Origin of the sequence: Pontibacter saemangeumensis (genome assembly GCF_039541895.1) — a bacterium.
In the GTDB taxonomy this organism is placed as follows: domain Bacteria; phylum Bacteroidota; class Bacteroidia; order Cytophagales; family Hymenobacteraceae; genus Pontibacter; species Pontibacter saemangeumensis.
The window spans coordinates 807,400-849,907 of sequence record NZ_BAABHC010000016.1 but is presented as its reverse complement, the minus strand read 5'-3'; the positions used below and the strand labels follow the sequence as shown (position 1 = coordinate 849,907).

At 53.3% G+C, this 42,508-nt stretch carries 27 protein-coding genes (1 of these 27 cut by a window edge); 18 read left to right on the top strand and 9 right to left on the bottom strand.

Annotated features, from left to right (window positions below):
• Nucleotides 1–692 (top strand): T9SS type A sorting domain-containing protein (locus ABD920_RS17490; RefSeq protein ID WP_345160794.1); only part of this gene is annotated, 692 nt, incomplete at its 5' end.
• A gap of 727 nt (nt 693–1,419) precedes the next feature.
• Here the strand turns inward: ABD920_RS17490 and ABD920_RS17485 are convergent.
• Nucleotides 1,420–2,304: a class I SAM-dependent methyltransferase gene (locus tag ABD920_RS17485; RefSeq protein WP_345160793.1), complete on the bottom strand. Its 885-nt coding sequence runs from the start codon at nt 2,302–2,304 to the stop codon at nt 1,420–1,422.
• A gap of 1,186 nt (nt 2,305–3,490) precedes the next feature.
• Nucleotides 3,491–3,700 (bottom strand): dodecin family protein, encoded by a 210-nt coding sequence (locus tag ABD920_RS17480; RefSeq protein WP_345160792.1) that lies wholly within the window; start codon nt 3,698–3,700, stop codon nt 3,491–3,493.
• Between the two features lie 271 nt (nt 3,701–3,971).
• On the opposite strand from ABD920_RS17480, the gene ABD920_RS17475 reads away from it, so the two are divergent.
• From ABD920_RS17475 to ABD920_RS17405, 15 genes are all read left to right on the top strand, one after another.
• Entirely contained in the window at nt 3,972–4,241 is a 270-nt protein-coding gene (locus ABD920_RS17475) for a hypothetical protein (protein ID WP_345160791.1), read from the top strand.
• A gap of 374 nt (nt 4,242–4,615) precedes the next feature.
• The gene (locus ABD920_RS17470; RefSeq protein ID WP_345160790.1) at nt 4,616–5,857 is read left to right on the top strand and encodes an ArnT family glycosyltransferase; all 1,242 of its coding nucleotides are present in this window, start codon (nt 4,616–4,618) and stop codon (nt 5,855–5,857) included.
• Nucleotides 5,857–6,279 (top strand): hypothetical protein, encoded by a 423-nt coding sequence (locus ABD920_RS17465; protein WP_345160789.1) that lies wholly within the window; start codon nt 5,857–5,859, stop codon nt 6,277–6,279. Before ABD920_RS17470 ends, ABD920_RS17465 begins: the two co-directional genes overlap by 1 nt.
• A gap of 252 nt (nt 6,280–6,531) precedes the next feature.
• Nucleotides 6,532–10,692, top strand: a complete 4,161-nt coding sequence (locus ABD920_RS17460) for a hybrid sensor histidine kinase/response regulator transcription factor (RefSeq protein ID WP_345160788.1) — start codon at nt 6,532–6,534, stop codon at nt 10,690–10,692.
• A 399-nt stretch (nt 10,693–11,091) separates the two neighbouring features.
• On the top strand, nt 11,092–11,850 hold the full coding sequence (locus ABD920_RS17455) for a 3-keto-disaccharide hydrolase (RefSeq protein WP_345160787.1): 759 nt from the start codon (nt 11,092–11,094) through the stop codon (nt 11,848–11,850).
• A gap of 270 nt (nt 11,851–12,120) precedes the next feature.
• On the top strand, nt 12,121–12,783 hold the full coding sequence (locus ABD920_RS17450; protein ID WP_345160786.1) for a GDSL-type esterase/lipase family protein: 663 nt from the start codon (nt 12,121–12,123) through the stop codon (nt 12,781–12,783).
• Nucleotides 12,784–13,650: 867 nt separating this feature from the next.
• On the top strand, nt 13,651–16,854 hold the full coding sequence (locus ABD920_RS17445; protein WP_345160785.1) for a SusC/RagA family TonB-linked outer membrane protein: 3,204 nt from the start codon (nt 13,651–13,653) through the stop codon (nt 16,852–16,854).
• An 18-nt stretch (nt 16,855–16,872) separates the two neighbouring features.
• Nucleotides 16,873–18,534, top strand: a complete 1,662-nt coding sequence (locus tag ABD920_RS17440) for a RagB/SusD family nutrient uptake outer membrane protein (protein WP_345160784.1) — start codon at nt 16,873–16,875, stop codon at nt 18,532–18,534.
• A 33-nt stretch (nt 18,535–18,567) separates the two neighbouring features.
• On the top strand, nt 18,568–19,737 hold the full coding sequence (locus tag ABD920_RS17435) for a glycan-binding surface protein (RefSeq protein WP_345160783.1): 1,170 nt from the start codon (nt 18,568–18,570) through the stop codon (nt 19,735–19,737).
• A gap of 28 nt (nt 19,738–19,765) precedes the next feature.
• Entirely contained in the window at nt 19,766–21,820 is a 2,055-nt protein-coding gene (locus ABD920_RS17430; RefSeq protein ID WP_345160782.1) for an IPT/TIG domain-containing protein, read from the top strand.
• A 121-nt stretch (nt 21,821–21,941) separates the two neighbouring features.
• Nucleotides 21,942–23,618, top strand: coding sequence for a glycosyl hydrolase (locus tag ABD920_RS17425; RefSeq protein ID WP_345160781.1), 1,677 nt, complete (start codon nt 21,942–21,944; stop codon nt 23,616–23,618).
• Nucleotides 23,619–23,966: 348 nt separating this feature from the next.
• Nucleotides 23,967–27,332 carry a VCBS repeat-containing protein gene (locus tag ABD920_RS17420; protein WP_345160780.1) on the top strand — a complete coding sequence of 1,122 codons (3,366 nt, stop codon included), beginning with the start codon at nt 23,967–23,969 and terminating at the stop codon, nt 27,330–27,332.
• A complete protein-coding gene (locus tag ABD920_RS17415) occupies nt 27,329–28,678 on the top strand; it encodes a vanadium-dependent haloperoxidase (RefSeq protein WP_345160779.1) in 1,350 nt (449 codons plus the stop codon). The genes ABD920_RS17420 and ABD920_RS17415 overlap by 4 nt, the downstream gene beginning before the upstream one ends.
• A 287-nt stretch (nt 28,679–28,965) precedes the next feature.
• Nucleotides 28,966–30,774 carry a glycoside hydrolase family 9 protein gene (locus ABD920_RS17410; protein ID WP_345160778.1) on the top strand — a complete coding sequence of 603 codons (1,809 nt, stop codon included), beginning with the start codon at nt 28,966–28,968 and terminating at the stop codon, nt 30,772–30,774.
• A gap of 407 nt (nt 30,775–31,181) precedes the next feature.
• Nucleotides 31,182–32,579 (top strand): sialate O-acetylesterase, encoded by a 1,398-nt coding sequence (locus tag ABD920_RS17405; RefSeq protein ID WP_345160777.1) that lies wholly within the window; start codon nt 31,182–31,184, stop codon nt 32,577–32,579.
• 139 nt (nt 32,580–32,718) lie between these two features.
• Here ABD920_RS17405 and ABD920_RS17400 read toward each other — a convergent pair whose 3' ends face one another.
• Nucleotides 32,719–33,747 carry an SDR family oxidoreductase gene (locus tag ABD920_RS17400; protein ID WP_345160776.1) on the bottom strand — a complete coding sequence of 343 codons (1,029 nt, stop codon included), beginning with the start codon at nt 33,745–33,747 and terminating at the stop codon, nt 32,719–32,721.
• Nucleotides 33,748–33,914: 167 nt separating this feature from the next.
• On the opposite strand from ABD920_RS17400, the gene ABD920_RS17395 reads away from it, so the two are divergent.
• Nucleotides 33,915–34,394 (top strand): vitamin K epoxide reductase family protein, encoded by a 480-nt coding sequence (locus ABD920_RS17395; RefSeq protein ID WP_345160775.1) that lies wholly within the window; start codon nt 33,915–33,917, stop codon nt 34,392–34,394.
• Between the two features lie 145 nt (nt 34,395–34,539).
• On the opposite strand, the gene ABD920_RS17390 is transcribed toward ABD920_RS17395, so the two are convergent.
• Nucleotides 34,540–35,178 carry a hypothetical protein gene (locus ABD920_RS17390; RefSeq protein WP_345160774.1) on the bottom strand — a complete coding sequence of 213 codons (639 nt, stop codon included), beginning with the start codon at nt 35,176–35,178 and terminating at the stop codon, nt 34,540–34,542.
• A gap of 442 nt (nt 35,179–35,620) precedes the next feature.
• On the opposite strand from ABD920_RS17390, the gene ABD920_RS17385 reads away from it, so the two are divergent.
• The gene (locus ABD920_RS17385; RefSeq protein ID WP_345160773.1) at nt 35,621–35,848 is read left to right on the top strand and encodes a hypothetical protein; all 228 of its coding nucleotides are present in this window, start codon (nt 35,621–35,623) and stop codon (nt 35,846–35,848) included.
• Between the two features lie 209 nt (nt 35,849–36,057).
• Here ABD920_RS17385 and ABD920_RS17380 read toward each other — a convergent pair whose 3' ends face one another.
• From ABD920_RS17380 to ABD920_RS17360, 5 genes are all read right to left on the bottom strand, one after another.
• Complete coding sequence (locus ABD920_RS17380; protein WP_345160772.1) at nt 36,058–36,678, bottom strand: DUF3347 domain-containing protein; 621 nt, start codon at nt 36,676–36,678, stop codon at nt 36,058–36,060.
• A gap of 34 nt (nt 36,679–36,712) precedes the next feature.
• Nucleotides 36,713–36,895, bottom strand: coding sequence for a hypothetical protein (locus ABD920_RS17375; RefSeq protein ID WP_345160771.1), 183 nt, complete (start codon nt 36,893–36,895; stop codon nt 36,713–36,715).
• A gap of 173 nt (nt 36,896–37,068) precedes the next feature.
• Nucleotides 37,069–38,844: an efflux RND transporter periplasmic adaptor subunit gene (locus tag ABD920_RS17370; protein ID WP_345160770.1), complete on the bottom strand. Its 1,776-nt coding sequence runs from the start codon at nt 38,842–38,844 to the stop codon at nt 37,069–37,071.
• A 57-nt stretch (nt 38,845–38,901) separates the two neighbouring features.
• A complete protein-coding gene (locus ABD920_RS17365) occupies nt 38,902–40,344 on the bottom strand; it encodes a TolC family protein (protein WP_345160768.1) in 1,443 nt (480 codons plus the stop codon).
• Nucleotides 40,341–42,508, bottom strand: partial view of an efflux RND transporter permease subunit gene (locus ABD920_RS17360; RefSeq protein ID WP_345160766.1) — the 3' portion only. Its footprint extends 1,603 nt past the window's final position; 2,168 of the gene's 3,771 nt are visible here — the last part of the coding sequence; the start codon falls outside the window, past its right edge; it ends in the stop codon at nt 40,341–40,343. Before ABD920_RS17360 ends, ABD920_RS17365 begins: the two co-directional genes overlap by 4 nt.

Here is a 42,508-nt window from a genome sequence, read left to right as displayed (position 1 = left end):
ACTCCTTTAGCTGGAGCGGGGTGGAAGCCGGCGCCTACTCCCTGACGGCCCGGGCCACCGACAATGCGGGGGCAGTCACAACTTCGGCTGCGGTGAGTGTAACCGTTACAAATCCGCCGGCCACGTCTTCACCGGTCATTTCTGGTTTCAGCCCTGCTTCCGGCCCGGCAGGAACTGAGGTGACGATTAGTGGCACGGATCTGACAGGGGTCACCAAAGTAAGTTTTGGACCTTCTACTGCAGATATAAAGCCTAACTCGAATTCGGGCACAGCGTTAGTGGCCATAGTGCCTTCGGTTAACGGCAAGCTGCCAAAAAAAGTAAACATCACGGTCACTACGCCTGGTGGCAGCGCCACAGCCGGGGAGAAGTTTACGATCACCTCCGCCCTCTCTTCGGCCACGGTACACAGGCTGCAGGAAACCGGGCCTGAGCAGGAGCTAGTTGTTTATCCAAACCCCTTCTCAGGTAAGGCCATAATTAGCTTTGTGCTTGGTACGGCAGGTGATTACACACTAGACCTATATGATGCGAAAGGGGTACGGGTGATGCTTCTGAAGCAGGGGCAGGCAGAAGGCGGAGAGTCTATCGTCACAGAAGTGAATGGTGCAAGACTAAGCAAGGGCTTATACCTGGTCAGGCTGCAGTCGGCTTCAGGTACTAAAATGTCTAAACTCGTACTTGATAAATAAACTTCTTACAAAGAGAATTAGCTAGGCGTTGCGAGTGTCATTGCTACTACAAAGTAGCAATGACACTCGCAACGCCTGTTTTATATATGATATATGATTTATGAAATAACATACATCATCAGAATTAAAGTACATGGAGATGGGCTTCAGCTGCGGGCCGATAAAGTAATTTATCTGCTAGCAGGGTCAATCCTTCAGACAGCTTACTTATATAGGAGCGAATATGCAAGCGGGTGTTGGGAGAGTGACCGAAGAGTTATGTTCTAAAGTGCGATTGGTCGGGCTGCGTGTCTGTGCTTCATAAAAAACCGGAGTTATTACCTTGAATTCCTAATATTTGCCGCATTTTGTTTTCCGCCATTAACGAAAAGCACTGGAAGGTAAAAAACTTCGACTTATTTTCACAGCGACTTTTTTACCTCCTGCAAACGTATTGAACAGCGGCTGCTGGAGGAGCATCTTTGTTTAGTTAACTCCCGTTTGGCATAACACAACCACAAACTACTCTTTCCGGTGGAGTGACTTACCTTGGCAGAGCATAAAATGAGTGGCGGCTTTCCAGTACTTTAGCTGAAATGAGTAGACAGCCAAGGTTAGAGCATATGCAACTAATTCAACCTGACAGTTGCTTGTCTTTACACTTGATAGCTCGTTTGATACTCTCTAAACTTCTATGGCATATAATAGCGCCGGGTATGGGAAATTCATTAAAACAATTGCGACATATCTATGTGAGCACATGTTCCATTTTCCTGGCCACGCACATCAATGTCAGGGCACTGGATTCAGCCTTAGGGTTCCTTCCTGAAAGTATGTTTCCAATCCTGTATTTTAATTCAGCCCTCCCTTTTTCTCCCTGCAGTACTTCAGCGCCAAGCTCATGGTTGTGAGGGAAAACGTGAACGTCAAAGCCTAAAGGTTTTAGGTTGTTTATGAAAAACTCTTTGGAGACGCCGTGCCCAGGCTTGTGATGAATCTCGCAGGCTAATCCCCAAAATTGTTGGCTGTTTGTTTTGTGGAAGCCATGGCCTGTAATCTTGTAAATTAAAAGCCTGCCATTCCAAAGCAGTTTCGCGAGTCCTTTATAATCCCATGCGCTTCGTTGCGGATCATGGTCGGTAACAATTATGCCCCCTGGCTTCACTAACCGAGCTGCTTCCTTTAAGATTGCCTCCATATCCTCACAATGATGGAGGGCAGCGTTGAGGGTAACAATATCTGCAAAACCAGAGATGAAAGGCAACTTTGTGGCATCAGCAAGTAATGGAAGATATCCCTGTTTTTTGGCGAGCATCAAAGAACCCGGAGCTACATCAATGCCGATCAGAAGCTTTGGCTTCCCTTGAAGTGTGGCGAAAATATTGCCTGGACCGCAGCCAATATCGACCACTACCTTGTCTGTCCAGTCGCCAACAGCTGCTTGCCAACGGCTTTTGAATGACTCACTGCGGTGGCAGTAAGTAAGGTATTCTTCAGCCCATTCAGGATGGTTGAAATAATACGCATTTGCTTTTAATCCTTCAGAAGGGTTTTGAATGGGACATTCTAAATAACTTCCCGAATCATATATTTCTGCTTCCGGATTTAAAAAAGGTTTCAAGACAGACATCATGCTATTACAATTATGGTTAGTTGAAATGTCTATAAAAGAAGTGCAAACAGTTTTGAAGGCTTAGAAAGGGTGCGTAAGTAGGGGATACGAAGTTCGGGTTAAACTTTTAGGGTTAATAAATTTATAAAAAAAATTTAATAAATTAAACTATTTTATAAATTTTTATAACAATTATATAATATTACAGGATATATATGGTAGAACAGTGAAAACACTGGCTTTATATGACTATATCACGAGGATACTATTCCTGTTTATATCATGAAATAAGGGTAACTTATGATACCATACATATTATAAAAAGTCATATTTTTCAACCATCCTGCTGACGAAATCTTTTACTGTAAGGACGCATATGAATTGGAGTGTAAGCAAAAATGAATGTGCTGGTAGAAGTATAAGCAGACCTTACTATTGATAAACACTTTAATCGCATAATGCAGGTAGTATTTACTTTGTACCCCCCTACTGATGGATACCAGTTATTTATATAACAATTTCATGCATTATTATAAGTTTGCTTGCAAACAGGTATAAAGCCGACGAGGGTTTGCCATCATAAGGGACAGCGCAGTTAATACGCAGGAAAGACCAGCATGCCTACGATGGCACGCAAACCTTCTTCAGTAACCCGTGCGCACTGAAGCATAAACTGTCGGGGGTGGGTGCGTCGAGATTTATATATAGGGAGGCGGTTACTTTTATCTCCACTTTCAGTTACTAGACCTGCATTGCCTGCCGCTCATAGAATCAGATTTGCTACAAAAGCATCAGGTATGCAGGATGTACATGGGTGGTGGCGTGGCGGAATCTATTGCTGTTCCTTCCGATGCGCTGTTGGGTAGGCACGGCCTTAGCTATGTTGCGTTGTCTTTGGTGGAGCAGTTCGCCATGAGCGCTTGGCTTAAAAAAGCATTGTAAAAGCAATGGTAGAGGTTGACAGGTAATTTATAGTGTTTATAAGCAAAAATTGGAGACGTCATAAGTTCATCTGCTTTGATCTGCCCAGGCATATAGCCCGTCTGTGGTTAGTGTTGCATTCATTGTACCCCTGCTGGTTTGGGTTGAAGCAGAATTTCGGGAAGGATCAGGTGCAGGAGCAGGCACCATCAATGACGGCGGCAGGCAGGAGCACGCAAAGATGGGTTACCTCCTGCGCCCCTCTTTGCGTGCTCCTGCTTGGGGCTTATTTCAACGTGTCGACCTCAAATGATATTTTCGCGTTCACACCAAAGGATACGATTTTATTGTTTTCCACTTTCGCGGTCATTTCCTTGATGTAAATGGACTTGATGTTTTTTACGGACTTCGCTGCTTCCTCGAGTGCATTCTTTGTGGCATCGTCAAAACTCTTTTCTGAACCGGCGATTACTTCTATTACTTTTACAATAGCCATAGCTTTTATCTTTAATGGTTGATAAACAGGATATCTCATGGTGTACGGGGCTCAAAACAAAGAAGTTAAGCAAGGGAGGCATATCAGGTAAAGTGATCGCGTAAACACCTGCAGTGCCCTGTGCATAGGTTGTAGGCAGGGTAGGGGGGATATGACAGCGCCTTGCCTGCACATACGTTTTCTTGTAAAAGAAGGTGCTCTGCCAAGTGGCGGCGATTCCGTAAGATGGAGCTATATATACTGATGGGAACACACAGAAGATAAAATAGAAATGGAACAAGCATATAAGCAAGTTGACCGTGACTTCGTAGCGGTGCTGGCGGACTTGGTAGCGAAGCAGCCTTTTATCCGCATACAGTATTACAGCGAGATACGGGAATTTATAAATGTCACGGCGGTGCCAAAAGAACTGATTGAGAAGAACGGTGAGGAATACCTGCGCCTGGCAACAGGGGAGGAGATACGCCTGGATCGGCTGGTACGGATAGGCGATCATCGGGCTCCGGGCTATAGCGAAGATTATTTTAAATGCGACCTATGATGGTTGCTTAGCAGTCGTACAGGTCCGTGCATCCTGCCTCTGTTAAACCGTCATGTGCTGCTTAAACCGTCATGTGCTGGGGTGTAGCTAAAGCGGTGTAGCTAAAGTAGAGCGTGGGCTGTTACGAACGCACCATATGGAAGACTGATATACCAGAAGTAGCCAGGGGGCGCACGGGTGACGCATGATAACATGGTGTAATGGTCGGGGGCTGCCGCACACGGCTTTGTCTTTTGCTACAGACCATTCACAGAATTATATAGTAAGTTAGTTGTAGCAGTGTTTATCGCTGGCGTATAAACTGGTAGGGCCCTCGGTTTTTGAAAACTACTGCAGCACTAATGTTTCTACGGGTAAAACCCCACAATCTATATATGGTTGAGCGCGAAAAATACACACCGGCTTATGCTGTCATATCAAATGTTTATGTGCAGCTGGCGATTTTGCTGCTGCTGACCGGCTTCACTTTTTTTGGATATCTCGGTGCCCTGGAGCCAACCCTGATGGAGGCCAGGAACTTTATCACGGCGCGCGAAATAACACAGCACCACAACTGGCTCATCCCCACCATGAACGGGGCGCTGCGATTGGCGAAACCACCCCTGCCCACCTGGATAACAGCACTGGCGGGCATCAGTGCTGGCGATATCAACGACATATCGTGGCTACGCGTGCCCGCTGCGGCCATGGCTGCTTTCACCGCGCTGTTCCTGTTTCTGCTGTCACGGCAGCTTACCCGCGACCGTCTGATACCTTTTCTGGCGGCGGCTGTGCTGGTGACCTCCTACCTGTTTGTGCACCTCGGGCGGCAGGCTACCTGGGATGTTTACTGCCACAGCTTCATGCTGGGGGCTATCTGGTTGTTTGTGAAAGGCTGCAGAAAGGAAGGGAAGCAGTTCGGTCTGTTCGCACTGTGCGGTGTGTTATGTGGGCTATCCTTTATGAGCAAAGGGCCTGTGTCGTTTTACGCCTTGCTGCTGCCCTTCCTGCTGAGCTACAGCTACGGGTATGGCACCCGGTCTTTTAAGGCGAAATGGAAGGAGATGCTGCTGGCGCTCTGCACCTGTCTGTTCATAGCGGGCTTGTGGCCTCTCTACGTGTACCTGGTAGAGCCGGAAAGCCTGGCTATGAGTGTATCGCAGGAGAGCAGCGCATGGACTTCGCGGCATCTGAAACCTCTGTGGTTCTATTGGGCCTTTCCGGGCGAGGCGGGTGTCTGGACGCTTTTCACTTTTGCAGCTTTGCTTGTACCCTATGCGAAGCCCCGCATTCAGCGGTATGGCAATTACCGTTTCCTGGCAGCCTGGGTGCTGTTTTCCGTGGTGCTGCTGTCTCTGATCCCGGAGAAAAAGGAGCGTTACCTGCTCCCCCTGCTGCTCCCGATGGCCCTGCTGACGGCACATTATCTTAAGTACCTGCTGGATAGTTTCAAAGAAAGCAGGAACAGTAAATGGGATGATCGGGTGCTGCTGGCGAACGGTATAGTCATCGCGCTCGCCGTGTTTGCGGTTCCCGTTTTGCTTTACCAGTATGCATTTAAAGCGCATGCTGTTTCCATGGTGGAGCAGGGGGGGCTACGGTGTTATTTTCGGTGGCCGGGGTGGGGCTGCTCCTGATGATCCGAAAAAAAAGGGTGGGTGGCTTTCTGCTCACAACCATGGGGTTACATGTGGTGGTACTGCTCCTGATGGTTTCGCTTTATTCAAAAACAACTGCACCAAAGCAAAGCTACAGCAGCCTGAAAGCGGTCAGGGAATCGGAGGAACTGCTTTCGCTGCCATTTTATTCCGTGGATGGCATGCCGCCCGAATGCATTTGGGAGGTAGGAAAAGAGGTGGGTTCGATTCAGGTGATCCACAACCGGCTGCAGTTGCCTGAGAGGCTCCCGGCCGTAGTCTTCTCTGCCGACCCGCTGTCAGTTGCCGCCTTTCACGCCAATCATATAGCCTTCCGGCACCTGAGGATATATAACTGCAACGGGAACTCATCACACAGGACATACCATGTGTATCTGGTGGCAAAGACAAACGCTGAATAATCCGGGGTGGCGCAGTAGTCGATTTGCACGGAGCATACAGGATAACCTGTGCAATCATAGCGGGGTAAGGTAAGCCTGGTTACGTTTGTGTGAGGCCCGGTAGCTGCGACATGTTCCAGCCGCTTTCGGAGAAAAATATACCCTCAGCCCCGCTCACTGCGGTGTGCGTTTTATATCCTTCCGAAAGTGAATGGTTTGTTAGGATTTTTGTTTAGCTTAGAAACTGCAATAATCCCAAGCTTTACTGCAACTATGCCTTTTAACAGCTTTCTAATATCCCTCCTTTTTTTGGTGGGGAGTATCGGCCAGGTGCTGGCTGGTGTGCCAGACCAGAACAGGTTTTCCCTGATCGACATCAACACCGGCCTTTCGAGCAACCAGATCAAGGCTTTTTTGAAAGACAGCAGGGGCTACCTCTGGATCGGCACCTCGTCAGGCCTGAACCGTTACGATGGCTACAAATTCAAGATTTTCAAATACAACTCCAACGATACCACCTCGCTGATAAACAACGATGTGCTCAAGCTTGCCGAGGGGCCTGACGGGAAGATATGGGTACAAACCAGCATCGGCGCCTGCGTTTATGACCCCTTGACAGAGCGGTTTCTGCGGCAGGATAAGGGCCTCCTGAAGAAGTTCAACTTGCCTGATGCGGCTGTCGAGGACATTGTAAAGGATGCGGAGGGCAACTACTGGTTTATCAGCAAGAGCAGCGGCATCACGAAATACTCGCCCTCCAGGGGTACCTCTGTAAGGCTCACGCATGCCTTCAACAACAAAAACACCCTCAGCACCAACGAAGTCGCGGCCATCCACCCGAACTCCAAAGGCGATATATGGATCATCCACCGCAACGGCTTGCTGGAGAAAATCGACCGCAAAACCCTGCGGGTGGTGGCGCGGAACGACGACATCTACCAGAAGTATAAGCAGCGGCAGCTCAACTACTCCCTCACCGTCGACAGCGACGACGACGTGTGGGTGCACCTGCAGAAAGTGGAGGGCGGCGTGTTTCTCTATGACCACACCAGCAAAACTCTTTCCCATATGCAGAAGGGGAAAGGGCGCGCGCAGCTGAACAACAACATGGTGCGGGGCATCGTGGAGGCTGGCAAGGGCAGCATCTGGGTCGGCACAGACCACGGGGGCATCAATGTGATAAATAAGAGCGACTTTTCGGTTTCCTATATCCGCCACAACAGCGAAGTGGATAAAAGCCTGGCCCATAACAGCATCAACACCCTCTATAAAGACAGCGAGGGTATTATATGGATAGGCACCTTCAAAAAAGGGGTTAACTACTACCACCCGAACAACATCCGGTTCCCGCACCTGAAGCAACAGCTATCCCTGGGCCAGAGCCTCCCTTACGACGACGTGAACGTGTTTGAGGAAGACCAGAAAGGCAATATATGGATCGGCACGAACGGCGGCGGCCTCGTTTACTGGGACCGGGCGGCAAACACGTATACCACTTACCGGCACGAAGCAAGCAACCCCAACAGCCTTGCCTCGGATGTGATCGTGAGCCTGCTGCTCGATAGCAACGATTTCCTGTGGGTCGGGACTTACTTGGGCGGCCTGGATAAATTTGACGGCACCACCTTTACCCACTACAGGCACCAGCCAGGTAACCCGCGCAGCCTCTCCGATAACAGCATCTGGGAACTGTACGAAGACCCGGGAGGAAACCTGTGGATAGGCACATTGAGCGGTGGCCTGGAGCTGTTTGACCGGCAGGCCAATACCTTCCGCCACTCGCGCCTGGGAGAAGGTGAGTTTCCGGTGCACTGCGATTATATCACCTCGCTGGCCGGCGACAGCAAGGGCAATGTTTGGGTGGGCGGCGGCTACGGCATTGATGTGATCAACAAGGAAACGGGGAAAAGCGCTTATTTCTCCCACGATCCGAAAGACCCGGGGAGCCTTGTCAGCAACAACATCACCTACATCCACCGCGACAGTGAAAACCATATATGGATCGGGACGACGGAAGGGCTTGACTTATATGAGGAGCGGACGAATACGTTCCGGCACTTTACCATGGCCGATGGTCTTCCCAGCGATGCCATTATAGCCATTGTGGAGGATGCGGACAAAAACCTCTGGCTCTCCACCCCGAACGGCATTTCCAACATGCGCCTTGACCGGAAAAACGGCCTGGTGGCCTCTTTCCGGAATTATGACGAACAGGACGGCCTGCAGAGCAAGGTGTTTAATGACAACGCGGCGCTGCTGACCCGCAACGGCGAGGTGGCGTTTGGCGGGCCGAACGGCATCAACCTTTTTTACCCCGGCAGGATTGGGGAGAACCACACTTCGCCCCGCATCGTGTTCACCGATTTCCAGCTGTTCAATAAAAGCCTGGAGGTGGGCAAACCGGTGAACGGCCGCGTGGTGCTGCCCCAGTCCATCGACGCGACCGAGCAAATTGTCCTGAAACACGACGAGAACGTTTTTTCGATTGAGTTTGCTGCCCTCAGCTTCTTCCATCCCGAGAAAACAAAGTACCGCTACAAGCTGGAAGGGTTCGACAAAGCGTGGCACACCATCACCAACGCCAACAGGCGGGTGACCTATACGAACCTGGACCCGGGGCAGTACGTGTTTAAAGTGTCGGCCTCGAACAACGACGGCGTCTGGAATGAGGAAGGGATCAGCATGCAGCTGGCGGTGCTCGCCCCGTTCTGGCTCACCACAGAGGCCTTTGTCATATATGCGATGGTGGCTGTGCTGCTGCTGTTGCTTGTGCACAAAACGGAGTTGCAGCGGGCAAGGGCGAAGCTGATCCTGGAGCAGGAGCGGAGGGAGGCCCGGCAGATGCACGAGTTTGACCTGATGAAGATACGGTTCTTCACCAACGTGAGCCACGAGTTCCGGACGCCGCTCTCGCTCATACTGGCCCCTGTGGAGCGGCTGCTGAAAACGACAGAGAACAAGGAGCAGCTGCAGCAGTTCGAGATGATAAACCGGAATGCCCGGCGCCTGCTGAACCTGGTCAACCAGCTGCTCGACTTCCGGAAGATTGAGGTGCAGGAGCTGAGCCTCTACCCGTCGGAGGGCAACGTGGTGAAGTTTGTGGAGGCCACGGTGAACTCCTTCTCCGAGCTTTCGGAGAAAAAGAACATTGCCCTCACGTTCAAGCCAAATGTGGAGGAACTGCAGGTGTCCTTTGATATGGACAAGCTGGAAAAGATCCTGTTCAACCTGCTTTCCAACGCCTTCAAGTTTACCCCGGATTACGGCAACATCCATGTGTCGCTCAACTGCTACGACAACGATTCCTCCTCTGCGGGCATCAGGATACTGGAGATAAAGGTGAAGGACACCGGCATCGGTATTGCCAAAGAGAACCATCAGAAAGTGTTTGAGCGCTTCTTCCGGGATGTGGTGCCGGGGAACCTGGTGAACCAGGGGAGCGGTATCGGCTTGTCGATCACGAAGGAATTCGTGAAGATACACGGCGGCATGATCACTTTGGACAGTGCCCCGAACCAGGGCAGTTGCTTTACCGTCACCATTCCGGTGAAAGAGATCATGCCAGCACCAGCCCGGGAGGCGCAGGATACAGAAAATACGGCAGGGCAGGATTCGGAGGCTGCAGCGGGCGGGCCGGTAAAGTTTCCCGTCTCCAGCTGCCTCGACAATGCCCCGGTGGTGCTGGTGGTGGAAGACAGCGACGATTTCCGCTATTACCTGCGGGAGAACCTGCAGGCGCACTTCACCATCATCGAAGCCAGGGATGGCAGGGAGGGGTGGCAGAAGGCGCTATCGCATATGCCGGACCTGATCGTGAGCGACCTGATGATGCCGGAGGTGAACGGGATCGACTTCTGTAAAAAAATAAAAGCGGACCCGCGCACGTCGCATATACCCTTTGTGCTGCTAACGGCACACGCCTCGGAAGATAAAAAGCTGGACGGTCTGAACATCGGCGCCAATGACTATATCACCAAACCCTTTAGCTTCGAGCTGCTGCTGTCGCGCATCCGCAACCTGATTACGCAGCGCGAGTTGCTGCAAAAGGTGTTCGAGAAAAAGATCAGCGTGCAGTCGAGCGATGAGAACATCGTGTCGCTGGACGACAAGCTGATTCAGAACGCGATCAAGGTGGTGGAGGCGAACCTTGCCAACGCTGACTTCTCTGTCGAAATGCTGAGCCGGGAACTGGGCGTGAGCCGGGTGCACCTCTATAAGAAAATGGTGGCTCTCACGAAGCAGTCGCCGGTGGAGTTTATCCGCAGGATCAGGCTGCAGCATGCGGCGCAGTTCCTGGAGAAGAGCCAACTGACGGTAGCGGAGGTGGCATATAAAGTAGGCTTCAATAACCGGAAGTATTTTACCAAATACTTTAAGGAGGAGTATAAGATCCTGCCCTCGCAGTATTCGGAAAGCCGGCAGAACAAAGCATAAGGCCAGTGAGATACATATAAATAGTGAGATACATATAAATAAAGCCAGTGTTCTCGGGCTGTTATCATTCCGTATACTGGGCGCGCCTCCCGGTTTTCGCCCGGTGTTGGGCTTTGCAACTGAGGTTTAGCGCGCTGCAAGTATATAAACTGATTGCGTTTTACATCGCAAAACAGTACTTTAACCTCCTGAAAAATGCAGCCTGCTAAGCCTGGCAAAAGGTAAAGTCCTGATCCTGAAGAAACAGATGCACCAGCCTGCCGCATGCGTTTGAGGGAGAAGCAGGGTTTGCTGCCAGATACAGGATCCAGATGTCAGAGTTTAAAGAAGACTATATATAACCGCCCCTCTGAAGAAGGAGCAGATACAACAGAAACATTAAACCTATATATGAGATTTATGACCCCGAAGAAAAACGCTTTAGCTGCCGTAGCCTTAGGACTGCTGGCGTATACCAACACACAAGCCCAGGATACGCCCAAGCCACCCAAGATGGTACCCGAAATGACTGAGTTCTGGGAGCCGGCAGTGCGTGTGATTACTCCTGGCGCAACCTCCACGGAGGCCCCTTCTGATGCAATTATCCTTTTTGACGGGAAGGACCTTTCGCAGTGGAAAGCCAAGGCAGACGGCGGTGCGGCGAAGTGGCAGGTGAAGGATAAGGTGTTCACGGTGGGCAAGGGAGATATCTCGACCAAGAAAGAGTTCGGCGATTTCCAGCTGCACGTGGAGTGGAGCGCACCGGACGAGGTGAAGGGCGAAAGCCAGGGAAGAGGCAACAGCGGCATTTTCCTGCAGGACCGTTACGAGGTGCAGGTGCTTGACAACTACAACAACCGCACGTATTCTAACGGGCAGGCCGGCAGCGTCTATAAGCAACACCGCCCGCTGGTGAATGCCATGCGCAAGCCTACGGAGTGGAACACCTATGACATCGTCTATACCGCGCCACGCTTTAAGGAAGATGGCTCCCTGTTTACGCCTGCCCGGGTAACGGTGCTTCATAACGGGGTGCTGGTGCAGAACAACGTAGAACTGAAGGGACCGACGGAGTATATCGGCCTGCCGGAGTACAAAGCCCATGGCAAGGCGCCGATCTCGCTGCAGGACCACGGAAACCCGGTGCAATACCGCAACATCTGGATCAGGGAATTGTAGTAGCGCCTCACCTGCTGTTCCGGTGGCTGCAAACCCGGGACCGCAGGTGGGGTGATTTGAAACCTGATGCTGTTCGGTGGAAGTGATGCCGGGTATATAAGAAGCTGGCAAAGGCCTCAGTTTATATATAGCCGTTAGAGTAGTCCCGGCATCATAGGGTCCTTTTCCTGCTTCGTAGCGGCTTAACAGCTACGCCCGCTTTTGAGGCAGAAAAGCCAGCCGCGGAACCATATATGACCCGTTTTTTTTAACGTCATAAATAAATTGAGAATGAAAAAACAACTATCTATCCCCGTACTTGTTTGCCTGTTTCTGCTGCTGAACGCTTTACCGGCCTTCGCACAATCAAAAGTAAAGGTGGCCTGCGTGGGCAACAGCATCACAGAAGGGTCCGGGCTGCAGAAGACATATCCGCAGGTGCTGCAGGAGTTGCTCGGCGAGCAGTACGAGGTGCGCAACTACGGCATGGGCGGCCGCACTTTGCTGAAGAAAGGCGATTACCCTTTCTGGAACGAGACGAAGTACGAGGAGGTGCTGGCCTGGAACCCGGATATCGTCATCATCAAACTGGGCACAAACGATACCAAGCCTCAGAACTGGCAGTACAAGGATGAGTTTGTGAAGGATTATGTGAAATTCGTCAAGTCCTTTAAAAAGCTGCCCTCCGACCCCCAGGTATATATAGCCTATCCTGTTCCGGTTTTCGAGGACAAATTCGGGATCAGCAAAGCGGTAATGGACAATGAGGTGCTGCCTGCCATAAAGAAGATCGCCCGCAAAACAAAAGTCAACACCATTGATCTGTATAAGCCCTTTTTAGGAAAGGCCGATCTAACCTACGACGGCATCCATCCAAACGATGAAGGCGCGGCCCTGCTGGCTCAAGAGGTGTACAAGGCACTTCAGGCAACGAAGGCCATCTCCACCAAATAAAACCGACTCTTAAACTAACGGTCTATATAGCCGGCCATTTCCTGCAGCGACAGAGCAGGAGGTGCCCGGCTATGTCTGTTCTCTCTCGCTCAGGTCACAGACCTCCGAACCTGCCCATTCGCGGGTTCGGCAGACAGGTCAGGGGGACCTGGCATCAGGCACGTTCTCTGAGGAGTCAACCCTGAAAAACACCTTAAAATGCATAGAATAAAGGCAGAAGCGGGTTAGGGAACACGATGTTAACATTAGCGTCATACATTGGAAACATTCGGTACCCCTGCATTACCTCTCCATTGCATACTTTTAGTGCTGTAAAAAGGCATGGACCTGAGGATAGCAGATTCTCTGTGCAATTAAGAATGCACTTGCATCACACAATGGGTTTGCGGGATACAGCTAAAAGCTACGCGCCATAACATGAAGTGCATGAGCGCGCGCTGACCGTGTTAAGTTTATGTCCCTGTTGATGAAGCGGGGTATAACTGACGTGGAACACCCTTCAGTTAATTGGACAGCTTTTAATCAGGAAAATGGGTTGATAGCTTTTCTAAAGCAGGAGTCGGAGCGCAAACGAACCGATTGTAAAGTGATTTTGCGGGAGTTGCGCTGCATTTCGGGAGTTGCGCTGCATTTACAGAAGGAATCTGAAGAATGGCTCTATAAAAGATTAACCATAAGCCTGAGAAATACAAGATAAACCAATAGATAATAAGTCGAGCGCACACAAGCAAGTGATTGAGTAGTCACACTTCTAAAAACCAGCGGTATATAATTTTGGCTTTTGACCCAAGGCATATATAAGGATAGATGGCAACTGCCCGATACAATTTAAAAAAGTTTAAACCTTCAACAATACAACACTGAGTTATGATGAAACACATGTACTATTACAGGGATTATATTCTGAATCCCTTCTGTAAATCGCTTACTGCCTGGAGGATGGCCCTGTTTCTACTGGCATTCCTTTTCCTGCAGAGCGTTTGCGGTTTTGCCCAGACTACGCAGGCTATCAGCGGCACAGTCGTTTCTTCGGAAGATAACCAGGGGCTGCCCGGCGTTAGCATTGGCGTAAAGGGAACGTCTGCCGGAGCCATCACGGATGCACAGGGCCGGTTTCAACTGCAGGCCGCCAGCGATGCGGTGCTGGTGGTGTCTTATATCGGTTTTACGACACAGGAAGTTCCGGTAGACGGCAGATCGACTGTTGCCATCACCTTAAGACCGGATGAGAAACTGCTGGAAGAGGTAGTGGTGACTGGATACGGTGAGGTAAGGAAGAGTGAGGTGACTGGAGCGCAGACCACGATCAGTTCGGCATCCATCGAAAAGACCGTGAACACCACAATTGAGCAGGCCATACAGGGGCGTGCTGCGGGTGTGTATGTGACGCAGAATACCGGTGCCCCGGGTGGCGGCATCTCTGTAAACATCCGAGGGGTTAACTCGATCGGCGGAACAAACGAACCGCTTTATGTCATTGACGGTGTGCAGATTGAGGGGGCTATTTCGCCTTCCGGCTCTAACCCGCTCTCTACCCTGAACCCGGCGGATATCGAAAGCATGGAGATCCTGCAGGGCCCTTCCGCCACCGCTCTATATGGCTCAAGAGCGACAAACGGTGTGGTGCTGATCACGACCAAGCGCGGCAAGGCGGGTGACATCCGCATCAACTATGCCTATCTGTACAGCTTGCAAACGGCGCCTGAGAAACTGGAGGTGATGAACCTGCGCCAGTATGCCCAAATGGACAACGAATACAAGTCGATCGCAGGCGGTAATGTGCGCGAGGACTTTTTAGACCCATCGCTGTTGGGCGGGGGAACCGACTGGCAGGAAGAGCTATTCAAAAGCGCCCCGATGCAAAAGCACCAGTTGAGTTTGAGTGGCGGTAGTGAGAAAACAACCTATTACCTGTCCGGCGAATACCTGGATCAGGAAGGGGTTGCCTTAGGTTCTGGTTTTAACAGGGCCTCCATCCGTTTGAACCTGGATAACCAGGCGAAAGAATGGCTTTCTATCAAAGCCAACATCAACTACGCGCAAACAGATGAAAGTATCTCATCAACACAGTCTGATGTGATCACGAGAGCTATTCAGCTGGCTCCTCACATCCCGGTGAGAAACCTGGATGGAACGTATGGTGGAGGAAACGTGACGAACAACTCGGCGGAGCAGTTTACGCCGCCAAACCCCATCGGTCTTGCTGAACTCACGCAAAATGATCTGACGAAGAGACAGTTACTAGGAGGCTTGACATTAGGGTTTAAGATCACGGATGATCTGGACTTCAGCACAGCCTTTAACGGAAACGTTGGTGTTTCAAACTCTACGTATTTCCTGCCAACTTACCAGTTCGGGTATCAGCAGAACACAGTAGCTGTTCTGAATAACAACAACAGTGTGAACACCTCCTATAACTGGAACCAGATGCTGACTTACAGAAAGCAGTTCGGGAAGCACAGCATCAACCTGATGGCAACGCACGAGGTGAATGAATCAACCTGGAAGAACCTGTATGGCGAAAGGCGCGGTTTCCAGACAAACGACGTGATCGACCTGAACGCCGGGGATGAGGCAACAAGTGTTGCCAGAGGCGGGCAGGGAGAGTGGGGGATGGAGTCCTACCTGGGCAGAGCCATCTATAACTACAACGAGCGGTACATCATCACAGGTGCTTTCCGTGCGGATGGTTCTGTAAACTTCGGACCCGAAAACAGGTGGGGTTATTTCCCATCGGTGTCTGCTGCCTGGCGGGTGTCGGAAGAGGAGTTCTTCACTGTCCCTTTTGTAAGCGACCTGAGGTTGCGTTATGAAATCGGTCTGACAGGTAACCAGGGAGGCGGTGGAGCCATCTACGGTACGCTTGCTGCCGGTCCAACTCCCTGGGGCACAGGTTTCATAGCAAACAGGTACCCCAACCCGAACTTCCAGTGGGAGGAGACGAAGACAAACAATTTCGGTATAAACCTGGGCTTGTTTGAGAACAGGGTGCAGATAGAGGCAGACTACTACATCAAAGACACCGATAACCTGATTCTGCAAAGCTCCTTGCCCTGGTATATGGGCACAAACGGTAACGGCTCGATTGCGCCTCCTACCGTGAACATCGGCTCGCTGCAGAATAAAGGCTGGAGCTTTACCCTGAATACCATTAACATCGACAACACCGCCTTCAGATGGTCATCGAACTTTAATCTGTCCCACTTCAAAACAGAGGTGATGAGCTTAACCACTGAAACCAGCCAGATCGACCGCATTAACTGGTGGATGAACAACTGGACACAGCGTACGGTGGTAGGGCAGTCGCCGTGGTTGTTCTACGGCTATATAGAGGAAGGCATCTTCGGATCTCTTGAGGAAATTGAGAACAGCGCCCTGCCAGCCGACAACAACGGCGTAGAGTTCCCGGTTGCGGAAAACAGCATCTGGGTGGGTGATGTGAAGTACCGTGACATCAACGAGGATGGCATCATCTCGGGAGAGGACCAGACATTCATCGGTAATCCCTGGCCGAAGTACTATGCCGGCTTCACCAACGACTTCTCCTATAAAGGTTTTGATCTGAGCATCCTGATCACCAGCACCATTGGAAACGACATCTACAACTACCTGCGCAGCGAGAACACCAACCCGAACAACATCAACCTCGGCCGCAACCTGTTCGTGGGTGCATTCGACTATGCCAATGTGCAGTTAGACGAGGAGGGTAACCCCTATCTTACAAACCCAGGTACGGTTGTAGCCAGAATGTCAGGAGGCAATAAGAACAACAACTTCAGCCGTCACACAGACAAGTATGTGGAGGATGGTTCTTTTGTAAGACTCAAAAACGTTACGCTGAACTACAACCTGCCTTCTACTGTGATGGCAAAACTGAAGTACATCAAAGGAGCGAGAATCGGGGTGAGCGCCCAAAACGTTTACACGATCACGGGCTACTCTGGCTATGACCCTGAAGTGGGTTCCTATGTGGGTCCAAACGCAAACGCTGGAAACGCTGCCATCGGAGTAGATTACGGCCGCTACCCGCTTACACCGGTTTACTCCGTGAACGTTGGTATTGATTTTTAATTTCATACAAAGAGCAACATGAAAAATAGATTTATATATATAAGTGGACTCCTGACCTTATCCGTTTTTTCGGGCTGTGAGAAGGAATTCCTGGAAAGGCCCCCGCAAGACACGCTAGTGGATGCCAACTTCTTCAAGACAGATGCGCAGTTACTGGCAGCGTCAGCACCGCTCTACAGCGTTGTATGGAAGGATTATGTGGATAAGGCGTCCTGGGCACTGGGGGACCTCAGAGCCGGTACAACTATGCGTGCCTGGGGGTACCGGGACGATGTACTGTTCAACACCACAGAAGTCTCTACCTCAAACAGCGAAGCCTACCGTGCCTTCTGGATTGTAGTCGGTCAGGCCAACACGCTCATTCAAAATGTGGAGCGTTATGCCGGACCTGAAGTGTCAGAGGATATAAAGAAGCATGTTATTGCAGAGGCACGCTTTATGCGCGCCACTGCCTACTCTTTCCTTGTCATGAATTATGGCGCGGTTCCAATCATTGAGAATAACATCGCCTTGCTGAATGATCCGGAAGTGAAGCGTAACACAGTGGAGAGTGTCTGGGAATTCATCACCAGGGACTACGTGTATGCTGCTGAGAACCTTCCGGCTAATGCTGTCGCTGCCGGAAGAGTCTCGCAATGGTCGGCAGAAGGCATGCTGGCCAGAACCTACCTGACCAGGGCCGGATTAGGCGGCAGTATGAATCAGGAGTACCTTGATCTGGCAAAGCAGTATGCAGAAAGGGTGATCACGATGAGTGGCCATACCCTGCTGCCAGACTACGCTGACCTGTTCCGTTACCCTTACGACAATAATGCAGAGTCGCTGTTCGAGCAGCAGTGGGTGTTCACTACGAACTATGGCTACAGAAACACCATGGTTTCTCAGATCACTTACAGCAACGACATCGCCAACGGTGATGGCTGGGGGGGCGATCTGGGTGCTTCCTGGTGGCAGCTAAGTCTCTACGATGGCCTGTTTGAGGACGGGTTTACAAATGATGAGCGGTTGAAAGCCACCTATATGCTACCGGGCTTCCATTACCCCGAGATATCCCAGACCGTCAGGGATGCAGAGGGTAACGCATCGGAGCAGGAGTTGGTTTTCCCGGCCCCGGGAGCCGACGCAGACAACAGCTTCGCCAGTATCAAGAAGTACGTGGTTGGAAAAGCGGATGACTTAGGTGGTCAGGCAGGTCAGCAAAATTACCCTACCGACACGTACATGCTGCGACTGGCTGAGATGTACCTGATCTATGCAGACGCAGTTTTGGGGAGCAGTGAATCGACCAACGATGCGAAAGCACTGGAATATGTTAATGTCATCCGATCCAGGGCCGGTGTAGCTCCTCTCGAAGAGTCACTGACCTGGCAGGATGTGTTCGAGGAGCGGATGAAGGAGTTTGCCATGGAAGGACTGGCCTGGTATGACCTGGTGCGAATTCACTACTACAACCCTCAGCGAGCCTATGATATCGTCAACAGCCAGGACCGGGGACTCTTTGTGGTACATCCAAACCGCATGCCGAACCCCACTTCCTGGGAGTTTGAGAAAACATCTTGGTTTACAGAAAGAACAGCCACCGCTAACTCCGGGAACTTCCTGCTTCCGATACCAGCATCTGAGTCAAGCCAGGCACCATGGCTGCGGGATGAGCCGGTTGCATATGAGTTTGGGGAATAATCAATTGTTAGTTTATTGTAGAGAAGATTATATATGAAAATTAGATATAAATCACTGTTATTCCTGTTCCTCGCCTTCGCGATGGCAGGAATCTTTACAGCCTGTTCCGAGGACGACGATAACGGACCGAACGGCGGAAAGCCAATGGTTAGCTACATCAGGGTAACAAGGCCCGAAGCTTCCGACTCCCTAATTGCAAAGGCAGGGCAGGGGGCCATGATCGCCATCGTCGGGCAGAACCTGGATGGCGCACGCGAAATCTGGTTCAATGACCTGCGCGGATCGCTGTCTCCTACCTTTATCACGAACACTTCCATCATCACCAGGGTGCCCGCTGATATCCCAACCGATATCTCAAACCAAATGAAGATCATTTTTGCGAACGGCGACTCACTGATGCATGATTTCGTGGTAGACATCAGCGAACCCGTTATCACCGGGATGCTGAGCGAATATGTGAACACAGGTGAAGTTGCCACGCTCTACGGGGATTACTTCTATGAGCCTGTCACGGTGACATTCGCCGGAGGGGTAGAAGGAGAAGTGGTTTCTGTATCAGAAGATGCCGATGCCATACAGGTGAGAGTGCCGGAGGGCGCAGAGCCAGGTCCGATTACGGTGACAACCAACTTCGGTGAGTCAGAGTCAGGGTTTTGGTTCCGGGATAACCGAAACATCATCGCCAGCTTCGATGGGGGGCTTGCCGGGTTATGGCATGGTCCGGCATTCGTAAAAGCATCTGACCCGGATATAGCGAACATCAACAGCAAATTCATTCGTATTAGCCGCGAGCTGGGGCCTTGGGCGTGGTTTGAGTGGTATGTCGGCCCTGTGAACAGCGATGTGGCGCAGGAGACAAAAAACATCCCGGCCGAGGCGTTCGCTAACCCGGGCAATTATGTCCTGAAGTTTGAGATCAACACCCTGGCTCCACTCACGGGTGCAGAAATCAAGATGTACATGGGCACCGGCGACATGGGCACAGAGCGAAACACTATTTTCTATACCTGGAAACCTAACGTGGACACAAAAGGGCAATGGGAAACGGTAAGCATCCCGTTCGACGAGTTCTACGCGGCTAACCAGGAGTTCGCTTACAGCCCGGATGGCTACGGCGTGTCGTTCCACTTCAGCGGCCCGCTCGCCGTGAATGCAAACTTTGCGCTGGATAACATGCGGGTAGTGCCAACAGCGGCTAAATAAAGATCCTTACCAACAGAAAGATATACGTATGAAAATTTTCTATAATACAAGGCTTCTCCTGCTCTTATGCCTGGTGCTCTCGTTCGGGATAATCACCTCCTGCGATGACGACGATGATGAAAACGGCCCTAATGCAGGGCAGGTGGAACTGTTAAGCTTCGGGCCTACCGGTGTGAAGCACGGGGAGGAGATCCGGTTCATCGGCCATAACCTCAACCAAGTGGAGTCAATCGAGCTGCCCGGCGTTAACGTTCCTAAATCGGCCTTTAAAAGTCAGACGCCAGAACTGATCGTGCTGGTGGTGCCTGAAGAGGCGACCGAAGGGTATGTGACGCTCAAAACAGCTTCCGGCGATATACAATCCAAGACTGTGCTGAGCTTTGAGGTGCCGATCACGATCGCTTCCGTAACTGCGGAGGCCCGCCCGGGTGCCAACATCACCATCACAGGCACCAAACTGAACTGGGTGGAAGGCGTGGTTTTCGAAAGCGACACGGTAAAGGAGTTCGTAAGCCAGAGCATGACGGAACTGGTGCTCCAGGTGCCGGCCACCGCTAAAACGGGCAAACTGCTGCTGGTAGGCGGCGGTACAGAGCCTTCCTTTGTGGAAACTGAGGAAGAACTGATCGTGACGTTGCCGAAGGTGACTGCGCTAACGCCTGCTGCGCTGAACACCGGGGCAGACCTGACCATCAAGGGTACCGATCTGGACCTTGTGAAGGCAGTGCTGTTTAACGGTGTAGGCGAGGCGATGGTAAGTGAGTTTGTAAGCCAGTCGGCGACAGAGCTTGTGGTGAAGGTTCCGGGGAACGCGAAAACCGGCGTGCTAACGCTGGTGGCAAACTCTGACGTGGAAGTAGAAACCACGCAGGAACTGGCCATTGCGCTGCCTGCCGTCACGTCGTTGGCTCCCGGTGCGGTGAAGCACGGGGATAACCTCACTATTACCGGCACTAACCTGAACCTGGTAAAGGAGATCAAGTTTAAGGGCGTAGGCGAGGCCAAAGCAACGGAGTTTGTGAGCCAGTCGGCCACGCAGATTGTGGTAAAGGTGCCTGACAACACCAACAATGGCACGCTTACCCTGGTGGCGAATTCTGGTGAGGAGGTAGCGACAACACAGGAAGTAACGGTTATTTTACCGGTTATTACCTCGGTTTCCCCAAGCCCTGTTGATCCAGGGCAGAACCTGACGATCAACGGCACCAACCTGGATCTGGTAAAGAGCATCGAATTTAAGGGTGGCACCAAGGTGACGTCCTTTGTCAGCCAGACCCCTACCCAAATTGTGGTGAAAGTGCCGATGAACGCTACCAAAGGAGCCTTGAAAATCGTGACGGTCAAGGATTATGAAGTAGCGACCACTGCGCAGGTAAACATCATTCTACCGATCATCACAAGTCTTACGCCGGAACCGGTGATCGCCGGGAACTACCTGACCATCAGTGGAAAAGAGCTTGACCAGGTGAAGTCGGTGATTTTCACCGGTGGAGCGACCGTGTCAACCTTTGTCGCTCAAAACGCAAACCAAATCGTGCTGGCTGTTCCTGCCACCGCAAAAACAGGTGTGCTGAAACTCATCACCCACTCCGGTTTTGAGGTAGCGACCGACAAGCAGGCGCAGATCGGTTCGGCTGCACCAAACATCTCCTACTATATCTACAACGATGCCCTCAGCGCAGAGTGGGATAAATGGGGCGGCTGGGGCACTACCGCGCAGGAAATGGCTAATACTGAAAACGTGAGCAGAGGCGCAAACGCCATTAAGGTGAGCTACAACGACGCCTATGGGGCCTTGCAGTTACACCCGAAAGAAGCGAACGTGTTAACCAAAGCAGATTACACGCACCTGGTGCTTTACGTGCGCGGCACAAAGGATAGCCGCATCGCGGTTCAGGCGAAGAATACTGGTGGGACAAGCTCCGCTGATGTTCCTTTTGACGTGAAAGCAGGGGAGTACAAGTTGATAGAAATCCCCCTGAGCTCACTCGGCGATTTGTCAGGCGGTCTCGCGGAACTGTACATCAAAAATTATGGAGAGAACCCGAACACCATCTACATTGATGATATCGGTTTGAGGTAACACTCCCAATAGCCCCAATCAAAAAGGAAGAGCACACTGCTCTTCCTTTTTGATTTTGAATCTGTCGAATGCCCTGCTTTACAATTGACCGTGCGCGGGTTTAATTTTCCGATTTGCCAAGATGAACAGATCCTCTCTAAAATCAATCTGCATCCTTTTGCTGCTGCTTGCCTCTTTTCAGGCATATAGCCAGAAGTACGAAGCCGAAAACGCCAGCCTCTCCGGCGGTGCATCCAAAGTCGCGTGCCCGGAATGTTCTGGTGGCAGCGCCGTGGCACAGGGGGAGGGTAACCTTATTTTTGCCGTCACGCTCCCTCAAGAAGGCTTTTACAGCATCTATATCAAAGCGGCCTCCCCGGCAGGCGACAAAATCAACAGGTTTGAGATAGATGGGAGCACGCTGGACTTCTCGCTGAAAAAGGAAAATGCCTATACCACCCTGAAACTGGTGAGCGCACAAAAGCTTTCCGCCGGGCAGCACCAGGTGAAGATCGTTAAATCATGGGGGTGGATCAACATTGATTATATAGAGTTTGAACAGGTAGTCGGGACAAAGAGGTTCGACCTGAACCAGGCGCTGGTAACACCTGACCCTACACCGGAGGCAAGCGCCCTGTATGATTTCCTGCTGGATAACTACGGCGACAGGATCATCTCCGGCGCCATGACCCTGAACAGTTTTGATGAATCGAACTGGCTGAAGGAAAATACTGGGAAAGAGCCGGCCTTGCTGGGGATCGACTTTATGCACAACGGCCGCGGATACAACTGGTACAACGATGAGACGCCCATCAACGACGCCAGGACCTGGTACAGCCGGAACGGCATCCCTGCCCTGATGTGGCACTGGCGCGATCCTTCCCGCACAACGGAGGAGTTCTACACGAAAAACCAATCGAAGCCGGAGGGCACTGCTTTCGATATAAGCAAGGTATCGGATGTGAACTCAGCTGAGTACAAAGCCATGTTGGCCGATATAGACTATATAGCGGGCATGCTGAAAAAACTGCAGGACCAGCACGTGCCGGTTATCTGGCGGCCACTGCACGAGGCGGCAGGCGGCTGGTTCTGGTGGGGAGCCAAAGGGCCGGAGCCGCTCAAAGCCCTGTGGCTGCTGATGTACGACCGTATGGTGAACCACCATGGCCTGCGAAACCTCATCTGGGTCTGGACCCGGGAGCCTAACGACGATGCCTGGTACCCGGGGGATGCCTATGTAGACATCGTGGGGCGGGATATATACAAAGACGGCGACCATGGTTCGCAGACGCTGGAGTTTAGCGATATGAACAACAGGTATGGCGGGAAAAAAATGCTGACACTCAGCGAAACAGGTTCTTTCCCCGATGTGGAGAACCTCGTGAAAGACGGTGCGGCGTGGTCGTGGTATATGCCCTGGTATGGTGCCTATACCCGCGACAGCAGGTACAATTCCCTGGCCCTCTGGAGGAAGATGTTTGCCCACGACTACGTCATCACACTGGACGAGATGCCGGAGCTCCGCACCTACGAGCGGCAGGACACGGCCACTGCACCAACAGAGCCGACAGGTTTGTGGGACAACACAGACGAGAAACCGGCTTTTGCGGCATATCCAACGCAGGTAACCGATACGTTAACGATTAGCAGCGAACGCAGGATAGAAACCGTCGCCATATATAACGCGCAGGGCAAACAGGTGAAGGCGCTGAAAGTAAGTGGCACCAAGGCCTCCGTCTCCTTTGCCGAACTTGCGCGGGGTGTGTACTTCGTGAAAACAAACCTGAACGGGGCAGCGGTGCGGGTGGTAAAGAAATGAAAAATACACTTCATAATCAGCACTGCCTGATGGAACTGAAGCAGACTCCATTTAAAGGGAAAAGAAAGCATTGATCAGTCAACACTTGGTGCAGGCAGCAAAGCAACTGAATTGCTGAGAAATCAGCAGGGTTATTCGGGCTTATGAACAGAGAGAACAACTTTAATGCGGAAGAAATGATGGCTATGCGTGGGAAAAGTAGCAAATCTATCCCTCACAACAAGACGGATTTAATTGAACGGGCTTTGTGTTCAGGTACTTTTTACCGTTTGATGTAGCCCCAACCCAGGAGTGACTTTTGCAGGTATGTGCGCATTTTTTTACTTTTAGTGTCTCTTACAGAACAGCATGCAGTTTTTAAAAATACCCTCTCTGCTTTCCCTTGTCTTTTTCACCGCATTAATGGCAGGCTGCCAGCAGGAAGAGTCGGAAGCAGACACCAGTGCGGCCCGGCAAAATGATCCGCCCGCCGAAACGATGTTTCGTTTGCTGCCCGCAGAGAAGACCAACATCAGCTTCAGCAACACCATTCAGGAGAGCCCCTACGGGAATATCCTGGCTTACCAGTACTTCTACAACGGGGGCGGCGTGGCCATCGGTGACATCAACAACGACGGGCTGCAGGATATCTATTTCTCGGCCAACATGGCGCCCAACCGCCTCTACCTGAACAAAGGCGATATGCAGTTCGAAGACATCACCACCTCAGCCGCGGTGGCCGGCAGGCCCAACAACTGGAAAACAGGCGTGAGCATGGCCGATGTGAATGGCGACGGCCTGCTGGATATATACCTCTGCTACTCCGGCAACATGCCGCCGGAGGCGCGGGCAAACCAGCTGTTCATCAACCAGGGGCCTGATGCGAACGGGAAACCGAAGTTTGAGGAGCAGGCCCAGGCATATGGCTTGGCCGACGCCGCCTTCAGCACCAGCGCCACGTTCTTTGATTATGACCGGGACGCCGACCTCGACATGTTCCTGCTGAACCACAACCCGACGGTGTTCCGGAACCTGGACGAAACAAGCATCCGGGAAATTCAGAAAAAGACGGAGCCGGAGATGCGGGTAAAGCTTTTCCGCAATGAAGACGGCAAGTTTCAGGAAGTAACAGACAAGGCGGGCTTTGCGGGCTCGGCGTTTACGTACGGGCTGGGCGCGGGTATAGCGGATATCAACCACGATGGCTGGCCCGATATTTATATATCCAACGACTACTCTGTCCCGGACTACCTTTACCTCAACAACGGCGACGGCACTTTCACGGATAAGATCAACCAGAGCATCGGCCATATCTCCCTGTACTCGATGGGAAATGACATCGCGGATATTAACAACGACGGCCTGCTCGACATCTATACCCTGGACATGCTACCAGAAGATAACCGCAGGCAGAAGCTGCTGTTCTCGCCGGATAACTACGAGTACTTCGACCAGTTTGTGCGGGTCGGTTTCAGCCCGCAGTACATGCGCAACATGCTGCACGTGAACAACGGGGACGGCACGTTCAGCGAGGTAGGGCAGCTGGCGGGCATCTCGAACACCGACTGGAGCTGGGCCCCCCTTTTTGCTGATTATGACAACGACGGCTGGAAAGACCTTTTCGTCTCCAACGGCTTCCTGCGCGATTTCACCAACCTCGATTTCATCAAGTACCGCAGCTCTTACTTTCAGAATGCGGGCGGCAGGATGAACCCCAAAGGCATTCTGGAACTGGTGAACAAGATACCTGCCTCCAACATCAACAACTATATCTATAAGAACAACGGAAACCTGACTTTCACAGACAAAGGCACCGACTGGGGCGTGAATTTCGCCTCGAACAGCAATGGCGCCGCCCACGCCGACCTGGACAACGACGGTGATCTGGACCTGGTGGTGAACAACATCAACAAGCCCGCTTTTATATATCAGAACGAGGCTGGCAAGCAGCTGAAACATAACTACCTGCAAGTAAAGTTGACTGGAGCGGGGAAGAACACTTTTGGCATTGGCGCGAAGGTTATGCTATATAAAGACGGCAAACAGCAGTACCAGGAGCAGATGCCGACGCGCGGGTACCAGTCGAACGTGTCGCCGGTGCTGCACTTTGGTTTGGGGGAGGCTGCAACCGTTGACTCGCTGCGTGTGGTGTGGCAGAGTGGGAAGCAGCAGGTTATATATGAGGTGAAGGCCAACCAGGTGCTGGCGCTGCAGGAGAAAGAAGCGACGGCCACGTACCCGTATCCGAAAACTGAAACTTCGCCTGCTTTGGAAGAGGTGAAGTCGCCGGTGGCGTTTACGCACCAGAAAAAGGCAATAAACGATTTTAAGCGCCAGCCGCTGCTGGTGAACCCGATGTCGTTTGCCGGACCGGCCCTGGCGAAAGCCGATGTGAACGGCGATGGGCTGCAGGACATATATGCCGGCGGCTCGGCCGGGCAGGCGGGCGCTTTATATATACAGCAGCGGGGCGGGCGCTTTAGCCTGAAAGCAAATGCTGCGTTTGAGGCCGCTAAAGGAAGCCAGGATGTGGACGCGCTGTTCTTCGACGCCAACAAGGACGGGAAGCCGGATTTATATATCAGCAGCGGGGGCTACGACAACTTTGCGCCGGAGGATGCTTTGCTGCAGGACATGCTTTACCTCAACGACGGGAGAGGCAACTTTACGAAATCCTCCGGCGCTTTGCCCAAAATGTTCACCAGCAGCAGCGGCGCCCGCGCGGCAGACATCAACGGCGACGGCTATATGGATTTGTTTCTGGGTGGCCGCGTGATACCGGGGCGCTACCCGGAGATTCCAAGAAGCTATGTCCTGATGAACGATGGAACCGGGAGATTCAGGGATATGACCGCCTCGGTGGCCCCCGCTTTGCAACGTGTCGGGATGGTGGCGGATGCCGCCTGGCATGATCTTGATGGCGACAAAAAGCCGGAACTTGTTATAGTGGGAGAGTGGATGCCGGTGACCGTGTTCAGCAGCGCGAATGGAAAGCTGCGCGACGTGACAAACCGTTATTTCAAAAAGCGGTACAGCGGCTGGTGGAACAAACTGCTCATCGAGGACTTCAACCAGGACGGCAAGCCGGACCTGATGGTCGGGAACATGGGGCTGAACTCCCAGGTGAAAGCTTCCGATCACCAGCAGGCGGAACTTTACTACAAGGATTTTGACGATAACGGTTCCGTAGACCCGATCCTGACCTTCTATGTCAAGGGGCAAAGCTACCCCTACGTGACGCGGGACGAACTACTTGAGCAGGTGAGCATCATGCGCACGCGTTTCGCGAGCTACGAGAGTTATGCCGGCGCAACGCTTACGGATATCTTTACACCGGCGGAACTTAAGGGGGCAAAGCAACTGTCTGCTAATTACCTGCAGACGGCTTATTTTGAGGGCAGTGCGCAGGGTGGATTTGTGGAAAAGCCCCTGCCGGTTCAGGCCCAGTTTGCTCCTGTTTACGCTATCAGCCCCCTGGATTTCAACGGGGACGGCAAGCTGGATGTGATCCTGGCCGGCAATATGAACAAGGCCCGCCTGCGCTTCGGGGAGTACGACGCCAGTTACGGGGTGCTGCTGCAGGGCGATGGAAAGGGAAATTTTTCTTATATTCCCCAGAGCAAGTCAGGTCTCCAGGTAAAGGGGGATGTGCGAAGCTTGCTGCCAATTAACAACCTGTTGCTGTTTGGCGTGAATCAGCAGGAAATCAAGGCATATAAAATATTGAACCCATGAGAAAAGTAGTGTCCTTCTTTTGTATTCTGGTGCTATTGTCTGGCTGTAAAGAGCAGGAGGCGGAATTGCCCCGGTTCCAGAGCGAGCATATCAGCGGGGTGATAGCCAAAATGACGGACATTATGGTGAACGACGTCACAAACCCTCCGTTGGCAGCCCGGTTTTACGCGTATGCCACGCTGGCCGGATACGAGGTGGTGTCGCAAAACGACAGCGCCCGCCAAAGCATGCACGGTATTCTGAATGAATATCCTGAAATTGAGAAACCTGCCGGCCTCACGAACTACGCCACCGACTTGAGCGCACTGCTCGCCATGCTGGAGACCGCCAAGAAAATGCAGCCTTCCGGTCCGCTGTTGGACGCCTACGAGCAGCAGTTCCTCGATTCCTGCCGCACCGCAGGCGTCTCGGAGGAGGTGATTGCCAACTCCCTCACTTATGCCCAGCACATCAGCCAGGCCATCCTGGCCTATGCCAAGGCCGACAAATACAACCGGATCAGCAACTACGCCCGCTATACACCTTTTGAGGAAGAAGGTGCCTGGCACCCTACGCCGCCCGGGTTTTTTGCCCCCGTGGAGCCCCATTTTAACACCGTGCGCTCCTTCACCCTCGATACCTGTACACAGTTTCAGCCATCGCCTCCTGTCGCTTTCTCAAAGGATAAAAGCTCTGAATTTTACAGGATGATGCAGCAGTGCCAGCAGAAGGGCAGCGACGGCCTGACGGAGGAGGAGCAACAGATCGCTGCTTTCTGGGACTGCAACCCCTTTGCGCTGCAGGACAACGGCCACCTGATGGTGGGCATGAAGAAGATATCGCCGGGTGCGCACTGGCTGGGCATCACCGGCATTGCCTGTAAGCAGGCTGACAAGGGTTTTTCGGAGGCAATGGAAATCAACACGATGGTGTCCGTCTCGCTGATGGATGGCTTTATCTCCTGCTGGGACGAGAAATTCAGAAGCAACCGCATCCGGCCCGAGACAGCCATCCGGAAGTATATGGATACCTCCTGGAAACCGTTTTTGCAGACTCCCCCGTTCCCGGAGTATCTGAGCGGCCACTCTACCATTTCTGCCGCGTCGGAGGTGGTGCTGACCCACTATTTCGGCGATGACTTCAGCTATACTGATACCGTGGAGGTCCGTTTTGGATTGCCCGCCCGCAAGTTCGATTCATTTCAGCAGGCCGCCATTGAGGCAGGGATTTCGCGCTTTTATGGCGGTATCCACTTCATGGACGCCATCGACAACGGCCGTGCACAGGGGCTGCAGGTAGGGGAGTGGGTACTGCAGAAAGCTGGCAAGCAGCCCGCTTCGCAGGCACGCGAGCTTGCGCAGAAGTAACATCCAGGTAGATTTTTTTAAAACTCATATGGCGCGAGCGTCCCCGCTCGTGCCTGCTATCATGCGGCCTCTGGCCGCAAAGGTATGTAAATGCAGAAAAAATCAGGGCTGATCTAAAGCTGGATGCTGCCTCCCTGCAGATTCACATAATCAGGAGCGATATGGCTATATATACCGCAGTTTTAACATCTCAGCCATATATCCGAAACATCCGGTAGCCCCTGTTTCCAATTGTTTCGCCTACCTTCGCTGTGCATCCGTTAACATCTTCACCTAAAACGCATTCTATGCATCAACCGACTTTTACCAAAGTTATATATGGCCTGTCTGCTTTGTTTCTTTTTTCCTGTTCCAATGTGCAGCAGGAGGCGGGAACATCTGCGCAGGCACAGCTGCAGTTGTCCGAAAGCATACGCCTGAACCAGCTTGGCTTTTATCCGAACGCCTCAAAAGTGGCTGTGGTGGTAGGCGAAAACAGCGGCGGTGAATTTTACGTGAAAACAGCCGACCAACAAAAGACCGTATATACCGGCCAGCTCTCAGAAACAAAAGCCGGCGAGTTTTCGAACAGGCCCACCCGCATCGCGGACTTCAGCGAGTTGAAGGAGAAAGGAAGTTTTGTGATCGTCATCCCGGGGGTAGGGCATTCTTATCCCTTCGAGATCGGGCAGGATGTACACAGGGAGGCAGCTGCGGCTTCCATCAAAGGGTTCTACTACCAGCGCATGTCTGCGGACCTGCCGGAAACCTACGCCGGCAAATGGGCGCGGGCCGCAGGCCACCCGGACAACGAAGTGCTGATCCATCCTTCTGCCGCTTCGGCGCAACGGCCGGCAGGCTCCAAAATTTCTGCCCCTCGTGGCTGGTACGATGCCGGCGATTACAACAAGTATATCGTCAATTCCGGCATCACGATGGGCACGCTGTTTTCTGCCTACGAGGACTTCCCGGAGTTTTATAAAACGCTGGAGCTGAACATCCCGGAGAGCGGCAACCAGGTGCCGGACATTTTGGATGAGGCGCTCTGGAACCTGCGCTGGATGATGGCCATGCAGGACCCGCACGACGGCGGCGTTTACAACAAACTCACCAACCCTTCTTTTGACGGCATGGTGATGCCTGCCGAGGCAACCAACTCCCGTTACGTGGTGCAGAAAGGCACTGCCGCCACCCTCGATTTCGCCGCGGTGATGGCCCAGGCCAGCCGCATATTCCGGAACTATGAAAACGAGTTACCGGGTTTGGCGGACTCTACCCTCCAAGCAGCCGTGAAAGCATGGGCCTGGGCGCAGAAGAACCCTGACATGAACTACGACCAGAACGCCATGAACGAGCAGTTTAAGCCGGAGGTTTCTACGGGCGGCTACGGCGACAAAGACTACCGCGATGAGTTTATATGGGCCGCCTCGGAGCTATATGCCACCACGAAAGACGACAGCTACTACAAAGCCGTGAACATGCTGCCGGACGCTGAAATGCCGCTGCCCTCGTGGCCACAGGTGCGCCTGCTGGGCTACTATACCCTCACCCGCTTCGCCGATGAACTGACGCCCGCTGCGCAGCAAGACCTTCCGGATATTAAAAAACGGATCGTTTCTTTTGCTGATGAACTGATGGAAGGTGCCGCTGGCCGCTCGTACCGCACCGTGATGGGCAAAACGGAAAAGGATTATATATGGGGAAGCAGTTCGGTGGCCGCCAACCAGGGCATCGCCCTTATCCAGGCCTACCAGCTCACCAATGATAAGAAATACATCAACGCCGCGCTGTCTAACCTCGATTACCTGCTGGGCCGCAACGCCACCGGTTACTCTTTCCTGACCGGTTTCGGCGACAAACCCATCATGCACCCGCACCACCGCCCATCCGTTGCGGACGGGATAGCGGAGCCAGTGCCGGGCCTGCTCTCCGGCGGTCCGAACGCGCGGGCCGACCAACAGGACAAGTGCACCACCTACACGTCTGCCTTCGCAGATGAGATGTTCACCGATGACGACTGCTCCTACGCCTCCAACGAAATCGCCATCAACTGGAACGCACCGTTTGTGTACCTGGCCGGCGCGATAGAGGCCTTGCAGAACAAGGCCGCCTTATAGGAAGAGCGGTGGTATATATAAAAGAGGCCCGTGCTGCAGAGCAAGGGCCTCTTTTATATATACCAGAGTATAGGAGCCGGGCAGCTATATATAGCTGGTGCCCCGCAGGCGTAAACCACCTATAAACCTATATAGGCAGGAGCTGGAATAGTTTTGTGAGAAACTGGGCGCTTCGGTTTGAAGCTACAGGTGGATTCTATGATATGAAAATACTGTACAGATAGGGATATAAAAATACTGTACAGATAGGTCCCTGCTGTGTATAGGACGGTGCTCCGTTCAGGTGCGGGAGACTCAAAAAAAGAAAGAACTGGTTTCATCACCGGCTTTTTTTTTTTTCTTTACATAGCCTCATTTCCCATTGGCTGTATATAACCTTCACTACTGATTTAAAGCAGATGCATAAGATGAAAAAATCGCTTGTTTTTTTCCTGGTTGCGATAACCCTGAGCCTAAGTAACGCGTGGGCCGTGTCGGTGCCGTCCATCTTCGGGAGCCACATGGTGCTGCAGCAAAATGCGGAAGTAACCGTCTGGGGCTCTGCCAAGCCGGGGGAGGAAGTGACCGTGACCGGCAGTTGGGACAACAAACCAGTTACCACCAAAGGCAGCAACCTTGCCAAGTGGTCGGTAAAGCTGAACACTCCGGCCGCAGGAGGGCCTTACACCGTCACCATCAAAGGCCATAACACCATCACGCTGGAAGATGTGCTGACAGGGGAGGTGTGGCTCTGCTCCGGCCAGTCAAACATGGAATGGTCGGCGGCGGCAGGCATCGACCACGCGGAGCAGGAAGTGCCGAAAGCAACATACCCGGAGATTCGCTTCTTCAGCGTGGGCCACCAAACCGCCGACGGCCCCCAACTCGACGTGCAGGGCGAGTGGGTGGTGTGCACCCCTGAAACCATGAAGCACTTCAGCGCAATTGGCTATTTTTTCGGTAGAGAGTTGTACCAGGCGCTGGATGTGCCGGTGGGGCTGATTAACAGCAGTTGGGGAGGCACGCCCGCCGAAGTGTGGGTGAGCCCCGAGACAGTCGACAAAGACCCGGTGCTGCAGAAAGCGGCCGCTGCCCAGAAGGAGGTGCCCTATGGGCCAGTGCAGCCGGGCAAAGCCTACAATGCCATGATTGCGCCGCTGACGCCTTACAAAATTGCCGGGGCGCTCTGGTACCAGGGCGAGTCTAATACCAACGCCCCGGAGGCATATGCCACGATGCTGCCGGCGCTCATTAACAACTGGCGCAGCGACTGGGGCTATGAGTTCCCGTTCTACTACGTGCAGATTGCCCCCTATAAAGATTACGGGCCGCAGGCCGGCGCGGTGCTGCGCGACGCCCAGCGCCGTAGCCTCCGGGTTCCGAACACCGGCATGGTGGTAGTCAGCGACATCGGTGATAACGACGACATCCACCCCAGAAATAAATTAGACGTGGGCAAGCGCCTGGCAAACCTGGCCCTGAACAAAGCCTACGGCAAGACAGATCGCCCTGCCTCCGGCCCGCTGTTCCGCGAGATGAAAGTGGAAGGCAGGAAAGTAAGACTGTACTTCGACTATGCCGAAAGCGGTTTGGTGAGCAAAAGCAAGGAACTCCCGAACTTCGAGGTAGCCGGCGAGGACGGTAAGTTTGTGAAAGCCGATGCGAAGATAGACGGCAGTACGGTGGTGGTGCAGGCAAAGTCGGTGAAGAAACCTGTGGCGGTGCGCTATGAGTGGAGCAACACCGTGACGCCAGGCCTCTTCAACAAAGCCGGCCTTCCGGCTTCCACATTCAGAACAGAGAACGTAACAGCGAAGCAGGAGTAAGCTAAGCAATAGGGATAAATAGGGCCATAGAGGTGCTTTAAAAACCTCCTCCCAGATGCATACACATACAAACAGCGGGCGCCGGTCAACTATATGACCGGCGCCCGCTGCTTATATATAGCTAAGCTTTGAGACAGCTTTAATCTTCCTCCCTTCCCCAGTTCTTCGCGAGCATGCCTCCCAGCACAATGCCACCCAGGGCCAGCGCGCCCTGCAGTATTTTGTCGCGGTGCAGGCTAAGCCATACCTGCGGGCTGGAGTAGGTGGCCTTGTCGTCGAAGGTGCCGTGTGCGCCGTGGTCCCCGGGGATCGGCTCCCACAGGTTGTGCTTTCGGTTCGGGTCCTCCGGTTCGTTTGTTTGCTGGCCTTCATAGCCGTTTTTCGCCAGTACATAGTCGGCAAACCAGGGCGCTATCTTGTTTCCGATGATGGCTTCCAGGGTCGGGTAGCCGACACGGTACTCGCGGCGGTTGTGCTCGGCGGCATACACAATCACTTTGGCGGCCACTTCCGGCTGGTAAATCTTGCCCATGGGTTGCGGCTTATTGGGCAGCCGTGATTTCACGAAGCCAAACTGGGTGGTGTTCATGGCGGGCAGCTGCACCATCGTTGCCTGCACATTGCTCTTGTCGTGGATCAGTTCGGTGCGCAGCGAATCGTAGAAACCCTCGATGGCGTGCTTGGAGGCGCAGTAGGCTGATTGCAGCGGAATGCCACGATAGGCGAGGGCTGAGCCCACCAGCACAATAGAGCCGCGGTCGCGGGGCAGCATGCGCTTCAGTGCCGAGAGCGTGCCATATACCTGCCCCAAGTACGTTACCTCCGTCACGCGCTTGTACTCTTCCGCCTTCATTTCTTTGATGGGACTGAACACGCTGTTCATGGCGTTGTTCACCCACACATCGATCTCCCCCAGTTCCTTTTCTATTTTTTCGGCTGCGTTTTCCACGGCGTCCGCATCGGCTACGTCCACCGCGTAATAAGCTGCCTTTCGCCCCAGGGACTCAACTTCTTTTTTGGCTCCTTCCAGTCCGTCTATACCGCGGGCGATCAGGGCCACATCATATCCGTTGAGGGCAAACTCACGGGCGATGGCCCTGCCCAATCCGGCTGAGGCTCCCGTTACTACCGCCACCCCTTTGTGGCGCCCGTTGTTGTTATTGTCCATAGTTTTTGCAGGTTTAGTCGTGTCATTTCTTCTGTTGGTGGTACGCCTACTTTCCGAACTTAGTTATAAAGGAGGCGATTGATGCCTTTTGTGTTGGGTTGGACGGGGTGAAGGCGAAGGAACCCGCTTTGTGGCGGCGCGTACAGCCCTAAGACACACGAAAAGCTATGAAAGAAGAAAAAACAATTATTCACCGCATCAGGGAAGACTCCACCGAAGCCACCGGGTACCGCCGCCAGATCGCAGCCCTTTCGGCCGTAGGCTTGTTAGACTTTAGCCTGATCTCTCTTTTTCAGCTGGGTTTTATCCGGCATATGCCCGACCTGCCCGGCAAAGTATTTGACACCGAGAAAGTGAATTCCTCGAAGGACGCGGTGCTGTTGGGAATGCCGGACGGCGTGATCAGCCTGGGCAGCTATGCCGCCACCATCCTGCTGGCTACTGCTGCCACGCGGTACAGGAAGCCGTCGCGTATGCTGGATGTGGCCATGGCCGGCGTGTTAGTGGGGCAAGCTGCTGGCGCGGCGCAGTACCTTTATAAAATGGCGTTTGTTCAAAAGAAAATCTGCATATACTGCGTAGCTGGTGCCGCTATCAACTTCGCCAGCTTGCTTCCGCTGCGGCAACTGTTCAGGCGGCGCGACTAAGCCTTCTCATCTTGTCTGAAAAACAAAAGGCTGAAGCACCTAAAAAATGGTTGCCTCAGCCTTTCCTATATATCCGGTGATTAGACGGTGCCAACGAAGCAACCTATATAGGGCCTATATAGAGCGCCCGCGTTAACCTGCCCTGCTAACTTTTTTCTTCGTCAGCCTCCTCCAGGTGAACGAGGTACTTCGTGAGTTTGTCCCACTGCAGGGCCTGCACACCAGCCCAGCCGCCTTCGGCCACCAGCGTGTTCAGCAGGGCGCGGTTACCGGCTTCCTGCCCCTCGTTGTTGATGCCTTCGTTGCGCCCGATTTCGTAGGCGTGCAGGGTGTTGCCCTCCCGCACCACCCGAAACGTGCTGCTGGCTTCCTTGATGAAGAAATGCTGGATCACCTTATCCCCCTGGCCTCGCTCCTGGGGCTTCTCGCTGGGATGTACTACAAACTCCGCCAGGTTTTCCTCCTCCCGGATGTCAGTCACCTGCACCCAGTTCTCCATGGTGGAGGCCGGGAGAATGATGTCTATATAGTAGCCCACTTCAGGCTTGCGTGCCGTGGTCCGGTGGCCAAGGCTGTCGTAGAGGTTAAACTCTGAGTTGAAGCCCGCCATCCTGGACCATCCGTTTACATCAAACAGCTTCTGTTTTGCCTGCTCAAACGCTTGCCTGGCAGCGGCTTCGTCTGCGAACTCGTTGTGGTTGCTGTACACTTTGTCCTTTGTCTCCTCGCCCTGCACCACCTTTACTTCCTTCTTCAGGTTGTCGAATAAATCCTTCAGTCCCATATCGCTACGCTTCCTCCAAAGCTTTAAAATTACACGTTACACTCAGAAGCAATACGGCCTGAGAACTCAGATGTTTGTGCCTGCTTTCTATTTACTGGCATATGTCTGTACATATATCAATGTCCGTCAAGGTATATCAAAGGGAAGATTGAAATAGGAAGAGGGATATATAAGCTATAAGCCCAGCGCATCCCAAGCAGCTTTAAGCAGGAGACAGTTTGAATTAGACTTAACCACAGGGTAGGAATAAAAGACATAAACACGATTGGCGCTGTGAATCTATCAATTTCCAGGTTGGAAAGAAGGACGGCTTTCCAGGATAGATGCGGGCCTCCGGCCAACGTTATAGAGGGTATTTAGCTGGTAATCAAACCCAACAAGGAGGTGTTCGTTAAAATGAATGAGCCAGAGGTACTATTTTTAACTCAAACCACTATAAGCTATGGAACCAATGGGAGACTTTTTTTTAGGACTGGGTATTATAGGCATCGTGCTGGGGCTGGTGCTCCTGATCGTATATTTATGGAGTATTTTCTGGTCTTATAAGGATGCCGAGCGAAGAGGCAAGCCGGGCTGGCTGGTGGCGCTCGTCGTGGCATTTCTGGCGTGGCCCTTAGGGCTGCTGGTGTGGCTGCTCGTACGGCCAGACCATCGGACAACCTACCGTTAAGCAGACCGAATCAAGAGTTATATATAAAATACCCTCCGGTACACCTGAGGCCAGTTTATCCTTGCCAGCAGGCGCGATACAATGACTGGGCTTCGCGCTGCCTGCGGGTGCAGATTCTAAGTAGAGAAGCGCAGCGGGAAACCATATAGGCGCAGAAAAAAAAAGGCAGCTATATATAGCTGCCTTTTTTTGCTGCGCCTGGTCAAATGTTAGTCTGCGTATACTTCTTCTGTGCTGCCGCACTTCAGCATCTTGTCACCAAAATACGGGTTCTGGATCTCCTCATTCGCGCTGAGCCAGTAGGCGCCCTTGTTGTTGAGGGCCATCGGGCAATGCTGGTAGTACAGGCTCTGGCTTCCCGCGTCATACGCTTTGGCTAAGGAGAATACCGACTCGGAGAGCGGCTCCAGTTGCGCACGCTGCGCCTCCACATCCGAGGCAGCGGCGATCTGCTCTGCACTGCTGATCACCTGGGCTGTTTTCTCCTCGGCATATGCTTTTTCGTCGGTGGTAAGGGTGGCAACCGGCATGGCGTTGGCGGTTCCCAGCACTTCCGTTGCGGCTGCTTTTGCGGCATCGGCATCTGAGGCTACTAAAGCGTCTTTCAGCTTGAGGTACTGGCTCACCAGTTGCGAGATCTGGGTTTTCATCGGCTCCGCCACATTGGAATAGTCAGGCGTCTCCACCACCACACCGGATACCAGGGCAGCCTCAGTCGGTGCAGCCTCCGTGTTCTCCACGGTTGTTTCGGTGCTTTCGGTTGTGTTCTCTGAACAGGCCGAGAAGGTGAAAGCAGCTACAACGGCTGCTGCGAAAAGTGTCTTTTTCATGTTAAATAATTTATCTGGTTAATTTAATGTAAGCTTATTTTTCTGATGGCTTCTCATGGCTCCCGGATTCATCGTGTTCCGATCCGTGGTGTTCTTCCTCAGCAGGCATGTTTTCATCGTGCATCTCTTCGTGGTGTTCTGTGTTTGTAGTGCTGTCAGAGCAGGCTGTGAAGCTGAACGAAGCGACAACGGCGACTGCGAAAAGTGTTTTTTTCATCGTGCTTATATGATATTATAACTATTTATATTTAGAAGCGGGCTTGCTGAAGTGCCACAAAACCGAGTGCAAGCAGTAGCAGCCCATAAAGAAGCCACTTCAGCCACACTGGTCTCCTTTTTGGCTCTTCGTCACCGGTTTTACAACAGTCTTTCATCCTTTTCTTTTTAATCTTAATGTACGTGGCCCTGCACCGGTGCCGGCTTTTGCTCTTTGGCCCTCATCACCTGTCCCTCGCGATACGTTTGCTCTGTTTCGCCGCAGCTTAGCATGGCTTCCCCAAAGTACGGGTTTCGGATTTCCTTTTGCTCGCTTAGCCAGTACGCCCCCTGGTCACCCAGGGCCATCGGGCACTTCTGCCTGAAGAGCACTTCTTTGTCCGTACCGAAGGTCTCCACCGCCTCGATGAGGTGGTTAGAGAGCGGCGAGAAAGCGGTGCGCTGTTTATCCAGCGCCGCGCTTTGCTGGATGGCCTCCGCATGCGTTTTCAGGGCGGGCAGTAGCTGCATCCATTTGGCGTGGGTGCTGCCATCCAGCAGGCTCATGTCTACTTTATCAAGTGCCTGTAGCACATTTCCCGCGGCCTTTTGTGCTGCCGGTGCGTCCGAAGCGACCAAGGCGTTTTTCAGCGACAAATACTTGTCAGCCACGGCGGTAAGCTGGTTTCGGAAAGCCTCCGGAACTTCCATCCGGTTGTTCGCCGGCGCTGTCATCATGCTGTAGTTGCCGCTCAGTTGCGCGGCACCGTCCACGGCAAATACACCGTTGGTCACAACCTGCTCTCCTTTGCTCAGACCAGCCTCTATGAGGTACATATCCCCCAAGCGCGGCCCTAAGGTTACCTCCCGCATCTCAAAAGCCGACGCTTCCCGGTCATCCACCTTCACATAGACCACGGAGCGCTTGCCAGTCCAGAGGACGGCGGTGCGCTGCACGGCCAGGGCATCTTCTGTGCCTTTCGCCTGGGTGGCCGACTTGATTCGCGCGTTCACAAACATGCCCGGTTTTAATTGGTTGCCGGGATTCTGCACCTCGGCTCTTACCTGCACTGCCCGGGTGCTGGCATCCAGCACAGGCGTCATGAACTGAACCTTGGCTTTGAACTCTTCTCCGGGCACACCCTGCACGGTAAAGTTGACCGTGGCGCCTTCCTTGATCCAGGACAGGTCCGTTTCATAAGCATCCAGCACAATCCAGACCGAAGACAGGTTTGCTACCTCAAACAGAACGGAGCCTGTGCTTACGTAATCGCCTACGGCCACCATGCGTGCTGTTACCACACCCGATGCGTCGGAGTGTATATCGAAATTAGTGATGAGCTCGTTCGCGTTTTCAATGCGCTGTATCTGTTTCCCCGACAGGTTCCAGAGCCGAAGCTTCGTTTTAGCCGCCTCATACAGCTCCGGCATGATATCCTTCGACCGGGCCGCTTCCTGCAGTTCGCGTTGCGCCGTGATCAGTTCCGGGGAGTATATAGAGGCCAGTCTTTCGCCCTTGCGCACTTCCTGGCCGGTAAAGTTCACATATAGCTTCTCGATCCTGCCCGGAAACTTGGCGGTGATAGAAGAGACCTTCTGTTCGTTCAGGGCCACGGTGCCGGACAGCATCACCTCATTCTCCGGGTCTACCCGCTGCACGGGGGAAGTCTGAATGTTGGAAAGCGCGATCGCCTCCGGTGTCATCTCCAGTATATAGGGGCTCGGCTCTCCGGTGCCACCGCCCGCGGCGGTTACCGGAATCAGGTCCATGCCACAGATCGGGCACTGGCCCGGGGCATTCTGCCGGATCTGGGGGTGCATGGAGCAGGTATACGTGACCACGCCAGCCGTCTCTCCTTCATGGTCGTGGAGTTCTTCCGAAGCCCTTCCTCCGAAGATCAGCCAGCCCAGCAGCAGGCCACCCAGGGCTACCAGCACGTAGGTTGCGAATTTTTTACTTCTTGGTTTCATGTTTTTATCCTGTAGATAAATAGTATGGAATTCGCCCCTCTGAGGGCGCAGTTTCTCTTAATAGTCGCTGTTCATCATGCGGTTAATGGCCGACACGGCGATGTGCTGGTCGGTGATTGCCTGCAGTTGCTGTTGTTTATACCCGAGTATGGCCTGGCGCTGCCGCAGGATCTCATCGATCCCTGCCCCGGCCACAGTATAGTTGGTCGTGAGCAGGCGGATCGCCTGTTCGTTAAGCTCGATCTGCTCTTCCAGCAGCTGCAGCGTACTGGTAGCGCGCTGGTAGTCGTACAGCAGGTTCTCGAGTTCTGTGAACAATTCGTTTTCGGCAGCCTCTTTTTTAAGGGCAGCCGCCTCCTGCTCAAACTTCGCCTCCCTTTTGGCGGCGTTGTACTTCTTGCGGTAGATCGGCAGCGTTACCGTTACCATCGGCATCACCATGTTCTTCCCGCCCATGCGCATTTCTGTTGCTTCGTCCATCCGGGGCTTGAAGACCATATAGTTCAACCCGAGGCCGAGCATCGGCCGTCCCATCAGCTGGGCCATGCGGTACTGGGCTTCGCGGGCCTTCTCGTCCCACTCGTACATTTTCAGCATCGGGTGGTTCTGGAGGATAGAGTCCTGGATAAGGGCCAGCGCGGCAGGCAGGGCAACAGGCTGCAGCGTGTCTGCTAGCTGTATCTCCTGGCCGGGTTGCCGGTTAAGCAGGTTATTGAAAGCCACCTGAAGCGGCTTTTTAGAGTCCCGGAGCAGCAGCAGCCTGTTCTCCAGGTCCTTTACCTGCACCCGGATCAGGATCACGTCCACCATGCTGCTTCCGGAGGAAGCCATGGAAGTCATGCCGCCGCCGGTCATTCCGGTACTGCTTCCTGCCTTTGATGAAGTATTGCCACCTGCAGAACCGCCGCCCATTCCTGCCATGCCGGACGCGGCACTGCCAGTGGTGGTGCTGCCCATACTGCCGGAAGAAGAGGTGCCCGGGCTTTGGCGTGCAGGGCCCGGGGCGGCTCCTGCCGGGGCAGATTTATACCTGGCAAGTGCTATCCGCTCCAGCGCCTGCAGGATCGCCAGTTCCCGCTCCAGCAGCTGCACTTCCTCGTCTATGCGGTACATGCCCAGCCAGGTCGTGCGGACATCGTGGTAGAGGTTGATTTTGGCTTCGATGAAAGACGCGAACTTCATCTGGGCCATATAGTTCGCCTCGTTCCTGGCCGCGCCCAGCGTACCGAACCACGGGAACATCTGCATAATGGATGCTTCACCGACCTGGTTCCCCATCAGCCTTTCCATGGGCTTCAGGAATAAACCGAAATTAGCTTCCGGATCGGGAAGGGCACCGGCTTGCGGCACTTTCTCCAAGGCTGCCTGGTATTCGGCAAAGCGGGCTTTCAGCAGCGGGTTGTTTTCCCCGGATGTGACCAGGTACTCCTGCAGGGTCTGCGCCCGGAGAGCCGGTGCAAGCACCAGGAGGAGGGCTATATAGGCTACGATCTTTTTCATGCGAGTTCTTTAACTTTTTTTCCAACCTTCACTTCTTCGCGCCAGCTGTACAGCACGGGTACAATAAACAGGGTAATCAGGGCGACCACCATGCCTCCGAACGTCGGGATCGCCATCGGAATCATGATGTCAGAGCCACGGCCAGTGGAAGAGAGCACGGGCAGCAGGGCCAGCAGGGTGGTGGCGGTCGTCATCAGGCAAGGCCTTACCCGGCGCATTCCTGCCTCTAGCACGGCTTTGCGCACCTGTTGCCTCGATTCCGGGTGAAACTTGTCGAAGCTCTGTTTCAGGTAGGTCCCCATCACCACGCCGTCGTCTGTGGCGATGCCGAACAGGGCGATGAAGCCCACCCAGACGGCCACGCTCAGGTTGTAAGTGCGCATCTGGAAAAGCTCCCGCATGTTGGTGTCCCCGAACGAGAAGTTCAGGAACCAGTCCTGGCTATAGAGCCACAGCATCATAAAGCCCCCGGAAAAGGCCATGGCAATGGACGTGAAGATGAAAAGCGTCGTCGAGACGGAGCGGAACTGGAAGTACAGGATCAGGAAAATGATGAGCAAACTGAGCGGGATCACGATGGATAGTCTCCGCTCGGCGCGCACCTGGTTCTCATAGCTCCCTGAAAATTTGTAGCTCACGCCCGCCGGCACCACCAGCTCGCCGGATGCTGTTTTCTGGTTGAGGTAGCGCTGGGCGTCCTCCACTACCGGCACCTCGGCAAATCCGTCTTTCTTGTCGAACAGCACATAGCCCGTCAGGAAAGAGTTCTCTCCGCGGATCATCATCGGGCCGGGGCGGTATTCCAGGTCAGCAATCTCACCCAGGGGCACCTGGGTGCCGCTGGCCGTCGTGATCAAAATCCTGTCCACCGCCTCGGGAGAGTTGCGGTATTCCCGGGCATAGCGGGCGCGGATAGAGTAGCGTTCACGGCCTTCCACTGTTGTTGTGAGCGCCATGCCACCCATCGCCACCTCGATATACTCCTGCACATCGGCCACGTTCAGTCCGTAGCGGGCCATGGCGCTGCGGTCCAGCTCTATCTCCATATAGGGTTTGCCGAGAGAGCGGTCCGCGAATACAGCCTCTGATTTCACAGACGGCACTTCTTTCAGGAAGCGCTCCAGCTGCAGGCTGAAGTCCTCGATCGTTTTCAGGTCCGGGCCATATACTTTCAGGCCCATCGGTGCGCGCATGCCGGTCTGCAGCATCACCAGGCGCGCCTCGATCGGCTGTAGTTTCGGCGCCGAGGTCACCCCCGGTATGTTGGCCACAGATACGATCTCGTCCCATATATCATCCGGGCTCTGGATATGGTCGCGCCACTGCCGGAAGTATTCCCCCCTTTTGTCTTCGATCAGTTCACCGGATTTGTCGCGAACAAATTGGCCCTCCTCATCCACTTTATAGCGGATTCGCTGCCCGTTTGCGTCTGTTTTGTACTCTGATTTATACTGGATGATGTTCTCGTACATCGACATTGGGGCCGGGTCCAGCGCTGTTTCCGCGCGGCCGGCCTTGCCCACCACCATTTCTACCTCCGGTATGGCCGTGATAAGCATGTCCAGCTGCTGCACGATGCGCTTGTTGGCCTCCACGCCGGAGTGCGGCATGGACGTCGGCATCAGCAGGAAGGAGCCTTCGTCCAGGGAGGGCATGAACTCCTCGCCCAATCCCGGAAAGGTGTGCACCAGGCCGCTCCAAACAGAGGTGGTTCTGACGTTGTAGCCCATCGTGTCGACGCCCCTGGCAAACCAGCCGAACACGGAGTTGAAGCCCAGCCAGACCAGCAAGCCTATCAGCATGATTAAGGCCGGCATACTCAGGAACGTCCCTTTGTTGGCCAGGCACCACGCCAGGATGCGGGGATATGCCCTGATGAACAGCGAGAAAGAACCCAGCACCAAGCCGATGATGAGCAGGATGAAAAGGAAATTCAGGAGCAGGCTCACAGAAGCCCCCAGCGGCATCCAATACAGGGCCAGCAGCCACGACACGGCCAGTACCGCAATGCCCACCATCACAGGGGTATTATAGTGGCCAAATCGCTCCGGCTGATAGGAGGTCAGCAGGTTGTTTGCAGCGATCAGGAGCAGGGTAATGCCTGCCAGCGGAAGGATGAACACGGCGATGACACCCAACCCCAGGAGCACCCAGTTCAGGATCT

What these genes read in the sequence shown, in the direction of transcription:
- ABD920_RS17415 (WP_345160779.1), top strand. Translation starts at nt 27,329, where the DNA reads ATGAGAAAAGTAGTGTCCTTCTTTTGTATTCTGGTGCTATTGTCTGGC.
- ABD920_RS17370 (WP_345160770.1), bottom strand. Translation starts at nt 38,844, where the DNA reads ATGAAACCAAGAAGTAAAAAATTCGCAACCTACGTGCTGGTAGCCCTG.
- ABD920_RS17435 (WP_345160783.1), top strand. Translation starts at nt 18,568, where the DNA reads ATGAAAATTAGATATAAATCACTGTTATTCCTGTTCCTCGCCTTCGCG.
- ABD920_RS17365 (WP_345160768.1), bottom strand. Translation starts at nt 40,344, where the DNA reads ATGAAAAAGATCGTAGCCTATATAGCCCTCCTCCTGGTGCTTGCACCG.
- ABD920_RS17450 (WP_345160786.1), top strand. Translation starts at nt 12,121, where the DNA reads ATGAAAAAACAACTATCTATCCCCGTACTTGTTTGCCTGTTTCTGCTG.
- ABD920_RS17405 (WP_345160777.1), top strand. Translation starts at nt 31,182, where the DNA reads ATGAAAAAATCGCTTGTTTTTTTCCTGGTTGCGATAACCCTGAGCCTA.
- ABD920_RS17430 (WP_345160782.1), top strand. Translation starts at nt 19,766, where the DNA reads ATGAAAATTTTCTATAATACAAGGCTTCTCCTGCTCTTATGCCTGGTG.
- ABD920_RS17455 (WP_345160787.1), top strand. Translation starts at nt 11,092, where the DNA reads ATGACCCCGAAGAAAAACGCTTTAGCTGCCGTAGCCTTAGGACTGCTG.
- ABD920_RS17380 (WP_345160772.1), bottom strand. Translation starts at nt 36,678, where the DNA reads ATGAAAAAGACACTTTTCGCAGCAGCCGTTGTAGCTGCTTTCACCTTC.
- ABD920_RS17410 (WP_345160778.1), top strand. Translation starts at nt 28,966, where the DNA reads ATGCATCAACCGACTTTTACCAAAGTTATATATGGCCTGTCTGCTTTG.
- ABD920_RS17470 (WP_345160790.1), top strand. Translation starts at nt 4,616, where the DNA reads ATGGTTGAGCGCGAAAAATACACACCGGCTTATGCTGTCATATCAAAT.
- ABD920_RS17480 (WP_345160792.1), bottom strand. Translation starts at nt 3,700, where the DNA reads ATGGCTATTGTAAAAGTAATAGAAGTAATCGCCGGTTCAGAAAAGAGT.
- ABD920_RS17445 (WP_345160785.1), top strand. Translation starts at nt 13,651, where the DNA reads ATGATGAAACACATGTACTATTACAGGGATTATATTCTGAATCCCTTC.
- ABD920_RS17460 (WP_345160788.1), top strand. Translation starts at nt 6,532, where the DNA reads ATGCCTTTTAACAGCTTTCTAATATCCCTCCTTTTTTTGGTGGGGAGT.
- ABD920_RS17475 (WP_345160791.1), top strand. Translation starts at nt 3,972, where the DNA reads ATGGAACAAGCATATAAGCAAGTTGACCGTGACTTCGTAGCGGTGCTG.
- ABD920_RS17390 (WP_345160774.1), bottom strand. Translation starts at nt 35,178, where the DNA reads ATGGGACTGAAGGATTTATTCGACAACCTGAAGAAGGAAGTAAAGGTG.
- ABD920_RS17440 (WP_345160784.1), top strand. Translation starts at nt 16,873, where the DNA reads ATGAAAAATAGATTTATATATATAAGTGGACTCCTGACCTTATCCGTT.
- ABD920_RS17485 (WP_345160793.1), bottom strand. Translation starts at nt 2,304, where the DNA reads ATGATGTCTGTCTTGAAACCTTTTTTAAATCCGGAAGCAGAAATATAT.
- ABD920_RS17425 (WP_345160781.1), top strand. Translation starts at nt 21,942, where the DNA reads ATGAACAGATCCTCTCTAAAATCAATCTGCATCCTTTTGCTGCTGCTT.
- ABD920_RS17400 (WP_345160776.1), bottom strand. Translation starts at nt 33,747, where the DNA reads ATGGACAATAACAACAACGGGCGCCACAAAGGGGTGGCGGTAGTAACG.
- ABD920_RS17375 (WP_345160771.1), bottom strand. Translation starts at nt 36,895, where the DNA reads ATGAAAAAAACACTTTTCGCAGTCGCCGTTGTCGCTTCGTTCAGCTTC.
- ABD920_RS17385 (WP_345160773.1), top strand. Translation starts at nt 35,621, where the DNA reads ATGGAACCAATGGGAGACTTTTTTTTAGGACTGGGTATTATAGGCATC.
- ABD920_RS17395 (WP_345160775.1), top strand. Translation starts at nt 33,915, where the DNA reads ATGAAAGAAGAAAAAACAATTATTCACCGCATCAGGGAAGACTCCACC.
- ABD920_RS17465 (WP_345160789.1), top strand. Translation starts at nt 5,857, where the DNA reads ATGATCCGAAAAAAAAGGGTGGGTGGCTTTCTGCTCACAACCATGGGG.
- ABD920_RS17420 (WP_345160780.1), top strand. Translation starts at nt 23,967, where the DNA reads ATGCAGTTTTTAAAAATACCCTCTCTGCTTTCCCTTGTCTTTTTCACC.